At 65.0% G+C, this 56,322-nt stretch carries 51 protein-coding genes, 1 tRNA gene and 1 pseudogene; 28 read left to right on the forward strand and 25 right to left on the reverse strand.

From position 1 onward, the window contains the following. Nucleotides 1-5: 5 nt before the first annotated feature. From ACM42_RS26590 to ACM42_RS26615, 6 genes are all read right to left on the reverse strand, one after another. Nucleotides 6-476, reverse strand: a complete 471-nt coding sequence (locus ACM42_RS26590; RefSeq protein ID WP_271530645.1) for a CC0125/CC1285 family lipoprotein — start codon at nucleotides 474-476, stop codon at nucleotides 6-8. A gap of 96 nt (nucleotides 477-572) precedes the next feature. Further along, nucleotides 573-728 carry a hypothetical protein gene (locus ACM42_RS26595; protein WP_271530646.1) on the reverse strand — a complete coding sequence of 52 codons (156 nt, stop codon included), beginning with the start codon at nucleotides 726-728 and terminating at the stop codon, nucleotides 573-575. Between the two features lie 507 nt (nucleotides 729-1,235). Beyond that, nucleotides 1,236-1,610, reverse strand: a complete 375-nt coding sequence (locus tag ACM42_RS26600; protein ID WP_271530648.1) for a hypothetical protein — start codon at nucleotides 1,608-1,610, stop codon at nucleotides 1,236-1,238. A gap of 15 nt (nucleotides 1,611-1,625) precedes the next feature. After that, a tRNA-Lys gene (locus ACM42_RS26605) sits at nucleotides 1,626-1,701 on the reverse strand. 295 nt (nucleotides 1,702-1,996) lie between these two features. Next, nucleotides 1,997-4,663 carry a glycosyltransferase gene (locus ACM42_RS26610; protein WP_271530649.1) on the reverse strand — a complete coding sequence of 889 codons (2,667 nt, stop codon included), beginning with the start codon at nucleotides 4,661-4,663 and terminating at the stop codon, nucleotides 1,997-1,999. 212 nt (nucleotides 4,664-4,875) lie between these two features. Further along, complete coding sequence (locus ACM42_RS26615) at nucleotides 4,876-5,466, reverse strand: beta-1-3, beta-1-6-glucan biosynthesis protein (RefSeq protein ID WP_271530650.1); 591 nt, start codon at nucleotides 5,464-5,466, stop codon at nucleotides 4,876-4,878. Between the two features lie 330 nt (nucleotides 5,467-5,796). Here ACM42_RS26615 and ACM42_RS26620 point away from each other — a divergent pair, with 330 nt between their 5' ends. Beyond that, nucleotides 5,797-7,356 carry a glycoside hydrolase family 17 protein gene (locus ACM42_RS26620; RefSeq protein ID WP_271530651.1) on the forward strand — a complete coding sequence of 520 codons (1,560 nt, stop codon included), beginning with the start codon at nucleotides 5,797-5,799 and terminating at the stop codon, nucleotides 7,354-7,356. Here ACM42_RS26620 and ACM42_RS26625 read toward each other — a convergent pair. The 4 genes from ACM42_RS26625 to ACM42_RS26640 form a co-directional block, all read right to left on the reverse strand. Then, nucleotides 7,316-7,696, reverse strand: a complete 381-nt coding sequence (locus ACM42_RS26625) for a hypothetical protein (protein ID WP_028178746.1) — start codon at nucleotides 7,694-7,696, stop codon at nucleotides 7,316-7,318. The genes ACM42_RS26620 and ACM42_RS26625 overlap by 41 nt on opposite strands. Nucleotides 7,697-7,791: 95 nt before the next feature. Further along, entirely contained in the window at nucleotides 7,792-8,232 is a 441-nt protein-coding gene (locus tag ACM42_RS26630) for an MgtC/SapB family protein (RefSeq protein ID WP_028178747.1), read from the reverse strand. Nucleotides 8,233-8,381: 149 nt separating this feature from the next. Beyond that, nucleotides 8,382-8,921, reverse strand: coding sequence for a hypothetical protein (locus ACM42_RS26635; RefSeq protein ID WP_271530652.1), 540 nt, complete (start codon nucleotides 8,919-8,921; stop codon nucleotides 8,382-8,384). A gap of 97 nt (nucleotides 8,922-9,018) precedes the next feature. After that, nucleotides 9,019-10,401 carry a hypothetical protein gene (locus ACM42_RS26640; RefSeq protein ID WP_271530653.1) on the reverse strand — a complete coding sequence of 461 codons (1,383 nt, stop codon included), beginning with the start codon at nucleotides 10,399-10,401 and terminating at the stop codon, nucleotides 9,019-9,021. A gap of 175 nt (nucleotides 10,402-10,576) precedes the next feature. Here ACM42_RS26640 and glmU point away from each other — a divergent pair, with 175 nt between their 5' ends. Next, nucleotides 10,577-11,932 carry a bifunctional UDP-N-acetylglucosamine diphosphorylase/glucosamine-1-phosphate N-acetyltransferase GlmU gene (gene glmU / locus ACM42_RS26645; RefSeq protein WP_271530654.1) on the forward strand — a complete coding sequence of 452 codons (1,356 nt, stop codon included), beginning with the start codon at nucleotides 10,577-10,579 and terminating at the stop codon, nucleotides 11,930-11,932. A gap of 6 nt (nucleotides 11,933-11,938) precedes the next feature. Here glmU and ACM42_RS26650 read toward each other — a convergent pair whose 3' ends face one another. After that, the gene (locus ACM42_RS26650; protein WP_271530655.1) at nucleotides 11,939-12,157 is read right to left on the reverse strand and encodes a hypothetical protein; all 219 of its coding nucleotides are present in this window, start codon (nucleotides 12,155-12,157) and stop codon (nucleotides 11,939-11,941) included. 218 nt (nucleotides 12,158-12,375) lie between these two features. Between ACM42_RS26650 and glmS the strand changes: the two genes are divergently transcribed. The 4 genes from glmS to panE all read left to right on the forward strand — a co-directional run bounded on the left by glmS (nucleotide 12,376) and on the right by panE (nucleotide 17,028). After that, nucleotides 12,376-14,202 (forward strand): glutamine--fructose-6-phosphate transaminase (isomerizing), encoded by a 1,827-nt coding sequence (gene glmS, locus ACM42_RS26655; RefSeq protein WP_271530656.1) that lies wholly within the window; start codon nucleotides 12,376-12,378, stop codon nucleotides 14,200-14,202. 89 nt (nucleotides 14,203-14,291) lie between these two features. After that, entirely contained in the window at nucleotides 14,292-15,062 is a 771-nt protein-coding gene (locus ACM42_RS26660) for a DUF502 domain-containing protein (RefSeq protein WP_028178752.1), read from the forward strand. A gap of 101 nt (nucleotides 15,063-15,163) precedes the next feature. Beyond that, the gene (locus ACM42_RS26665) at nucleotides 15,164-16,021 is read left to right on the forward strand and encodes an NAD(P)-dependent oxidoreductase (RefSeq protein ID WP_271530657.1); all 858 of its coding nucleotides are present in this window, start codon (nucleotides 15,164-15,166) and stop codon (nucleotides 16,019-16,021) included. A gap of 77 nt (nucleotides 16,022-16,098) precedes the next feature. Further along, nucleotides 16,099-17,028, forward strand: coding sequence for a 2-dehydropantoate 2-reductase (gene panE / locus ACM42_RS26670; RefSeq protein WP_271530658.1), 930 nt, complete (start codon nucleotides 16,099-16,101; stop codon nucleotides 17,026-17,028). Here the strand turns inward: panE and recG are convergent. Further along, nucleotides 17,025-19,133, reverse strand: coding sequence for an ATP-dependent DNA helicase RecG (gene recG / locus ACM42_RS26675; protein ID WP_271530659.1), 2,109 nt, complete (start codon nucleotides 19,131-19,133; stop codon nucleotides 17,025-17,027). The two genes, panE and recG, sit on opposite strands and share 4 nt — an antisense overlap. A 216-nt stretch (nucleotides 19,134-19,349) precedes the next feature. Here recG and ACM42_RS26680 point away from each other — a divergent pair, with 216 nt between their 5' ends. From ACM42_RS26680 to ACM42_RS26700, 5 genes are all read left to right on the forward strand, one after another. Next, nucleotides 19,350-19,640 carry an FAD assembly factor SdhE gene (locus ACM42_RS26680; RefSeq protein WP_271530660.1) on the forward strand — a complete coding sequence of 97 codons (291 nt, stop codon included), beginning with the start codon at nucleotides 19,350-19,352 and terminating at the stop codon, nucleotides 19,638-19,640. After that, nucleotides 19,637-23,155, forward strand: a complete 3,519-nt coding sequence (gene mfd, locus ACM42_RS26685; protein WP_271530661.1) for a transcription-repair coupling factor — start codon at nucleotides 19,637-19,639, stop codon at nucleotides 23,153-23,155. Before ACM42_RS26680 ends, mfd begins: the two co-directional genes overlap by 4 nt. Before the next feature lie 248 nt (nucleotides 23,156-23,403). After that, on the forward strand, nucleotides 23,404-23,613 hold the full coding sequence (locus tag ACM42_RS26690; protein ID WP_271530662.1) for a cold-shock protein: 210 nt from the start codon (nucleotides 23,404-23,406) through the stop codon (nucleotides 23,611-23,613). Nucleotides 23,614-23,800: 187 nt separating this feature from the next. Beyond that, the gene (locus tag ACM42_RS26695; protein ID WP_271530739.1) at nucleotides 23,801-24,925 is read left to right on the forward strand and encodes an acyl-CoA desaturase; all 1,125 of its coding nucleotides are present in this window, start codon (nucleotides 23,801-23,803) and stop codon (nucleotides 24,923-24,925) included. Nucleotides 24,926-25,153: 228 nt separating this feature from the next. Beyond that, nucleotides 25,154-25,396 carry a hypothetical protein gene (locus ACM42_RS26700; protein WP_271530663.1) on the forward strand — a complete coding sequence of 81 codons (243 nt, stop codon included), beginning with the start codon at nucleotides 25,154-25,156 and terminating at the stop codon, nucleotides 25,394-25,396. Nucleotides 25,397-25,543: 147 nt separating this feature from the next. Here the strand turns inward: ACM42_RS26700 and ACM42_RS26705 are convergent, their stop codons facing one another. From ACM42_RS26705 to ACM42_RS26715, 3 genes are all read right to left on the reverse strand, one after another. Further along, the gene (locus ACM42_RS26705; protein ID WP_271530665.1) at nucleotides 25,544-26,767 is read right to left on the reverse strand and encodes a GGDEF domain-containing protein; all 1,224 of its coding nucleotides are present in this window, start codon (nucleotides 26,765-26,767) and stop codon (nucleotides 25,544-25,546) included. An 85-nt stretch (nucleotides 26,768-26,852) separates the two neighbouring features. Then, nucleotides 26,853-28,355, reverse strand: coding sequence for a class I adenylate-forming enzyme family protein (locus tag ACM42_RS26710; protein ID WP_271530667.1), 1,503 nt, complete (start codon nucleotides 28,353-28,355; stop codon nucleotides 26,853-26,855). 4 nt (nucleotides 28,356-28,359) lie between these two features. Next, a complete protein-coding gene (locus ACM42_RS26715) occupies nucleotides 28,360-30,204 on the reverse strand; it encodes an extracellular solute-binding protein (RefSeq protein WP_271530740.1) in 1,845 nt (614 codons plus the stop codon). A gap of 259 nt (nucleotides 30,205-30,463) precedes the next feature. Between ACM42_RS26715 and ACM42_RS26720 the strand changes: the two genes are divergently transcribed. After that, on the forward strand, nucleotides 30,464-31,282 hold the full coding sequence (locus tag ACM42_RS26720; protein WP_271530668.1) for an invasion associated locus B family protein: 819 nt from the start codon (nucleotides 30,464-30,466) through the stop codon (nucleotides 31,280-31,282). Nucleotides 31,283-31,363: 81 nt separating this feature from the next. Here ACM42_RS26720 and hspQ read toward each other — a convergent pair whose 3' ends face one another. Next, nucleotides 31,364-31,696: a heat shock protein HspQ gene (gene hspQ, locus ACM42_RS26725; protein WP_028178766.1), complete on the reverse strand. Its 333-nt coding sequence runs from the start codon at nucleotides 31,694-31,696 to the stop codon at nucleotides 31,364-31,366. 106 nt (nucleotides 31,697-31,802) lie between these two features. Between hspQ and ACM42_RS26730 the strand changes: the two genes are divergently transcribed. Then, nucleotides 31,803-32,756, forward strand: coding sequence for an AEC family transporter (locus ACM42_RS26730; RefSeq protein WP_271530669.1), 954 nt, complete (start codon nucleotides 31,803-31,805; stop codon nucleotides 32,754-32,756). 6 nt (nucleotides 32,757-32,762) lie between these two features. Here ACM42_RS26730 and ACM42_RS26735 read toward each other — a convergent pair whose 3' ends face one another. Then, complete coding sequence (locus ACM42_RS26735) at nucleotides 32,763-33,947, reverse strand: UbiH/UbiF family hydroxylase (protein WP_271530670.1); 1,185 nt, start codon at nucleotides 33,945-33,947, stop codon at nucleotides 32,763-32,765. Between the two features lie 87 nt (nucleotides 33,948-34,034). Here ACM42_RS26735 and pcsA point away from each other — a divergent pair, with 87 nt between their 5' ends. From pcsA to ACM42_RS26750, 3 genes are all read left to right on the forward strand, one after another. After that, nucleotides 34,035-34,802 (forward strand): phosphatidylcholine synthase, encoded by a 768-nt coding sequence (gene pcsA / locus ACM42_RS26740; protein WP_271530671.1) that lies wholly within the window; start codon nucleotides 34,035-34,037, stop codon nucleotides 34,800-34,802. Next, on the forward strand, nucleotides 34,799-35,533 hold the full coding sequence (locus tag ACM42_RS26745; RefSeq protein WP_271530672.1) for a TerC family protein: 735 nt from the start codon (nucleotides 34,799-34,801) through the stop codon (nucleotides 35,531-35,533). Before pcsA ends, ACM42_RS26745 begins: the two co-directional genes overlap by 4 nt. Before the next feature lie 76 nt (nucleotides 35,534-35,609). Then, a complete protein-coding gene (locus ACM42_RS26750) occupies nucleotides 35,610-36,584 on the forward strand; it encodes a quinone oxidoreductase family protein (RefSeq protein WP_271530741.1) in 975 nt (324 codons plus the stop codon). A 93-nt stretch (nucleotides 36,585-36,677) separates the two neighbouring features. Here ACM42_RS26750 and ACM42_RS26755 read toward each other — a convergent pair whose 3' ends face one another. Together ACM42_RS26755 and ACM42_RS26760 are read right to left on the reverse strand one after the other, a co-directional pair. Then, the gene (locus ACM42_RS26755) at nucleotides 36,678-37,868 is read right to left on the reverse strand and encodes an acetylornithine transaminase (RefSeq protein ID WP_271530673.1); all 1,191 of its coding nucleotides are present in this window, start codon (nucleotides 37,866-37,868) and stop codon (nucleotides 36,678-36,680) included. A 267-nt stretch (nucleotides 37,869-38,135) separates the two neighbouring features. Then, complete coding sequence (locus tag ACM42_RS26760; protein ID WP_271530674.1) at nucleotides 38,136-38,774, reverse strand: hypothetical protein; 639 nt, start codon at nucleotides 38,772-38,774, stop codon at nucleotides 38,136-38,138. 335 nt (nucleotides 38,775-39,109) lie between these two features. On the opposite strand from ACM42_RS26760, the gene ACM42_RS26765 reads away from it, so the two are divergent. From ACM42_RS26765 to ACM42_RS26780, 4 genes are all read left to right on the forward strand, one after another. Beyond that, nucleotides 39,110-40,057 (forward strand): hypothetical protein, encoded by a 948-nt coding sequence (locus ACM42_RS26765; RefSeq protein ID WP_271530675.1) that lies wholly within the window; start codon nucleotides 39,110-39,112, stop codon nucleotides 40,055-40,057. A 158-nt stretch (nucleotides 40,058-40,215) separates the two neighbouring features. Next, on the forward strand, nucleotides 40,216-40,647 hold the full coding sequence (locus ACM42_RS26770; protein WP_028179753.1) for a MerR family transcriptional regulator: 432 nt from the start codon (nucleotides 40,216-40,218) through the stop codon (nucleotides 40,645-40,647). Further along, complete coding sequence (locus ACM42_RS26775) at nucleotides 40,580-40,999, forward strand: carboxymuconolactone decarboxylase family protein (RefSeq protein ID WP_271530742.1); 420 nt, start codon at nucleotides 40,580-40,582, stop codon at nucleotides 40,997-40,999. Before ACM42_RS26770 ends, ACM42_RS26775 begins: the two co-directional genes overlap by 68 nt. Beyond that, nucleotides 40,996-41,817: a Vgb family protein gene (locus ACM42_RS26780; protein WP_271530676.1), complete on the forward strand. Its 822-nt coding sequence runs from the start codon at nucleotides 40,996-40,998 to the stop codon at nucleotides 41,815-41,817. Before ACM42_RS26775 ends, ACM42_RS26780 begins: the two co-directional genes overlap by 4 nt. A gap of 241 nt (nucleotides 41,818-42,058) precedes the next feature. On the opposite strand, the gene rimO is transcribed toward ACM42_RS26780, so the two are convergent. Beyond that, nucleotides 42,059-43,378 (reverse strand): 30S ribosomal protein S12 methylthiotransferase RimO, encoded by a 1,320-nt coding sequence (gene rimO / locus ACM42_RS26785; RefSeq protein WP_271530677.1) that lies wholly within the window; start codon nucleotides 43,376-43,378, stop codon nucleotides 42,059-42,061. 156 nt (nucleotides 43,379-43,534) lie between these two features. Continuing rightward, a pseudogene (locus ACM42_RS38750) lies at nucleotides 43,535-43,729 on the reverse strand (IS5/IS1182 family transposase); the annotation flags it as partial. 277 nt (nucleotides 43,730-44,006) lie between these two features. Here ACM42_RS38750 and ACM42_RS26795 point away from each other — a divergent pair. From ACM42_RS26795 to ACM42_RS26820, 6 genes are all read left to right on the forward strand, one after another. After that, entirely contained in the window at nucleotides 44,007-45,320 is a 1,314-nt protein-coding gene (locus tag ACM42_RS26795; protein WP_271530678.1) for a hypothetical protein, read from the forward strand. Between the two features lie 461 nt (nucleotides 45,321-45,781). After that, the gene (locus ACM42_RS26800) at nucleotides 45,782-46,372 is read left to right on the forward strand and encodes an ANTAR domain-containing response regulator (protein WP_124158279.1); all 591 of its coding nucleotides are present in this window, start codon (nucleotides 45,782-45,784) and stop codon (nucleotides 46,370-46,372) included. Next, nucleotides 46,369-47,532, forward strand: a complete 1,164-nt coding sequence (locus tag ACM42_RS26805) for a CmpA/NrtA family ABC transporter substrate-binding protein (RefSeq protein ID WP_271530679.1) — start codon at nucleotides 46,369-46,371, stop codon at nucleotides 47,530-47,532. The genes ACM42_RS26800 and ACM42_RS26805 overlap by 4 nt, the downstream gene beginning before the upstream one ends. Before the next feature lie 334 nt (nucleotides 47,533-47,866). Further along, nucleotides 47,867-49,648, forward strand: coding sequence for a NirA family protein (locus ACM42_RS26810; RefSeq protein ID WP_271530680.1), 1,782 nt, complete (start codon nucleotides 47,867-47,869; stop codon nucleotides 49,646-49,648). Continuing rightward, complete coding sequence (locus tag ACM42_RS26815; RefSeq protein WP_271530681.1) at nucleotides 49,645-51,249, forward strand: sulfite reductase subunit alpha; 1,605 nt, start codon at nucleotides 49,645-49,647, stop codon at nucleotides 51,247-51,249. Before ACM42_RS26810 ends, ACM42_RS26815 begins: the two co-directional genes overlap by 4 nt. A gap of 202 nt (nucleotides 51,250-51,451) precedes the next feature. Further along, the gene (locus tag ACM42_RS26820; protein WP_035677849.1) at nucleotides 51,452-51,604 is read left to right on the forward strand and encodes a hypothetical protein; all 153 of its coding nucleotides are present in this window, start codon (nucleotides 51,452-51,454) and stop codon (nucleotides 51,602-51,604) included. Between the two features lie 115 nt (nucleotides 51,605-51,719). Here ACM42_RS26820 and ACM42_RS26825 read toward each other — a convergent pair whose 3' ends face one another. The 3 genes from ACM42_RS26825 to pxpB are packed head-to-tail and all read right to left on the reverse strand — an operon-like array spanning nucleotide 51,720 to nucleotide 54,285. Then, nucleotides 51,720-52,487, reverse strand: coding sequence for a LamB/YcsF family protein (locus ACM42_RS26825; protein WP_271530682.1), 768 nt, complete (start codon nucleotides 52,485-52,487; stop codon nucleotides 51,720-51,722). Between the two features lie 32 nt (nucleotides 52,488-52,519). Further along, nucleotides 52,520-53,557: a biotin-dependent carboxyltransferase family protein gene (locus tag ACM42_RS26830; RefSeq protein WP_271530683.1), complete on the reverse strand. Its 1,038-nt coding sequence runs from the start codon at nucleotides 53,555-53,557 to the stop codon at nucleotides 52,520-52,522. Next, nucleotides 53,554-54,285, reverse strand: coding sequence for a 5-oxoprolinase subunit PxpB (gene pxpB, locus ACM42_RS26835; RefSeq protein WP_271530684.1), 732 nt, complete (start codon nucleotides 54,283-54,285; stop codon nucleotides 53,554-53,556). Before pxpB ends, ACM42_RS26830 begins: the two co-directional genes overlap by 4 nt. Nucleotides 54,286-54,545: 260 nt before the next feature. Between pxpB and ACM42_RS26840 the strand changes: the two genes are divergently transcribed. Further along, a complete protein-coding gene (locus tag ACM42_RS26840; protein ID WP_024341888.1) occupies nucleotides 54,546-55,244 on the forward strand; it encodes a ribonuclease activity regulator RraA in 699 nt (232 codons plus the stop codon). 24 nt (nucleotides 55,245-55,268) lie between these two features. Next, nucleotides 55,269-55,673 carry a (R)-mandelonitrile lyase gene (locus ACM42_RS26845; protein ID WP_197966305.1) on the forward strand — a complete coding sequence of 135 codons (405 nt, stop codon included), beginning with the start codon at nucleotides 55,269-55,271 and terminating at the stop codon, nucleotides 55,671-55,673. Between the two features lie 64 nt (nucleotides 55,674-55,737). Here the strand turns inward: ACM42_RS26845 and ACM42_RS26850 are convergent, their stop codons facing one another. Further along, complete coding sequence (locus tag ACM42_RS26850; protein ID WP_271530688.1) at nucleotides 55,738-56,094, reverse strand: hypothetical protein; 357 nt, start codon at nucleotides 56,092-56,094, stop codon at nucleotides 55,738-55,740. Nucleotides 56,095-56,322: the final 228 nt, after the last annotated feature.

The raw sequence follows: 56,322 nt of genomic DNA on the forward strand, positions 1-56,322 counted from the left end.
TGTCGCTATCGCGGACGCTCCACTCGAGATCCCACGAACTGGATAATCTCCTGGGCGGAGTAGACGCCCTGCGGCGGCGGACCAGGAGGTAGCTTCAGTACACGCACATAGACGTCTTGGCCCGGTCTGATCACGGTGTCCACGCTGCCGGGAGAGGTCATTGTGAACGCTTGATTGCCGACGAACGTTGTGTTGCTCGTTCCGGGTGTAACGACCGTGGACGCTCGACTGGCGTCCGCCGCGCTGATGATCTGAAAATGCGTCCCGCCGGCCGCTTGCGTGGTTTCTGCGGCTTTGAGGAGGACATAGTCCTGCACCGTGGCGGAGTTAGTGTAAGCGTTGCCTCGTGACTGTATGCGCCACGTGTCCGCAGTCATCTGCTGCGCCGCAACGCCGCCTGTAAACCCCATCTCCTGATATTTCGTGCCGCAGCCGCCCAAAGCGAGGCATAGCCCAGCGATCGCAATCAAACGCATGCTCGCCCCCTTGCAACAATCAAGCGCAACTAGGGGGAGAGATCAACGCGACGTTCGCCGAACTGGTAAAAATACCGCGGCCCGCGCGGGGGACCGTTAGTTCGGCCGCGCTCGCCAGCCGGTTTCCTCGTCGGGAATGGTGGCGGTAATATTGACGTCGGTCCCAGCCGACTGGCGCCAGGCGGCCACCCCGAAGCACAAGGTCAGCAGGACGGCCGTCACTAACAACAGCACCGATAGAAACTGGCTCACTCTGACACCCCTGAACACAACGCCTCTGGCGGAGGAGCGAGCACGGGAAGACGATTCGGAAAATGCAGAGCCGCTGACCTACAGGCATGTTTCCTCAGGTTGTAAAACGGTGGATGAGCACGTTTGACCTTTTGCCCGCCGCGACTTACGGCACATCATCCAAGACGTAGTGATATTTCCTGGGCGCGGGGTCGAATCTCGCCAAGCTCTTCCTCTTGGCCGCAGACCAGACACTTGAAGATGGAATCGTCGTTGTGCTCCTCCGGACCGGTGAGGTCTGACCGGCACGTTCCACAAAGGATGCGTTGGTTCGATTGCGTCATCTTTCGCTCCTGATAGGCGGTTGTCTCCGGGGGGCACTGATGAACCCGCCAAGTACCTTGCGGACTTAGAGTTTCAAACCACTGAGAAGCCCAAAGGGAGCCGTCTGCGGCTTCTCGTTCGCCAACTTCCCGACTTTCAAACCAAGGATGCCGCCCAGGTGCGCGAGGGAGTTGTGCTGCGAGTTCATAGGCGGCATAGCGCCCGGATCAGCCGCTGTTCCACCTCGTGGAAGTGCACGTTGCTCTGAGCGTTGGTACGATGCACCCAAAGCTCATTGGCGCCGTCGCGCTTCGCCTGATCGATGCGTTTGTGGGAGCCGATCGCGATGGTCTGAACCTTCTCTTTCGGCCGCAGATCGATTGTCTCGCAAATCAGGCCGATGATCATCGCGAGCGGGATGGCAGCAATGCCTGCCAGTAGTCGCGTTTCATCAGCGCGGGCTTCCGCCGTCGAGTGGTCGCGTGCAGCCTTCTCGCGGTACGGAGAATCGAGAGTTCTTCCCACCTGCTTCCCAGTTTCAGTTTTCTCGGAACCAAAATGGGTAGTGTTGCCGATCAAGTCTTTGATTGTGCTTGGTGAGCGCGCTGGGGCTCGAACCCAGGACCCCGTGATTAAAAGTCACGTGCTCTACCGGCTGAGCTACGCGCTCCCATGGCCGCTGATGGCTTCGACAGAGATCGCCATCGTGCTCGGACATTCGAGAAGCATGTCTTGCCGCTGCGCTCTTAAGCTTGCGTCGCGGGGAAAAACCGGCTGTTTCCGGATCATGCTCTCGGCCCGCGCTGTGTAGGGGGAGTGGCCGCGGAGGTCAATAGTGCGGGTGGCTACCGAAGTTCATGGCAGGAGCGGGGATTCGCTCGCTGCTTCCGCTGGTTAGGTCGGGAATCTCAACCTGATTGGCGGGACGCCATCCACGCCGAACAGCGAGGATGGCCTCCCGCCCGTCAGTTCGTCTCCCGCCGCACCTCGCTCGGCACGGTTTGCGGCGCGCCGACGGGGGGCAGGGCGACCGGGCGCAGGCCGATCAGCTCGGCGGTGCGGATCGCGCTGTCGCGCCAGAACTGGAAGGAGTTGATCCGGCTGAGCTCGAGGATGGCGATGGCGACCGCGGCGAGAAACGGCAGGCTCTGCAGCACCAGCACGCCGGCAAAGATGTAGATCTCGGTGATCTGCCGGAAGCTGTTGGAGGCGACCAGCACGCCGGCGCCGATCAAGAGCAGGGAGCCGATCACGGCCTCCCAGAACGCCTGGAACTCGATCGACATCCTGCTGAGGCCGCCCTTGGAGGTGCGGGCGAACGCGATGTGCTCGGTGATCAGGCCCTGCGCCACCGCGCGCGACACCGTCCATTGCACGCTCATCGCCGCGATCATCGCGCCCAGCATCTGGCCCGGCTTGATCGCGACGCGGGCGCGGTACATCGACAGGAAGTGCGCCAGCGAGACGACGAAGGCGCCGATGATCGGCAGCGTCAGGATCTTGTCGGGAATGGCAATGTCGGCGAAGGCGACGATCGGCACCCAGACGAGGTTGAGCAGCGCCACGACCACGCCGAGGCTTTCGGCACCCAGCCAGTTCAGCCAGCCGAGGCCGTATTCGCGCTTCTGGTCGGAGGTGAGCCGGCTCGCACCCGGCAGGAAGCGGCGCCAGTGCTTCTTCACGATCTGCAGGCCGCCATAGGCCCAGCGGTGGCGCTGCTTCTTGAAGGCCTCGTAGGTGTCCGGCAGCAGGCCCGCGCCATAGCGGGTGTTGGTGTAGTGGGTGGTCCAGCCGAGCTCCTGGATCGCAAGGCCGAGATCGCTATCCTCGCAGATCGTGTCGCTCGACCAGCCGCCGGCCATGTCCATCGCGGCGCGACGGATCAGGCACATCGTGCCGTGCACGATGATGGCGTTGGCCTCGTTGCGCTGGACCATGCCGATGTCGAAGAAGCCGGCATATTCGCCGTTCATGATGTAGTGCATGATCGACAGGTCGCCGTCGCGATGCTCCTGCGGCGCCTGCACGAGGCCGACACGCGGATCGGCGAAGGCCGGCACGAGGTCCTTCAGCCAGTCGGGCTCGACGACATAGTCGGCATCGAGGATGCCGATGATCTCGGCATCGGCGGCGGTGCGGTCCATCGCAATGCGCAGCGCGCCGGCCTTGAAGCCCTGCACCTTCTCGGCGTTGATGAACTTGAAGCGTTCACCGAGCGCGCGGCAGTGGTCCTGGATCGGCTGCCAGAAGGCGGGATCCGGCGTGTTGTTGATGATGACCACGCATTCGTAGTTCGGATAGTTCAGCCGCGACAACGCATCCAGCGTCTGCTTGAGCATGTCGACCGGCTCGAAGTACGCTGGGATATGGATCGAGACCTTCGGACAGTAACTCTCCGGCACGTTCTCGACCGGCCTGCCCTTGGTGAGAAGCCGCTGCGGCGGCCGCCCGAAAGCGACCGCTGCGATCTCGTCGATGCGCGCCATCGCGATGAGAACAAGAGGAACAAGGAGGATCATGCCGAGCGTCAGCGCGAAGGCCGAGCCGAAGATGAAGTAATGGCTGTTCCAGAAGGCGAACACGGTCGCGGCCCAGGCGCCGACGCCGTTGGCGGTTACCGACAGCAGGAAGGCCTGCTTCGCGGTCGCTTTTTGGATCCGCAGAATCGGCAGCGATAGCAGGACGCCGACCAGCAGCGCGATGCCCATCAGCTTCCAATAGTCGGGGTTCTCCACCGGGCCGGTCCAGGCGAATTTCGGCTCGCGGCTGGCGTTGAGGATGCCCCAGTAGGGACCGACGCCGCCTTCGAAGAATTTCCAGGGCTGATCGATGGCTTCGACGATGTTGTATTCCATGCCGATGGCTTCGGCGCGGGTGACGAAGTCGCGCAGAATCAGCGCCTGCTGGAACGGGCCGGGATCGGCGTTGCGCAAATTGTAGCCCTGGCTCGGCCAGCCGAACTCGGCGATCACGATGCGCTTGCCGGGGAACAGGTTGCGCAGCAGGTTGTAGCGGTCGACGGCCTGGTCCACCGCCTGGTCCGAGCGGAAGTTTTCCCAATAGGGCAGCACGTGGGCGGCGATGAAATCGACGTTGGAGGCAAGGTCGGGATTGTCGCGCCAGATGTTCCAGATCTCGCCGGTGGTGACGGGCACGCGGACCGCGCCCTTCACCTTCTTGATCATGTCGATGAGGTCTTCGACCTTCTGCTCGCCGCGGTAGATCACCTCGTTGCCGACGACGACGCCGACGACGTTGCTGTTCTTGCGCGCGAGCTCGATGGCGGCCTTGATCTCGCGCTCGTTGCGATCCTTGTCCTTGTCGATCCAGGCGCCGACGGTGACCTTGAGGCCGAACTCGGCCGCGATCGGCGGCACCAGTTCCACGCCGCCCGTGGACGAATAGAGGCGGATCGCGCGCGTCATGGTCGACAGCGTCTTCAGGTCGGCGCGGATTTTCTCGACGGTCGGGATGTTGTCGATGTCGGGATGGGCCGAGCCTTCGAACGGGGCGTAGGAAACGCTGGGCAGGAGGCCCTTGAAGTCAGGCGCGGGTTCCTTGTCGCGCAAGACCCCCCAGACTCCTGCATGGAGCGCAGACACGAGCAACAGAACGGCGGCGACAACGCGCATCGCGGCTAAACCAAAAGGGGCTGAGGTGGCAGGGAAGCGGATCCGACCCCGAGATCCGACCAAGTCCGCGGCAAAGGGAGCATACCTCTGCCGCGCGGTTTCACAACTGTCATGGCCTCATGTCCTTATGAGGGCATGCCTTTTGGGATGCGTGGCAGTGCCAACCGTCTCTATCGCCGATCGTTCCTGAACGGCAGCTGAAACGATCGCGGCTATTTCGCGGGCGCCGGGGACGGGCTTGCCGCAGGCGAGGGGCTCGCCGCCGGCTGCGGTGCCGGGGAGTTGCCTGCGGCCGGCGCTGCCGGCGGGGAGGCCGCGGCCGCCTGCTGCGGCTGGGCGTTCGGGTTGATCCAACACGCGTGCACGCGGCTGTCCAGGGTCTCGGCGACCTTCGGATCGATCTGGCCACCGAACCGGGTCAGGCAGCGGAACGCGGCCTGGATGTGGCCGCCGGGACAGCCGAAGCGGTCGTAGAGGTCGAGATGGCGGAACGCGGTATCGAGGTCGTCCCGCCACATCAGCCGCACCACGCGCCGGCCAAGCCAGACGCATTCGGGGTTGCCGGCCGGGCCGTTGATGACCTGCGCCGCTTCCGCGAACTCGTCGGTGCGGCGCTGATTCTGGGCTGCGTCCTTGGCGGCGTCGGCGGGCTGGGCGGCCGCCTTGCCCTGGTCAGGGGCCGGTGTGCCGCTCTGGGCGGAGGCGCCGCCGACACCAATCAGAACGAGCAAGGAGGAGACGGCCAAGGTGGCGGCGAACTGCCGCAGGACCGCATTTCGTAACTCGAACACCCGTTGCCGCATGAATTCCCCAATATATCCGCTGACCGTCCGCGCCGAGACCTCGCGGACGCGCTAGCTGATGGCGTCCAAATGGGTCTCCAATGCGGCGGAAAATTCCCGTCGAATCCCATGACCTGTATTTCGAATTTTGTCCAGCAAAGTCACGATCCTAGCCCACGGCCGAACGGCCGCAGCCAAATTCCGCAGGGTGAGGAGCGGGTCGGTCGCCTGTTACCCCTTGGCAGAAGGCGTGCGAGCAGGTAATCGACGGACCCTTCGCGGAGGACGGAACCGATTTCTCTTCGTACGCCACTGGCGCTTCTGCTCGTTTCATTGGGTGCGATCGCTGCCGTGTGGTGGTGGCTTGCCACGCCGATCACGCTCGCGCGCGCCCCGATCGACCCCGCCGACAAGGTCCAGTGCGTCTCCTACGCGCCGTTCCGCGGCGAGCAGTCGCCGCTGGACGCATGGACCCATATCGAGGCCGACCAGATCGAGCAGGACCTGCGCCAGCTCAGGCAGATCACCGACTGCATTCGCACCTATTCGATGGAGAACGGGCTCGACCAGGTGCCGGCGGTTGCCGCCAAGGTCGGCGGGCTGAAGGTGCTCCAGGGCATCTGGCTGTCCAGCAACCGCACCAAGAATTTCGAGCAGGCCGCGCTCGCCGTTCGCCTCACCAAGGAATTCCCCGACATCATCAGCGCGGTGATCGTCGGCAACGAGGTGCTGCTGCGCGGCGAGATGACGACGGCGGACCTCATCTCGATCATCCGCTCGGTGAAGGCGCAGGTCAGCGTGCCCGTGACCTATGCCGATGTCTGGGAATACTGGCTGAAGAACCGCGAGGTCTATGACGCCGTCGACTTCGTCACGATCCACATCCTGCCCTATTGGGAGGATTTCCCCGTCAGGGCGAAATTCGCCGCCGCCCATGTCGGGGCGATCCGCGAGCGCATGGCGGTGGCGTTTCCCGGCAAGGAGATCCTGATCGGCGAGACCGGCTGGCCGAGCGAGGGCCGGATGCGCGACGGCGCGCTGCCGTCGCGGACCAACCAGGCGCGCGTCGTCTCGGAAATCCTGAGCCTTGCGAAGACGCAGAAGTTCCGCGTCAATCTGATCGAGTCCTACGACCAGCCGTGGAAGCGCAAGCTGGAAGGCACCGTCGGCGGCTATTGGGGCCTGTACGACTCGGTGCGGCGAAACCTGAAATATCCGCCCGGCCAGCCGATCAGCAATTTCCCGTACTGGAAATGGTACATGGGCGCCGGCATGGGCCTCAGCGTGCTGGTGTTCGCGGTCGCGATGATCACGCTGCGCCGGCGGCCGTGGACGCCGCGCTTTTCGGCCTGGCTCGGCGTCGGCATCTCGGCGACGACGGCGGGCATCCTGCTCGGCATCGGCATCGACAAGATGTACTACGAGAGCTACGGCATCGGCGGCTGGCTGCTGTGGGGAGCGCTGCTGCTCGCCGGCATCCTGTCGCCGATCTTCTGCGCGCAGGCGATGGTGATCGGCCGCAGCCTTCCGACCTTCCTCGATCTGCTTGGCCCGCGCGAGGGCCGGAAATGGTCGAAGCTCACCGCGGTGCTCGGCCTGACGCTGGCGGTCACGGCCGTGATCGCGGCGCAAACCGCGCTCGGCTTCGTGTTCGACCCGCGCTACAAGGATTTTCCCTACGCCGCGCTGACGATGGCGGTGGTGCCGTTTGCGCTGCTGATGCTGAACCGGCCGCAGATCGGCCAGCGTCCGATCGCGGAAGCGGTGTTCGCGGGCGTGCTGACGCTTTCGGCCGCCTATGTGCTGGTCAACGAGGGCCGCGACAATTGGCAGTCGCTGTGGACCTGCGCGATCTATCTGTTGTTCGCCCTCACGCTGTGGCGGGCGCGGGCCGAGCAAACCCAAGAATGAACAGGCCGATCGCAAGGCCGGACAGCACGACGTTGTAGAGCACGATGCCGAGGCCGGCGGCGACGATGCCGACGGTGAGCAGCACGATCGACGGCCGCATCAGGTTCAGCGTCGCCACCACCAGCGCGACGATGCCGAACACCGAATTCTTGAACAGGACGGTCGCGACCGAACGCGCCTTGCAGATCGCAGTCTGCAGGCCGGCGTCGCAGGCAAGCGCGACCGTCGAGAGCTCGATGCCGAGATAGCGCAAGTAACTGGCATAGCCGACGGAGACGAAGCCGACGACGATCAGGAACTGCACCTGGTAGGGCGTGAGGCGAAAGGGCTTCTTTGTCATGGGCGCAATATGATCGGGATGGCGCGGGCAGGCAACAGGGCAGGCGACGTTTCTGTTGATCCGATATGGGCGGACGTGTCCTGCCGACGCCAGGACTATTTCAACCCCAGCCGGCGCTCGACCCAGCCCAGAACGAACAGCACGAGCAACGTCACCGCGATGGCTGCGCCGACGAGCAGCCAGGCTCCCAGCGCGCAGGCAATGCCGAGGCCGGCCGCGATCCAGACCGTTGCGGCCGTGGTGAGGCCGTGAACCGTCTTCGCCTTGGCGTCGTGCAGGATGACGCCGGCCCCGATGAAGCCGACGCCGGTCAACACGCCGGCAACGACGCCCTGAATCACCCTGGAGATCGCATCCGGGTGGTCGCGCAGGTTCTGGAACTCGATCACGGAGATCGAAACCAGCGCCGAGCCGAGAGCGACCAGCGCCAGGGTCCGCATCCCCACCGGCTTGTCGTTCATGTCGCGATCGATGCCGATCAGCAGCCCTGTTCCGGCCGCGACGAGAAGCCTCAGGACATCATCCAGTTCGTTCATCAGAACCCACGAGTTCGGAAGCAGCGCGACATTTGGATTGCGCCGGAAATGACTACAAGCTTGCTGCGAAAGAGCGGCTCACGTCCAAGCGTCCGTTGGTCGCATGCAAGGCCGAGCGATCATCGGAATCGTCCGGTGCGGGCCTTCTCTCACAGCGCGACGGCGCCGGCCGGGTAGGTCGGCGCCGTCTGCCAGAGTTGACGACTTTGGCCTCGCACCGTCACTTCCTTGTGGTGCTCGAACCCGTGGTGTTCTGCATCTTCTGTCCGGGCGCACTTTCCGAGTGGCCCGGTCCGGCAGTTGTATTGGTCTGATGACCCGGCGCGTATTCGGAGGCGCCGGAACCTGTCGAAGGCTTCGTCGTGTTCTGCATCTGTTGACCCGGCGCGTTGCTCGAAGCGCCCGGGGATTTTGTCGTCTGCGCAAGCGCCGAGGACGCCGCGAGAACAGCGGCCGTTGCGATGATGAATGTCTTCACGCGTGGCTCCCTTGGTCATGGAGGCGGGCACGAGTGCTTCTGCCTGTCGGCCGCTCCGGTTCACGACCGGGATAACTTGGCAGTCGGCAGCTGGTTTCGATGACGGGCTGAAAATTGAGTCCGCCTGCGCGCGCGATGAGATGCCGTCATTCACGGCGCGTTCAGGTGGAAGCGAAGTCCTAAGCGCGATGAGATTGGGATGGATCGTCATCGCGCGCTAGGGTGTTGATTGAGCATGATCTCCGCGCAAACGCGTTCCGCGTTTGTCGCGAGGGAAAACCGCTGCGCACTTTTCCGGATCATGCTCTCTAGCGTCTGAAGAAAGACGACAGCGTCGATCCCGCAGACGTCGATGCTGCCTCCGGTTTCGCCGGCGCCGGCGCCGGCTGCGCCGCGGGAGCGGGCGCGGGCTCCTCGCGCTTCGATCGTTTCGAGGAGTAGTTGCGGCGGCGCTGCGGCTTCTCGGGCTTTGCGCTCGGCGCAGTCTCGGCTTGCGGCACCGCGTCCTGATTTTTCTCCGGGCTCTTCTCTTGAACCCTGTCTTGAGTTTTCTCTTGAGCCTTTTCCTGGCTCTTCTCTTGTCCCTTTTCCTGGCCGCCACGCATCGACAGGCGCTGACCGTCGAACACGGTGGTCTCGCAGTGACGGTCGTTCTCGGCGAGGCTTGCGCAGAATTTTGCGGCGACGGCGGCGTTGACCAGGGGGCCGGCCCCCAAGCGGAGCTGCATGCCGAGGCCGGTGGTGCCTTCCTTGATCATGATGATCGGCCGCAGCGCCGCGATCTCCGGATTGGACTTGGTCAGGCCGCGCCAGAGCGCGCGCAGGCCGTCGATCGAGTTGGCGCCGCCGAGATCGATCGCAAAACGCGTCTGCTGAACCGCGATCGCAGGGGATTCGTTCTCGGCTGCTTCCGGTGGCTTTGGTGCTGCCGCAACGACCTCGGTCGGGGCGGGCGCCGGCTCGGCTTTCTTCTCGGCGGCCTTCTCAGCTGCCTCGGGTTGAATCAGTTTCGATGCGGACGAATCCGGCGGCGCCACGAGCGGCTTCGACGGCACCAGCGGAATGGCCGGCAGCGCCGGGTTCATTGCCGGCGTCTGTTGCACGAGCGAGGCGGCGGCCGCGGTCTGCGGCGGTGGGCTCGGCGGCTCCTTCAGCGCTTCCTTCGGGGTGTCCTTCTGAGAATCCTTGGCGGCTTCCGTGCGCGGCTTGTCGTTCGCCGGAGCTGGGGTCGATGCGACCGGCGCGACGCTGGGAGCTGCGGGCGCTGGGTCCTGCGGCTTCGCGCCCTGCTGCGGCGTGGCGGTCTGCTTAGCAATGGCACCGGTGACGGAATCGAGCCCTTGCTCCAGCACGGTGACGCGTGAATAGAGCCGGTCGCGATCGGTGTTCAGCGTCTCGATGGCGGCGGCGAGGCGGCGGGCCTCGTTCTGACTCTCCTTGGTCAGCATCTGGAGCCGGTCGGCCTGGCGCGCGAGATCGGCGGCGGCAGCCTGGTCGCGCCGCCAGCCGAGCTGGGCCTGGTTGGCCATCACCGCGATGACGACCGCGCCCACGGCCGCTGCGCCCCACGAGCCAAGCCGCCACATCATGCGACGGTCGAACGCGCTTTCCTCCGCCAAAAGTCCGGAGAACAGCCCGCCGGTCTCCTTGGTGCCGAAGGCATCCGCCAGTGGGTCGGAATCCTTTGCCATGTACGTTAAGTGCCCAGCCCCGGTCCGGGCTTCCCCGAATCAATCAGGGAACATTAACAGGAAAAGCGCCTCGCACTTGAATTCCGGGCGTTTGCGGGGGTAGCAAGGCGATAGCTTCTGAGGGAGCTCGCTGCCCGTCGCGCCAATTGATTCGGCTATATCTGACAGGATCTCGATGACCGCCCGTTCCAGCCTCACGATCGTGCTCGCCGCCGGTGAAGGCACGCGCATGCGATCGAGCCTGCCGAAGGTGCTGCATCCCGTGGCTTCCCAGACGCTGCTCGCCCATGTGCTCGCCGCCGCACCGAAGGGAGCCGGCACCTCGCTCGCGGTCGTGATCGGCCCCGATCACCAGGCGGTCGCGGATGAAGCGAAGCGCATCCGCCCCGACGCGCTCACCTTCGTGCAGAGCGAACGCCTTGGCACCGCGCACGCGGTGCTGGCGGCGCGCGAGGCGATCTCGCGCGGTGTTGACGATCTCCTCATCGCCTTCGGCGACACGCCGCTGATCTCGGCCGAGACCTTTGCGCGGCTGCGCGCGCCGCTCGCCAGCGGCGCAGCGATCGCGGCGCTCGGCTTTCGCGCCGCCGACCCGACCGGCTACGGCCGCTTCATCGTCGAGGGCGACCGCCTGGTCGCGATCCGCGAACAGGCCGACGCCAGTGCGGATGAGCGCAAGATCGATCTGTGCAACGCCGGCGTGATGGCGATCGACGGCCGCCGCGCGCTCGATATCCTCGGGCAGATCGGCAATGCGAATTCCAAGGGCGAATATTATCTGACGGACGCAGTCGAAATCGTCCGCGAAAAGGGATGGGAGTCCGTGGTGATCGAGACCAGCGAGGACGAGGTGCGCGGCATCAACACCAAGGCGCAGCTCGCCGAAGCGGAAGGCGTGATCCAGGCACGCTTGCGCAAGGCGGCGATGGAGGCCGGCGTGACACTGATCGCGCCGGAGACAGTCTATCTCTCCGCAGACACCGTGTTCGGCAAGGACGTGACCATCGAGCCGTTCGTGGTGATCGGCCCCGGCGTGTCGATCGCGGACGGCACCGTGATCCATTCCTTCTCGCACATCGTGCAGAGCACCCTCGGCAAGAACGTCTCGATCGGGCCCTATGCGCGGCTTCGTCCCGGCACCTCGCTCGGCGACGGCGCGCGCATCGGCAATTTCGTGGAGACCAAGGCGGCGACGCTGGAGGCCGGCGTCAAGGTCAACCACCTCTCCTATATCGGCGATGCCACCATTGGTGCCAACTCCAACATCGGTGCCGGCACCATCACCTGCAACTACGACGGCTTCAAGAAGCACAAGACGGTGATCGGGCAGGGCGCGTTCGTCGGCACCAACTCTTCGCTGGTCGCGCCGGTGACAATCGGCAACGGCGCCTATATCGGCTCCGGCTCGGTGATCACGAAGGATGTACCCGACGATGCGATGGCGCTGGAGCGCAACCAGCAGGTCATCAGGGAAGGCGGCGCGGCGCGCTATCGTGAGATGAAGACGGGCGGCAAGAAGCCGGAGAAGTAAGCGGCGCTACTCGTCGTCGGCGAATTCGGAGAAGATGGCGCGGGTCAGGCGCCAGCCGCGCGGCTTGGCGCGCTTCACCGGCTCGCCTTGCGCATGCTTGACGAAGACAGGCTTGCTTTCCTTGCCGCGCTGGGGAGGCGGCCAATGCGCAAGGTGCGTGCCCGTGGTCTCGCTGGCGCGGACGGACATCGATGTCAGGCCTTTGCGGTCGGACGAGCCCTTCATGACCTTGTGTCTCCTGGGGCGATCGTTGGTCAAATCTGTTGACAACAAGTTAAGGCGCGCGGTTTAAGGTCGGCCAATTCGACGCAGGCGAAGCGCAGGGCGCCCGGTGCTGTCTCAATCGGCAATAATTATTGAGTATCTGGTCCGCGGGGAATTTCGCTAAAAACTGAGCGCGTCGTTTAGGCGATTTTTCGACGATTTGGGGGATAGTGATCCGCATGTGCGGGATTGTCGGCATTCTCGGGCGCGAGCCGGTTGCAGAGCAATTGGTGGATTCGCTCAAACGTCTTGAATATCGCGGCTATGATTCCGCGGGCGTCGCCACGCTCGAAGGTGCGCACCTCGAGCGCCGCCGCGCCGAGGGCAAGCTGAAGAACCTGGAGAAGCGGCTCGAAGCCGAGCCGCTGAAGGGCACCACCGGGATCGGCCACACGCGCTGGGCCACCCACGGCAAGCCGACCGTCAACAATGCCCATCCGCACGCGACCGAGCGCGTCGCCGTCGTTCACAACGGCATCATCGAGAATTTCCGCGAGCTGCGCGAGGAGCTCGAGAAGAAGGGCACGGTGTTCCACACCGAGACCGACACCGAGATCGTGCTGCATCTCGTCGACGATTTGCTCGCACGCGGCAACAAGCCGGTCGAAGCCGTCAAGCTGACGCTGGCGCGGCTGCGCGGCGCCTTCGCGCTCGGCTTCATCTTCTCCGGCGACAACGACCTCATGATCGGGGCCCGCAACGGACCGCCACTGGCGATCGGCTACGGCGACGGCGAGATGTATCTCGGCTCCGACGCCATCGCGCTCGGCCCGTTCACCGACACGATCAGCTATCTCGAAGACGGCGACTGGGTGGTGCTGACCCGCAAGAGCGCGACGATCTTCGACAAGGACGGCTACACCGTCCAGCGCGACAAGATCCGGCACGCCGCCTCGACCTCGCTGGTCGACAAGGCCAATTACCGCCACTTCATGGCAAAGGAGATCCACGAGCAGCCGGAAGTGGTCGGCCACACGCTGGCGCGCTACGTCGACATGGCGACCGAGCGCGTCGCGCTGCCGGTCAAGCTTCCGTTCGACTTCAAGACCATCCAGCGCATCAACATCACGGCGTGCGGCACCGCGAGCTATGCCGGTTTCGTCGCGAAGTACTGGTTCGAGCGCTTTGCGCGCGTGCCGGTCGAGGTCGACGTCGCGTCCGAATTCCGCTACCGCGAGGCGCCCTTGCGCAAGGGCGATCTCGCCATCTTCATCTCCCAGTCCGGCGAGACCGCCGACACCCTGGCCGCGCTGCGCTATGCCAAGGCACAAGGCGTACACACGGTCGCCGTCGTCAACGTGCCGACCTCCACGATCGCGCGCGAGAGCGAGACCGTGCTGCAAACTCTGGCGGGACCGGAGATCGGCGTTGCCTCGACCAAGGCTTTCACCTGCCAGCTCATGGTGCTGGCAAACCTTGCGATTGCGGCCGGCAAGGCGAGAGGCGAATTGTCCGACGAGGACGAGACCAAGCTGGTCCATGGCCTCGTCGAGGTCCCGCGCCTGATGGCAGACGCGCTCACCACCGAGCCCCAGATCGAAAAGCTCGCGCACCGGATCGCCAAGTCGCGCGACGTGCTCTATCTCGGTCGCGGCACCAGCTTCCCGCTGGCGCTCGAAGGCGCGCTGAAGCTGAAGGAGATCTCCTACATCCACGCCGAAGGCTATGCCGCGGGCGAGCTCAAGCACGGGCCGATCGCGCTGATCGACGAGACCATGCCGGTCGTCGTCATCGCGCCCCACGACCGGGTGTTCGAAAAGACCGTTTCCAACATGCAGGAGGTCGCCGCGCGCGGCGGCAACATCATCCTGATGACGGACGCCAAGGGCGCCGCGGAGGCGACCGTCGAGTCCCTCGTCACCATCGTCATGCCCGACATGGCGGCGGCCTTCACGCCGATGGTCTATGCCGTCCCCGTGCAGCTGCTTGCCTATCACACGGCTGTCGTCATGGGCACCGACGTCGACCAGCCTCGCAACCTCGCCAAATCGGTGACCGTGGAATAGGCAAAACGGACATCGGTCGGTCGCTTCGTGGTCTTCCAAAACCTGCTAGAAGACCCTAGCTTGTTGCTAGCGACCGACCTGGAACCCGAATGACCCCCCGCGACGACGCGCCTGCGCCTCTTGATCCCGTCCCGGAACCGCATACCGGCCTGATGGGCCGCTTCCGCAATTATTTCCTCACCGGCCTCGTCGTGACCGGGCCGATCGCGATCACGCTGTATCTGGTCTGGTGGTTCGTCACCTGGGTCGACGGCGTGGTCCGGCCCTTCGTGCCGCTGGCCTACCGGCCCGAAACCTATCTGCCCTACGTCATTCCCGGCTGGGGACTGGTCGTCGCATTCTTCACGCTGACGCTGGTCGGCTTCCTGGCGGCCAATCTGATCGGTCGGACGCTGGTCGACGTCGGCGAGACGTTTCTGGGCCGGATCCCGGCCGTGCGTGCCATCTATCGCGGCCTGAAGCAGGTGTTCGAGACGCTGTTCTCGGGCAAGGGCTCGAGCTTCCGCAAGGTCGGCCTCGTCGAGTTTCCCTCTCCGGGGATGTGGTCGATCGTGCTGATCTCGCAATCGCCGAACGAGGACATTGCGCGCAGCCTCCCGGGGCAGGAGGAGCACGTCTCGGTGTTCCTGCCGTGCTCGCCAAACCCGACAACCGGCTTCTTCTTCTATGTGCCGAAGAGCAGGATCATCGAGGTCGATCTCAGCACCGAAGACGCCGCGACGCTGATCATGTCGGCCGGTGTGGTGCAGCCGGGCTCGGCCCCCGATCCGAAGAAGGCGGCGGCGCTTGCCGGTGTGGCGAATGCCGCGCGCATCGCCAATGCCTCCAAGCTCCAGCCCGAACCTGCGAAGGCGGAGTAGGGCCATTCCCCCGCGGGATGGCCGCGTTCACGCAGGCGTTTTCGTCATCTGCTAGTCTCCGATTGACCGAGCGCCTCGCTCGGAATGATTTGGAGTGCATGATGTCCAAGACCATTGCGATCCTCGCCCCCGGTGCCATGGGCAGCGCCGTGGCCCGTCGACTCAACGAACACGGCGCGCGCGTGCTGACCTCCTTGAAGGGACGCAGCGAGGCGACGCTGAAACGCGCGGCAGACGCCGGCATGGTCGGCGCCGATGACGAGGTGATCGCTGAAGCCGACATCATCCTCTCGATCGTGCCGCCGGGTGAAGCCGTCGCGCTGGCCGAACGCCTGGCGTCGCTGATCGTCCGGCGCGCAAAGAAGCCTGTCGTCGTCGACTGCAACGCCGTCAATGTCGATACGGTGCAAAGGATCGAGGAGATCATCGGCTCGGCGCAGGCGCCGTTCGTCGATGCCGGCATCATCGGATTTCCGCCGCAGCCCGGCGGCAAGAGCCCGGCCTTCTACATGTCCGGCGAGCACGCCAAGGAGGTCGCCGTGCTGAAGGACCTCGGCCTCGACGTGCGGATCGTCGAAGGCCCGGTCGGCGCGGCGTCGGCCCTGAAAATGTCGTACGCCGGCATCGTCAAGGGCCTCGCCGGCATCGGCTCGGCCATGGTGATCGCGGCAACGAAGGCGGGAGCGGCCGATGCGCTGCGCGACGAGCTTGCGCTCAGCCAGCCGGCGATCCTGGCGCGGCTCGAAGTCGCGCTGCCCGACATGATTCCGAAGGCCCATCGCTGGGTTGCGGAGATGCGGGAGATCTCCGGCTTCCTAGGCCCGGATCATCCCGCCAGCCAGATCTACGAGGGCTTTGCGCGGTGGTTCGAGCATCTCGCCGAGGATGCTAAGAGCGAGGCGGTGGATGCGGAACTGATGAAGGCCTTCGCAGAAAAGAGCGCGAAGAAGCAAGTCTAGCTGTTGCCCTCTCGCAATCGGCTTGCCGTTCCGGCAGGGCAATGGCTGAATGGTCGACGCATGCAATGGGAGTTCGAATGAGAGTGCTGGTGATCGGCGTAGGGGCGCTCGGAGGCTATTACGGCGCTTGCCTCGTCCGAGCAGGCCGCGACGTGACCTTCCTGGTGCGCGAGAAGCGGGCCGAGCAATTGCGGCGGAACGGACTGCAGGTCGTGAGCCCGCACGGCGATTTCGTGGTGCAGCCGAAGATCGTTCTGGCCGGCGATCTCAGGGAGGCCTTCGACGTCGTGCTCGTCGGCGTGAAAGCCTACTCGCTCGATGACGCGATGAGCCAGTTTGCGCCCGCCGTCGGTTCCCACACGATGATTTTGCCGATCCTGAACGGGTTGAAACATATCGACGCTCTCACCGCCAGGTTCGGCGCCGCTCGCGTCCTCGGCGGACTCGCGAATGTCAGTGCCGGGCTCGATGCGGAGGGCCGGGTCGTTCACTTCATGGCCAATCAGACGATTGTTTTCGGCGAAATCGAGGGTTCACTGAGCGAACGCGTGCTCGCGCTTGAGACACTGCTCCAGGTCCCCGGCATCGACGTGCGCGCCAGCGAAGCCATCATGCAGGACATGTGGGAGAAGTTCGTGCAGCTCTCGACGCTCGCCGGCATCACCTGCCTGATGCGCGCGAGCATCGGAGACATCCTGGCCGTGCCCAACGGCGAGCAATCCATTTTCCGCCTGTTCGCCGAATGCTGCGCCGTTGCGACAGCTTCAGGCTTTGAGCCACGCGCACCGTTCATCGAGTTTGACCGCAAGCTGTTCACCACCCTGGATTCGCCGTTGAAGGCCTCGATGCTGCGCGACATCGAGCGCGGCTCGATTACCGAGGCAGAGCACATCCTGGGCGATATGGCCAATCGGGCCCGTGCGCTCGGCATCGACACGCCGCTGCTGGATCTGGCGCGCGCGCATGTGGCGGCCTACGAGGTCGGGCGTCGGAGAGCGGCAGGCTAACCCGCCCCGATCAGCGGAATCGCTTCGTCCCGTTCATAGAGGTACAGCAGGCACCGCAGCGCCTCGCCGCGCTCGCCCTTCAGCTTCGGGTCGTCCTTCAGGATGCGCAGCGCCTCGTCGCGGGCCTGGGTGATGAGCTGGCCGTGAACTTCCGAGCGCGCGATGCGGTAACCGGGCAGGCCGCTCTGGCGTACGCCCAGCACGTCGCCTTCGCCGCGCAGCTTCAGGTCTTCCTCGGCAATGCGGAAGCCGTCGGTGGTCTCGCGGATGACCTTCAGCCGCGCTTTCGACATCTCGCCGAGCGGCTCGCCATAGAGCAATATGCAGGTCGAGGCTTCCGAGCCGCGGCCGATGCGGCCGCGCAGCTGGTGCAGCTGGGCAAGACCAAAACGCTCGGCGTTCTCGATCACCATGATGGTTGCGGCGGGCACGTCGACGCCGACCTCGACCACGGTGGTCGCGACAAGGAGCCCGATCTCGTGGGCGGCGAACTGGCCCATGACGCGATCCTTCTCGGTGCCCTTCATCTGGCCGTGGACGAGGCCGACACGCTCGCCGAAACGTTTCTGCAGGCTCTCGAAACGCTTGGTCGCATTGGTCAGGTGCTCGGTGCCTTCGGCCTCGGATTCCTCGACCAGCGGGCAGATCCAGTAGACCAGCTTGCCGGTTTCGAGCGCGCGGCCGACACCGTCCATCACCTCACCGAGCCGGCTCATGGCGACGGCGCGGGTGTCGATCGGCTGGCGGCCGGCGGGCTTTTCGCGCAGCTCGGAGATGTCCATGTCGCCGAAATAGGTCAGCACCAGCGTGCGCGGGATCGGCGTCGCGCTCAGCACCAGCACGTCGACGGCTTCGCCCTTGGACGTCAGCGCAAGCCGTTCGCGCACGCCAAAGCGGTGCTGCTCGTCGACGACCGCGAGCGCGAGATCATGGAAGGTCACATCGTCCTGGATCAGTGCATGGGTGCCGACGAGCAGGTCGATCTCGCCTGCGGCGAGCCGGGCGATGATCTCGCGCCGCTCCTTGCCCTTTTCCCGGCCGGTGAGGATGGCGACGCGCATGCCGGCGCGCTCGGCGAGCGGGGTGATGGTCTTGATGTGCTGACGCGCCAGAATTTCCGTCGGTGCCATCAGCGCAGCCTGCTTGCCGACTTCGGCCACCGCGGAGGCCGCGAGCAGCGCCACGACCGTCTTGCCCGAGCCAACGTCGCCCTGAAGCAGGCGCAGCATGCGCACCGGCTGCTTCAGGTCGTCGGCGATGGCGGCCGCGGCGCTGCGCTGGGACGGCGTCAGCGCATAGGGCAGGGCGTCGATGATCTTGTTGCGCAGGTGTCCATCGCCGGCATTGCGCACGCCGGCCGGGCGACGCAGCTGCGCACGGATCAGCGCGAGCGCGAGCTGGCCGGCCAGCAGCTCGTCGAAGGCGAGGCGCGACCAGAACGGCTGGTCCGGCAATATGTCGGTCAGCTCGACCGGCTGGTGCACCCGATTGAGCGCTTCCGCGATCGGCGGGAAGTGGCAGCGTCGCAGCACCTCGGGGCTGATCCACTCCGGCAAGGCAGGTAGCTTCTGCAGCGCCTGCGCGATCGCGCGGCGGAGCGAGCCGAGCGCGAGGCCTTCGGTCAGAGGATAGACCGGATCGATGCCGGAGAGCTTCGAGATCGCCTCCTCGTCCAGCACGCGGTCCGGATGCACGATCTGCGGGATTCCGTCATACATCTGGAGCGTGCCGGAGACGTAACGCTTCTCGCCGACCGGCAGCAGTTTTTCGACATAGCCGGGCTTGGCGCGGAAGAACGTGAGCACGACATCGCCGGTGTCGTCGCTGGCGTAGACGAGATATGGCGCGCGCGCGTTGCGCGGCGGGGGCGGACGGTGGCGATCGACGGTGACTTCCAGCGTCACCATGGTTCCGACGGCCGCGTCGCGGATCTTCGGCCGGGCCCGGCGGTCGATGACCTGGCTCGGCAGATGCAGCAGCAGGTCGACCAGCCGCGGCGTCTCGCTGCGGCTGAGCAGGTACTGCAACAGCTTGTCCTGCTTCGGACCGACGCCGGGCAGGCTGGTCACGGGAGCAAACAGCGGATTGAGCAGGCTGGGGCGCATTCGTGGAATCTAGGATTGTTCCTGGCCGTCATGCCCGGCTTTATGCCGGGCATCCACGTCTTTTTTGCAGCCCCACGTGGATGGCCGGGACGAGCCCGGCCATGACGGACGGGATGGGCGACCTGTCGCAACAAAAGGCTGACACGGCCGGCTCGAATGGCTATATCACCCCGGCCCGGCACGTCCGGGCTTTCTGCGTTTGACTGGATTTGAGACATGACGGGAACGACACGATCGAGCAGCGGGCTGGACGACCGCCGCAAGCGGCTTCTGTTCCGCTGCTGGCACCGCGGCACGCGCGAGATGGACCTGATCCTCGGCCGCTTCGCGGATGCCGAGATCGGCAATCTGTCCGACGCCGAGCTCGGCGAGCTCGAGCGCCTGCTCGAGGTCAACGATCCCGATCTCTATGCCGCCATCACCGGCGACAAGGTGCTGCCGGCCGACGTCACCGGGGCGCTGTTCGCCCGCATCAAGGCGTTTCCGATCACGGACGGCAATCTATGAAGCAGGGGATGAAGTCGCCGGCCGAGCTGCTCACGCCCGGCCGCGCGCTGACGCTTGCCAATGTCGCGGAAGGCGCCGAAGGCCTCGTCGTCTCCGATCTCGCCCGCGCCATCGCGGCGCGGCCGAAGAAGCCGGCCGTCAGCCTCGCCGTGGTCTGCCGCGATGGCGGGCGCATGCAGCAGCTCGAGCGGGCACTGCGCTTCTTCGCGCCCGATCTTCCGGTGCTGACCTTTCCGGCCTGGGACTGCCAGCCCTATGACCGCGTCTCGCCGCATGGCGGCATCCTCGCGCAGCGCCTGACTACGCTGGCCCGGTTGGCTCCTCTCACCGGCAGTGACAAGCCGCTGATCGTGCTGACGACCGTGAACGCCGTCGTGCAGCGCGTGCCCGCGCGCGAGCTCGTTGCGGCGCAGGCGCTGTCGGTCGCACCCGGCAATGTGGTGCCGATGGACACCGTGGTCGCCTGGCTCGAGCACAACGGCTACAACCGTTCCTCGACCGTGCGCGAGCCCGGCGAATACGCCGTGCGCGGCGGCATCCTCGATCTGTTTCCGGCCGGCCTCGATCAGCCGGTGCGGTTCGACTTTTTCGGCGACAGCCTGGAATCGATCCGCAGCTTCGACGCTGAGACCCAGCGCACGCTGCTCGACATGCGCTCGCTCGATCTCGTGCCGGTCTCGGAATTCCAGCTCGTCACCGACACCATTCGCCGCTTCCGCATGGGCTATGTCGCCGAGTTCGGTGCGCCCGAGCGCGACGATGCGCTGTACGAGGCCGTCAGCGAAGGCCGGCGCCATCCCGGCATGGAGCACTGGCTGCCGCTGTTCCAGGACCGGATGGACACGCTGTTCGATTATCTGCAGGGCGCGGCCGTCGCGATCGAGCCGCAGGCCGAGGACGCCGTGCGCGAACGCTTCAAGCAGATCCTCGACTATTACGAGGCCCGTCGGGAGGCGATGGAGCATCCCGGCGGCGGCGCCATCTACAAGCCGCTGCCGCCCGATCGGCTCTATCTGACCGAGGAGGAGTGGGGCAAGCGCCTCGGCGAGATCCCGCTGGCGCGGCTGACGCCGTTCTCCGTGCCGACCGACGGCACGAGCGTCATTGATGCCGGCGCGCGCAAGGGCCGCGACTTCGCCCCGGAACGCAACGACACCGCCGTCAACGTGTTCGAATCCGTCGTCGCGCACGTGATGGCCTTGCAAGCCCAGCGCAAGAAGGTCGTGATCGCGCTGTGGTCTGAAGGTTCGCGCGACCGCATGACTTCGATGCTGCGCGATCACAAGCTGACCCACACCACCAGCGTCAACAGCTGGCGCACGGTGCAGGCGACGCCGCGCAACGAGACCATGCTCGCCGTGCTCGGCCTCGAAAGCGGCTTCGAGACCGACGAGATCGCGCTCATCAGCGAGCAGGATATCCTCGGCGACCGCCTGGTGCGGCCGCGCAAGGCCAGCCGCAAACTCGACAATTTCATCTCGGAGGTGACGAGCCTCAATGCCGGCGACATCGTCGTGCATGTCGATCACGGCATCGGCCGCTTCATCGGCCTGCAGACGCTCGACGTCGCCGGCGCGCCGCATGACTGCCTCGAGCTGCATTACGCCGCCGAGACCAAGCTGTTTCTCCCGGTCGAGAACATCGAGCTGCTGTCGCGCTACGGCTCCGACCAGACCGACGTCGAGCTGGATCGACTGGGCGGCTCGGGCTGGCAGACCCGCAAGGCGAAGCTGAAGAACCGCATCCGCGAGATCGCGGGCGAGCTGATCAAGATCGCCGCCGAGCGCATGCTGCACGAGGCGCCAAAACTGCCGGTGCAGCAGGGCCTCTATGACGAGTTCTGCGCGCGCTTCCCCTATGACGAGACCGAGGACCAGCTCGGCGCCATCGAGTCCACGCTGAAGGACCTTGAAAAGGGCCGGCCCATGGACCGGCTGATCTGCGGCGACGTCGGCTTCGGCAAGACGGAAGTCGCGCTGCGCGCCGCCTTTGCGGTCGCGCTCGACGGCAAGCAGGTCGCGGTGGTGGTGCCGACCACGCTGCTCGCCCGCCAGCACCACCGGACCTTCAGCGAGCGGTTCAAGGGTTTCCCGGTCAACGTGGCCCAGGCCTCGCGCCTGATCCCCACGAAACAGCTCAACGAGGTCAAGAAGGGCCTCGCCGACGGCTCCGTCGACATCGTCGTCGGCACCCATGCGCTGCTCGGCAAGGCGATCAAATTCCGCGACCTTGGCCTGCTCATCGTCGACGAGGAGCAGCATTTCGGCGTCAGCCACAAGGAGCGGCTGAAGGCGCTGCGCGCCGAGGTCCATGTGCTGACGCTGTCGGCGACGCCGATCCCGCGGACGCTGCAGCTGGCGCTCACCGGCGTGCGCGAACTCTCGATCATCGCTTCGCCCCCGGTCGATCGCCTGGCGGTCCGGACCTTCGTCGCCCCGCATGATCCGCTGATGATCCGCGAGGCGCTGCTCCGCGAGCGCTATCGCGGCGGCCAGGCCTTCTACGTCGTGCCGCGCATCGACGACCTCGCGGAGGTCAAGGACTTCCTCGACAAGAACGTGCCGGAGATGAAGGTCGCGGTCGCGCACGGCCAGATGCCGCCCGCCGTGATCGAGGACATCATGACCGCGTTCTACGACGGCAAGTTCGACATCCTGCTGTCGACCACGATCGTCGAGTCCGGCCTCGACATCCCCAACGCCAACACGCTGATCGTGCACCGCGCCGACATGTTCGGCCTGGCCCAGCTCTACCAGCTCCGCGGCCGCGTCGGCCGCTCCAAGCTGCGGGCCTATGCTCTGTTCACGCTGCCGGCGCAGCAGAAGATCACGGTGCAGGCCGAGCGCCGGCTCACCGTGCTGCAATCGCTGGAGACGCTGGGCGCGGGCTTCCAGCTCGCGTCCCACGACCTCGACATCCGCGGCGCCGGCAATCTCCTGGGCGAGGAGCAGTCCGGCCACATCAAGGAGGTCGGCTTCGAGCTTTATCAATCGATGCTGGAGGAGGCGATCGTCAACCTCAAGGCCGGCGTCTCCGAGCCCGCTGCCGACCGCTGGTCGCCACAGATCACCATCGGCATGCCCGTGCTGATTCCGGACGACTATGTCAGCGACCTCTCGGTGCGGCTGTCGCTGTACCGGCGCCTTGCCGATCTCGACAGCGAGGAGGAGATCGAGAACTTCGGTGCCGAGATGCGCGACCGCTTCGGCGTGCTGCCGGACGAGGTGCGGTATCTCTTCAAGGTCGCTGCCATCAAGGCGTTCTGCCGCAGGGCCAATGTCGAGAAGATCGATGCCGGTCCGAAGGGCGCCGTCATCGCCTTCCGCGACAATTCCTTCGCCTATCCCGACCGCCTCGTGACCTTCATCCGCAGTCACGGCCAGGCCGCCAAGGTGCGGCCCGACATGAAGGTTGTGTTCCTGCAGGACTGGGAGACGCCGGAAGAGCGTCTCGCCGGCACGACGGAGATCATGCGGCAACTGGCGCAACTCGCCGAGAGCAAGAAGGCGGCGTAGGCAAGCAACCTCGGAGCCTGCGCGGTTCCGGGGTCTCCTTTCGGTGTTCCTGTCGTAAGACAGCGACATAACGTCACTTGCGGATCAGGCCGCGCAAGGCCATATCCTCTTTATCGAGTTTCGGCCGAACGACTTGGCCTCGCCGCTCACAAGCGCGCCTGACTGACGACCCTCCCTCCAGATCTCGACGATGCCGACTGCGCCTCTCAGCGCGGTCCTGAACATATCTATCTTAAAGGACGACCCCAATGACGACGGGAATTGTGAAGTGGTTTAACAGCCAAAAGGGTTTCGGCTTCATTCAGCCGGACCAGGGAAGCCAGGACGTTTTCGTTCATATCAGCGCGGTCGAACGCGCGGGCTTGAATACCCTCAACGAGGGGCAGAAGGTTTCTTTTGAAATCGTTGCAGACCGCCGAACCGGCAAGTCTGCGGCCGAGAATCTGCGCGCCGAATAGGTTGCCGCAATCGTCATGATGAAGCTTTGACCACGGATGTACTGGCAGAGCTTCGGTTCTCTGGACCCGCGGCCGGTTTACCGGCTGCGGGTTTTTCATACCGGTTGCGGATTGACCCGCCGTCGAAACGACTGAGGTTGCAAGGGTGCCCGTTAACATCGATCCGGACCGGGAACATGACGACGTCATGTATCCGCAGGTTCTGCCGTTCTTGTTGATCCACGTCGGATGTGTCGCAGCGATCTGGTCGGGTGTTTCGTGGCAGGCGGTTGTGCTTTGCGTCGCGCTGTATTGGCTGCGCATGTTTGCGATCACGGCCGGATATCACCGGTACTTCTCGCATCGGGCTTACGCGACAAGCCGGGTGTTTCAATTCGTCCTTGCGTTCCTTGCCCAGAGCAGCGCCCAGAAGAGCGTGCTGTGGTGGGCTGCCAAGCATCGCCATCATCACCTTCACTCGGACACCGCGCAGGATGTGCATTCGCCCCGGCACAAGGGCTTCCTCTACAGCCATGTCGGCTGGATCTTCTACCGTCAGCACGATGCGACCGACCTCGTCAAAGTGGCCGATCTTGCGTCGTATCCCGAACTGATGTGGCTGCACAGGCTGGAACTGCTGCCGGCGGTTGTGCTGGCGGGTCTGTGCTTTATCCTTGCCGGCTGGTCCGGACTCGTGGTCGGCTTCCTCTGGAGCACCGTGCTGCTGTATCACGCCACGTTCTGCATCAACTCGCTGGCGCATGTTCACGGACGCAAGCGGTATGTGACCGGTGACGACTCCCGCAACAACTGGCTGCTGGCCCTGCTGACGATGGGTGAGGGGTGGCACAACAACCATCACGCCTATCAGGCCAGCGCCCGACAGGGATTCTACTGGTATGAGATCGATCTGACCTATTATGTCCTGGTGGTCCTGTCCTGGTTCGGAATTGTCCGGGACCTGAAGATGCCTCCCGCTCAGGTTCTGCGCAATCAGCAACGGTTGGGATCACGCGTGGTCAGGCAGGCGGCAGAACAGCTCGCCGCCCGTTTCGATTCCGAGCGCATCGCGCTCGCGATCCGGACGTCGATCCATGAGACCGAATTGTCGGTCCGTGATGCTCTCGCTCTGTTGCAGCAGCGTGCCGGCGAGCGTCTGTCCAGCATGCCGACGCGCGACCAGCTGCTGGCTGAAGCGCAGCGCATGTTCGTCAAGACCATATCGTTGGACGACATCGTCGACCGTGCCTACGAGCTCTTGAACGATTCCGTCGGTTTGCTCCTGGCGGCTCCCGCTCTGTCGACCCCGTCGAAAGCGGAGGGTGGCGTTTAGCGCAGGCGATACCCATATAGGGGTATGACACATTGGCAGAAATCCAGTCCGCGACAAGCACCCAGGTCCAAGGCCGAACTCCGGGAGATGCTGACCGAAGCGGTCCGCAACACGCGACCCGTCCCTAACCGAACCCCGGCGAAGGCGCAGACGATCGCCGAAGACCCGTCTGTTTCCAATCAGGCGTTCAAAGTCCTCCCGGCCGTTCGCTGACCGGAGCAGAGCTGTATGCGCAAGTTTCCCGATCCCACCGAACAAGAGCTGAGCGAGGGCGCGCAAGCCGTTGCCTTCCAAATCGCGAATGGGAATATGCGGCAGAACTGCATCCTGCAGACGAACTTGCCGACCAAGGTGCAGGCGCAGCGATATCTTCTCGCGAACTGGCCGGCCGTCGAGAAGATGGCCCGCGACGCTCTCGCGCTGGGGAAGGTCGAGAACGGCGAGATCAGGCTCGTGATGCCGTCGACGTAGCGGCGGACGTCAACGAACCCGTTAGCTCAAGAGATGCTTAAAACGGCTAAAGCATGATCCGGAAAAGTGCGCAGCGGTTTTCCGAAAAGATCATGCTTAAACAACAACCTAAAGCGCGATGACGATTCATCCTAATCGCATCGCGCTTTAGGATGCCGCCCGCGACGCGTCGGCGGACAGCCGCGCCAGCAGCGACCGCGCTGTATCCGACGGGGACAGCGAATCCACGCTGACCACGGGATCGCTGCGCATCTCGTGCTTGCCATTGGACGTGTGCCGCATCACCGCCGACAGACGGCGGGCGATCATGTGCGCCGTGCGGAAGTCGGTCTCCGCGAACACGACGATCACTGAACCGTCCTTCTGCGCCGCGCCGAAATCCATCTGCCGCATCAGGCGGCTGAGGATGCGCGCGGCATCGAGCTGGGCACGGGAATTGCCGGGATCGAAAGCGAAGCGCGCGACCGAGAGGCCGCCGCCGCGGGCGAGCGCCTGCTCGACCGCCCTGGCAAAATCGCGGGCAAAGGCCTCGACCGTGAGCAGGCCGCTGCGCGGATCGAGCCAGCCGCCCGCATCGATCGAGCGCAGCGTGCGGCTCAGCTGCGCTTCCATCGCGTGCTGGCGGATCAAGGGCAGCGCATTGGCGGCGACCTTCGCAGGCTCGCCAGCAATCAGCTCTAGATTGGGCAGATCATAAGTCTGCGTCAGCTGATGCGCGGTGAGGACCACCGGCAGGCTGCGGAAGCGGGTGTCCTCCGCGAGCACCGTGAGGAAGGCGTCGGTCACCCGCGGGGTGAAACCTTCGGCGAGCACGACGCCGTCGAGGTCGCGGGTGTTGAGGTGTTTGGCGGCGGCCTCGATCGAGAGCGCGCCGACCACGCCGAAGCGCTCACCCAGCGCGACGGAGAGCGCGGGATAGGCTGCGCCGCGACCGATCAGGAGCACGGTGGCATCGCGGGCGGGATCGCCCTCCGGCAACGCGAGCTTCGCTTCCGGCAGCCGGCGCAGAACCGTTGCATGCAGTGTGCGCACGCGCAGCGCGGCACGGAGCCGCGCGATCAGGCGCTCGGGATTGCCGCCGCGCGAGGAGAAGGGCAACGCATTGTGCGGCAGCGTGCCCGCCGCATCCAGGGTCACGAAGGGAACGTAAGGCGATTGATCGGCGATCTTCTTTGCGAGCGCCGTCACATGCGGCTCGTGTCCGGCATGCATCGCAGCGAGAACCGCAGCCGGCTGCACCTCGTCGACCGCGCGCGCCGCGCTGGCCCAATCGGCGTCGACGACGGGAAAGAGCCGGGCCTCGTCCAGCGCTGCCACGAAGGCTGGGCGCTCGGCCTCGGACACAAACAGGATCGGGCCCGCCTGGGACATCGACAAACTCTGATCACGCGACAGATGCCGCGCAGCCTAGTTTGGCCGCCTTAATGCAGCGTCAACGGAACGTGCAAAACTATGCCTAGACCGGGCCGGAGCGGTCGCGAAAGGCCTCGACCATCAGGGGGTTAAGCCCGAGCTCGCTGAGCGCCTCGCGGGCGCGGGCATTGTCCTGGGCGCGTCCGGCCAGCCGGTGACCCGAGAGGCGGTCCGGCAGCGCCGTGAGCAGGGCGCCCTGGCCGAGCCGGCGTGCCCATTCCTGGAGATCGTTGGAGAGGAAGCGGTAGCCGCCGACGGCCATGATGCCGGAGGGCGGCGCAGTGATGCAGATCGCGCCGCTCGGACGGTCGAGCCGCGCGGCGTAGCCGGTGTCGACATAGTCGCGCGGCGGCTGCGCGGTCAGCGTCTCGCCGACCGGCTGCGGCGGGGCGTAGGCCGCGATCGGCACCATCGCGCCGCGCAGGCCGAGCGTGCCCTTCGGCGTCAGCAGGATTTCGCCGGCAATGGAGGAGCCCGACTGCTCGCGCGGGGCGCCGTGCGGCCCGGGCATGACCGGCACCGGCATGCCGTCCTCGCCGCGGCGGGCGCCGAACAGTCCGGCCTCGCCGAACAGATAGACGTCGGTCAGCGGCGCATGCGGCGCGATCCAGGCATCGCTCGCCGCGACCTGCTCGGGCGCGCGCCACAGGCCGATGACGTTGCGCAACGAGGGCATCCGTGCCGCGAGGTCGGTAGCGCCGAGCCGCAACGCGAGTTGCGCCGGCGCGATCAGCACCTCGCATTCGTGCTCGTTGATCTGCTGCTCCAGCACCTCGTTCTCGAACGGGTGATGCAGCGCCAGCGTGCCGCCCGAGAGCAGCCATACCGCGAGCGAGGAGGCGAGGCCCGCGAACGACATCGGCGCGAACGCCGCCATCACGGTCGCACCCTGCCTGATGTCGGCTTCCAGCGACATGGCGAGCCCCCCGGCGATCAGGCTGAAATGCGGCCGCGGCACCGGACGGAAACCTTCGGCGGTGACGTCGAAGGAGATCATCGCCGCCTTGCGGCCGTCCTGGATCACGGCGCGCGTCAGGCCGGGCGGGCGGGCGAGGACGTCGTCGAGCGACGCCATGCCTTCGGGCAGGTCGCCTCCGAAGCCGCAGACGTGGCGGATGGAGAAGGCTTCGGCGGCCGCATGCATCGCGAGGTCGGCATAGCTGACGCCGTCGACCGTGCTCATGGTGACGATGGCGCGCGCCGCGGTGCGGTTGAGTGCGGCGGTCAGTTCCGCATGCCGCCAGAGCAGCGGCAGCACCGCGACGACGAGGCCGGCGCGATGGGCCGCCAGCACGGTGAGCACGAACTCGACCGTATTCGGCAGCTGGATCGCGATGACGGAATTGGCCGGCGGGCCCGATTCGACGAAATGCGCCGACAGCGCCTCGATGGCCGTGTCAGCCTCGGCATAGGTCATCCGCCGCGGCTGGTGACCGGTCACGCGGGCCTTGTTGAGGGGATCGCACAGAGCGAGCGCGTGCGGCTGGCGCATCAGCGTGCGCTGAAACAGCGTGTCGAGCGTCGGCGATATTGCTGGCTGGTTCACGGCGTCACTTTGCCTGATGAGCTTGCGGCTGCCCCTTCGCCCACCAGGTCTCCGGCAAATAGCCCGAGAGCGAGGTGGCCTTGGGCCGTTCTATCCGATTCCAGCGCGCGATCCATTGCTCCGATACGTTAAACAGCGGGATTGTGTAGAAGCCCGCGATCAGAGCGCGGTCGAGCGCCCGCACCGCCGGGACGAAATCCGTATGTTCACGGGCCTCCAGCAGGGCGGCGATCATGGCGTCCACCGCGGGATCCCTGGCGCCCATGTAATTGCGGGTACCGGGATTGTCCGCGGCAGCACTGCCCCAATAGAAATATTGCTCGTTGCCGGGCGAAAGCGACTGGTCCCAGCGGTTCTGGATCATGTCGAACTCGTAAGCGAGCCGGCGCTGGTCGAACTGCACGGGATCGACCGAGCGAACGGTCGGCTCGATGCCGGCGCGCTTGAGGTCGCGCTGGAAGGCGAGCGCGATGCGCTCCTGGTCGCGGGTCGTCACCATGATCTCGAAGGTGAAGGGCGCCTTGGTCGCGCGATTGCGCAGCACGGTGCCGTCGAGATCATAGCCGGCCTCCGACAACAGCTTCAGCGCGGCGCGCAGCGTCGTGCGGTCTCGGCCCGATCCGTCGGTGACCGGCAGGCGATAACTGCCATCCATGATATCGGGCGGAATCCGTGCGGCGAACGGCTTGAGCAGCTCGCGTTCGCGTGCATCCGCCGGGCGGCCGTAGGCCGACAGGTCCGAGCCGGCGAAATAGCCGGCAGCGCGCGAATAGAGCCCGAAGAAGTAATTGCGGTTGACCAGCTCGAAATCGAACAGCAGCGTCAGGGCCTGGCGCACCCGGATGTCGGCGAAGATCGGGCGGCGGGTGTTGAACACCAGGAATTCGGAAGGCTGCGGCACGCCGGGCTTGGCGGTATCGCGGATCACGTCGCCGCTCCGTGCGGCCGGAAAATCGTAGCCGTCGTGCCAGCGCAGCGGCTCGTGCTCGATGCGGAAATCGTAGAGCCCGCGCTTGAAGGCTTCGAACTGGCCGTTGGCCTCGCGAAAATAGTCGAGCCGGATCTCGTCGAAATTGTAGAGCCCGCGATTGATGGCGAGGTCGCGGCCCCAATAGTCGGGATTGCGGGTCAGCGTCACGCTGGCTCCGGGCTTCACGGTCGTCACCCGATAAGGGCCCGAGCCGACCGGCGCCGCCAGCGTCGTCTCCTCGAAGGCCGCGACGTCGACTGCGTGCTTCGGCAGGACCGGCATCAGGCCTAGAATCAACGGCAGCTCGCGGTCGTTGGCGCCTGTGAGATCGAAGCGGACGGTGAGGGGATCGGGCGCCGCGGCCTTGGCAACCTTGGCGTAGTACTGCCGGTGGTTGGGGCGGCCGTGGTCGCGCAGCAGCTGCCAGGAGAACAGCACGTCCTCGGCCAGCACAGGCTTGCCGTCGGAGAAGCGGGCGCGCGGATCGAGGCGGAAGGTGACGAAGCTCCGCTCGTCGTCGGTTTCGACCGTCCTGGCGAGCAAGCCATAGAGCGTGAACGGCTCGTCATTGCCGCGTGCGAGCAGGCTCTCGACCACGTAGCTCCGCATCTGCTGCACGGCCAATCCTCTCACGATGAAGGGATTGAGGCTGTCGAAGGTTCCGAGAATCCCCCAGGTCAAGCGGCCGCCCTTGGGGGCGTCGGGGTTGGCGTAGGGCATGTGGGTGAAGTCGGCCGCCATCGCCGGCTTGCCGTGCATGGCGATGGCATGAGCCTCCTCGGCCCGGGCGCCGCCTGCCGACAGTCCGGTGACCACAGCGAGGGCGAGGACGCAGAAGCGGACGCCGAAGCCTTCGAGAAGGCGCTGGAACATGAACATCGGCACACGGTGATTCGACGACCGGCGGGACTGAATCCTATCACAGGGAATTTGGTGGGGCGTTGGCGCCAAGCCGGCCAAAGGCGGTTGTCGGCATTGATCTTTTCGTCGGCCACGTTAAAAGGCGGGCAATCGCGCAAGAGCGTCGAGCCCGTCACCTATCCGCCTCAATTGACGGGGAGAGAGCCGCGCCCAAGGCGGCCAGGTTCGGCGCTTCGGAGCGGTTCGGGCACTTCCCGTTCAGAAAGGGTTTTCCGCAATGAATTTCCGTTACTTGGCCGCGTCCGTCCGGCCGCGCGGGCGACTTCTCGCCCTGTTGACGGCGACGGCGTTGGCCATTCCGTTTGCCGCCGAGGCCCAGACCCCTGCGCCAGCCCCGGGCGCACCCAAGGCGGCTCCGGCCCCGAAGGCGGCTCCCAAGGCTGCCCCCAAGGCTCCGGCTCCGGCAGCGTCTCCGCAGGCCCAGCAGGCTCCCGCCCAAGGCGCTCCCGGGCAGCAGGGCGCGGCCCAGCCCGCTGACCAGCAGATCCAGCTGATCTACGCCCCCTGGACCAAGTTCTGTCTCAAGGGCCAGGATGCCAACGCCAAGCAAGTCTGCTTCACCGGCAAGGACGGCCGCATCGAGTCGGGACAGCCGGTCATCGCGGCCGTCATCATCGAGCCGGAAGGCGAGCCCAAGAAGATCCTGCGCGTGACGCTGCCGCTCGGCATGCAGCTCGTGCACGGCACCCGCATCATCGTGGACAACAATCCACCGCTGCAGAGCCCGTATGTGATCTGCTTCCAGAACGGCTGCATGTCCGACTACGAGGCCACGCCCGAGCTCATCAACAACATGAAGAAGGGTCAGAATCTCGTTGTCCAGGCGATCAATGCCAACGGCGCGCCGCTGACCCTGCCGCTGCCGCTCGCCGGCGAATTCCAGAAGGCCTATGACGGTCCGCCGACCGATCCGAAGGTGTTCGAGGAAACCCAGAAGAAGCTCCAGGAAGAGCTTCAGAAGAAGGCCGACGAGCAGCGCAAGAAGCTCGAGCAGCAGGGTGGCGCGCCCGGCGCACCGCCGACTGCGCAGAAGTAATCGGGCCAGATTCCGAATATGAAAAAGGCGCTCGTTTCGAGCGCCTTTTTTGCTGGTTTGCTGGACGCCTGTCGGCGACGATCAGTTCAGCGATGGATTGCGCGGACGATAGCCGCCGGCCTTGTCCTTGATGAAGATCTCGGCGACCTGGGAATGCCGGACCGGCTCGCCGGAATCATCCGGCAACAGGTTCTGCTCCGAGACATAGGCGACGTATTCCGATTCCGCATTCTCCGCGAGCAGGTGATAGAACGGCTGGTCCTTGTTGGGCCGCACCTCCTCGGGGATCGACAGCCACCACTCCTCGGTGTTGTTGAATTCCGGATCGATGTCGAAGATCACCCCCCGGAACGAGAAGATCCGGTGGCGAACGACCTGTCCGATCTGGAATTTCGCGGTCCGCGCTTTAATCATTCCCCGTCGATAGACCAGGATTGTGGCCGATGCTAGTGCCCTTGTCTGGAATTAACCTTCGTTTCCGGGGCGGATAGCCCCCAAGCCTTCAGAAAACACTTCATCAATGGTCGATATCCTCAATCTGGCGCTGCCCTATTTTGGTTTGATCTTCGTCGGCTTCGCCTGCGGCAAGGTCAAATCCCTCCCGGAATCGGGCCTCGCCTGGATGAACTTCTTCCTGCTCTACGTGTCGCTGCCGGCGCTGCTGTTCGCGATCATGTCGAAGACGCCGTTTTCGGAATTGAATAACCCGCCATTCCTGGTCGCGACCACGCTGTCGACGGTTGCCGCGTTCACGCTGGCGCTGGTGGTCGGCAAGCTTCTCGGCCGGCTGACGCTGCGCGAGGCGACGCTCGCAGGTCTCTCCGGTGGCTACGGCAATATCGGCTACATGGGGCCGGGCCTTGCGCTGGCGGTGCTGGGGCCGAAGGCGTCGGCGCCGACGGCGCTGATCTTCTGCTGCGACAGCATCTTCCTGTTCACGATCGTGCCGCTCTTGATCGAGCTCTCCGACCGTGACCATCCCTCGCTCGTGCACGCCTTCGGCGTCGTGCTGAAGCAGATCGTGCTCAACCCGCTGATCATGTCCGCCTGCTTCGGCGCCGCGGTCGCCGCCCTGCATATCGAGCTGCCGGTCGCGCTCGACCGCACCATCACCTTCCTCCAGAACGCAGCCGCTCCGACCGCGCTGTTCGTGCTCGGCGTGACCGTGGCGCTGCGCCCGTTCGATCGGGTGCCGTGGGAGGTGCCGGGCGTGATCGCGGTCAAGCTCCTGATTCATCCGCTCGCGGCGTTCGGCCTGATGCTGGCGTTCGGTCCGTTCGCACAACCCTGGGCGGCCACCGCCGTGCTGATGGCCTCGCTGCCGCCGGCGCTGAACGTGTTCGTGATCGCCCGGCAGAACGATGCCTGGATCGAATCAGCCTCTGTGGCAGTGCTGCTCGGCACCTTCGCGTCGGTCGTCACGCTGACCAGCGTGATGTGGGCGATCCAGAGCGGGCGGCTGGCGTTTCCGTGAGGAGGCTTATCGCCGCCACGTCGGCGTCAAGCCTTCGCGCATGGCAAAACGGCGGAGCGGGCCGATGGCGCCGAGCAGGTGCATGCCGACGGCGCGGACCGGCTGGAGCGGCAGGAAATCGTTCAGCAAAGAGCGGTTGGCGATGTCGATCGCAAAGGTGCGGCTCAAAATGTCCGGCCGCCGCGCGCGGTCGTAGCGCTTGAGGATCTCGTCCGCGCCGGGATCCTGCCCCGAGGCAATGGCATCGTTCGCGAGACGGGCAATGTCGGCGGCATCGCGCAGGCCGAGATTGAGGCCCTGGGCACCGATCGGCGGAACCACATGGGCGGCTTCGCCGACCAGCGCGATGCGGTCGCGGCCGAAGGATTTTGGACGTTCGATCGCGAGCGGGAACAGGTTGCGCCCGGGCTCCACCGTCATGCGGCCGAGGATCGAATGCGACTGCTTCTCGATCGCGCCGGACAGCTCCTCATCGCTCAAGCTGCGAAGGCGCTCGGCCTCCGCTGCCGCCGAGACCCAGACGACGCTGCAGCGGTCGCCGGGCAGGGGCACGAACACGCAAGGCCCGTGCGGCGTGTGGAACTCGGTCGAGACATTGCGATGCGGCCGTGCGTGGCCGACGTTGAAGGTCAGCGCGGTCTGGTTCAGCTCGCGCCGCGTCACCTCGATGCCGGCGGCCTCGCGGCACAGCGAGTGCCGGCCGTCGGCACCGACGACCAGGCGGGCCGAGAGAAACTGACCGGAGGCCGTGCGCACAGCGACGTCGCCGGCTTCGATGACGATGCTTTCGGCCTCGTCGTCGAAGCGGACGAGGTTGGGCAGCTCGGCCGCGCGCTCTTCCAGCGCCAGCATCAACGAACGATTGTCGATGTTGTAGCCGAACGCGTCGAGGCCGATTTCGTGACAGGAGAAGCGCACCTCCGGCGCGCGGAACAGCCGGCCGGTGTCGTCGACGAGGCGCATGACCTCCAGCGCGGCCGCCTTGTCCTTGCAGCGCGGCCAGACGTCGAGGCCTTCCAGGAGATCGACGGAGGCACCCAGCAGCGCGGTGGTGCGATTGTCGGCGTAGGGCACGCGCCGTGCCACCAGCGCGGTCCGGGCCCCCGCCTGCGCCAGTGCGATGGCCGCCGCAAGTCCCGCCGGTCCGCCGCCGATCACGGCCGTGTCATGGAGTGTCGATGCGTCTGTCATGGAACGACATTGGACACGGCCGGCGGCGAATTCAAGCCCGCTGATTTTTGCCTGATTTTATGACGAATTGTGCGACGGAGCGCCGCAATGGCGGATGTGCAAACCGGTCCCATTCTGATAGCAGAAGCCATGGATAGCCAGCAGGATTCCCTGAAACCGAGACCGGCGATCCGCGCCGCGGCGCTCTCGGTGCACATCTTCACCGCGTTCGGCGCGGCGATCGCGCTATTGGCGATGCTGGAGGCCGTGCGCGAGCACTGGGCGGCGATGTTTCAGTGGCTGGGCGTCGCCCTGATCATTGATGCGATCGACGGGCCGATCGCGCGCCGGCTCGACGTCAAGAACGTGCAGCCGAACTGGTCGGGTGATGTGCTCGATCTCGTGGTCGACTTCGTCACCTATGTCTTCGTGCCGGCCTATGCGATCGTGGCGAGCGGGCTGTTGCTGCCGGTCGCAGCTCCCTTGCTCGGCGTCGCCATCATCGTCACCAGCGCACTATATTTCGCCGATCTGCGCATGAAGGCCGACGACAATCATTTCCGCGGTTTCCCGGCGCTGTGGAATGCGGCGGCGTTCTACCTGTTCCTGCTGCACTGGCCGCCGCTCTGGTCGACGATGCTGGTGGCCGCGCTCGTCGTGCTGACCTTCGTGCCGTTCCACGTGCTGCATCCGGTCCGCGTCGTGCGGCTGCGCTGGCTGACGATGTCGCTGATCGCGATCTGGGCGGTGCTGGGCATCTACACGCTGGCGATGGATTTCCGCGTCGGCACCGGCGTGACCGTCGTGCTCTGCGCCATCGCGCTCTGGATCAGCTTCAGCGACGCCTTGATCCGCCTGGCGAGATCCTTGGCGTGATGCACCTGTTGACCAGCCCGGAAGCCTGGGCCGCGCTGCTCACCTTGACGGCGCTCGAGATCGTGCTCGGCATCGACAACGTCATCTTCATTTCGGTGATCGTCTCGCGCATCCCGGAGCAGCAGGCGTACCGCGCCCGCCAGATCGGGCTGGCTCTGGCGCTGGTATTCCGCATCCTCCTGCTCAGCGTGCTGGTCTGGCTGATCGGCCTGACTGCGCCCGTGTTCTCGTTTGCAAGTTATGACTTCTCCTGGCGCGACCTCATCCTGATCGGCGGCGGCCTGTTCCTGATCGCCAAGGCGACACACGAGATTCACGCCGAGGTCGAGGCCGATGACGGCGAGGGCGATCAGAAGTCCGGCGGGAGCGCCTTCTTCTGGGTGATCGTCCAGATCATCGTCATCGATATCGTGTTCTCGCTGGACTCGATCATCACCGCGATCGGCATGGCGCAGGACATCGAGATCATGGTCGCGGCCGTCGTCATCGCATGCCTGATCATGTACATTTCGTCAGGCCCGGTGTCGCGATTCGTCGCGGAGCATCCGACCACGAAGATGCTGGCGCTGGCCTTCCTGGTGCTGATCGGCGTCGCGCTGGTCGCGGACGGATTGGCGTTTCATATTCCACGCGGCTACATCTATTTCGCGATTGCGTTCTCGGCGGCGGTGGAATTCTTCAACGTGCTGGCCAAGCGCAACCGCAGGAAAGCCGGCAAGTCGTCTGCATGATCGTTGCGGCCGGGCCCCGAGTTGACAAGGCTGGCGCGATGGCTTTCGCTCAGTCGCGAGAAGAGGAGGTCAAATGATGACCAAAGCCATCCGCGTGCACAAGGTCGGAGGCCCCGAAGCCCTGGTCTATGAGAGCGTCGACGTGCCGGCGCCTGGGCCGGGCGAGGTCCGCATCCGCCAGCATGCGGTCGGCCTCAACTTCATCGACGTCTATTACCGCACCGGCCTCTACAAGGCGCCGGGGCTGCCCTTCATCGCGGGCAACGAGGCCTCGGGCGAGGTCGTCGCGGTCGGGCCTGGCGTCACGAATTTTCATCCCGGCGATCGCGTCGCCTATTACCACAATCTCGGTGCCTATACCGGCGAGCGCAACATCCCCTGGGAGAAGCTGGTCAAGCTGCCCGACCACATCACCTACGAGCAGGGTGCCGTGCTGATGCTGAAGGGGCTGACCGTCTGGTATCTCCTGCACAAGACGTTCAAGGTCGAGCCGCATCACCGCGTGCTGATTCATGCCGCCGCCGGCGGCGTCGGCTTGCTTGCCTGCCAGTGGGCGAGGGCGCTCGGCGCGCATGTCATCGGCACGGTCGGCTCGCGCGAGAAGGCCGAGCTTGCGGAGGCCAATGGCTGCGATCACGTCATCCTCTACAACGAGGAGGATTTCGTCGCCCGCGTGAAGCAGATCAGCCGCAACGAGGGCTGCGACGTCGTCTATGACGGTGTCGGCAAGGCGACCTTCCCGGGCTCGCTGTCCTGCCTGAAGCCGCGCGGCATGTTCGTCTCCTTCGGCAATGCCTCAGGTCCGGTGCCGCCGTTCTCGATCGCCGAGCTCAACAATCACGGCTCACTGTTCGCGACGCGGCCGAAGCTCAACGACTATGTCGGCACACGCAAGGAGTTGCTGGAGGGTGCCGACACGCTGTTCGCCGCCGTCATCAACGGCAAGCTGCACGTGCCGATCAACCACGCGTATGCGCTCAAGGACGCCGCCAAGGCGCATATCGATCTCGAAAGCCGCAAGACCACGGGGGCTTCGATCCTGAAGCCGTAACCCGCCGTCATTCCGGGGCGATGCGAAGCATCGAACCCGGAATCTCGAGATTCCGGGTTCGGCTCTTCGAGCCGCCCCGGAACGACTTCGCAGTTACGCCACCCGCCGCGCCGCGCCGGCCTTGGTCAGGATCTCGTCGAGGCAATCGATCATCTCGGCGATCTCTGCCTTCGTGACGTTGAGTGCCGGCATGAAGCGCAGCGTGTCGACCTGCGGCGCGTTCAGCAGCACGCCGGCCTCGAATGCCTGCGCGACGGTGCCTGGTGCTATCGGCAGCTTGAGATCGAGCGCGAGCAAGAGCCCACGTCCGCGTACGCCGCCGAGCCCGTGCCGGGCCGAGACTTTCTGCAACTCGCTTTCGAGCAAGAGACCGGTCTCGCTGACCGCCTTCAGGAAGTCCGGCTTGCCGACCTCCTCGAGCACCGCGAGCCCCGCCGCACACATGATCGGGTTGCCGTTGAACGTGCCGCCCTGGTCGCCATGCTCGAAGCAGGAGGCGCGCTCGGTCGCCAGCAGCGCGGCGAGGGGCACGCCGCCGCCGATGCCCTTGCCGAGCGTCATGATGTCGGGTGCGATGCCGGTGTGCTCATAGTGGAAGAGCTTGCCGGTCCGACCCATGCCGGTCTGGATCTCGTCGAAGATCAGCAGCAGGCCGTGCGCCTTGGTGAGCGCGCGCAATTGCTGCAGGAACTGGTCGGTCGCGGGCCACACGCCGGATTCACCCTGGATCGGCTCGAGCATGACGGCGATGGTGTTGTCGTTGATCAGTTCTTCGACCGAGGCGATGTCGTTGAGCTTTGCCTTCTTGAAGCCTGCGACCTTCGGCTCGAACAGCGGCTCGAACGCCTTCTTGCCCGAGGCCGACATCGTCGCCAGCGTCCGGCCGTGGAAGCCGCCTTCGAAGCTGATGATCTCGAACGCACCGCCTTTGTGCACGCTGCCAAATTTGCGCGCGAGCTTGATCGCGCCTTCATTGGCCTCCGCGCCGGAATTGGCAAAGAACACCTGATCGAAAGCACTGTTGTCGACGAGTGCCTGCGCCAGCTTGAGGCTCGGTTCGTTGTAGAAAGCCGGACTCGGCGTCAGCAAGCGCCTGGCTTGCGCGCCAAGCGCGTCAGCGACCACGGGCGGGGAGTGGCCGAGGCAGTTCACGGCCCAGCCCTGCACGAAATCGAGATAGCGCTTGCGGCTGTCGTCCCACAGGTAGGAGCCGGCGCCGCGGACGAACACGGCCTTGGGCCGTGCGGTGATGTCCATCAGCGCGTCATACGGATGTGTGGTCATGTCGAACTCCTCTGGAGGCGGGTGGAAACGGGTGCAAAAAGCAGAAAGGCCGCACCTTGCGGGTGCGGCCTTCTCGAAGACTTGAGCTGAATTCTAGTGATTCAGCGGCGTCGTCGGACATGGCGCACCCTCTCATCGTCGCGGGAGCGACGACGGAGCATTGCGGTGCGCTGGTTGGTCCGGTTGATCATGGGGCGCGGCAATACATGCGAATGCCGGGGCTTGTCAAGCGGGCGTTTTGCCGAACACCCGCCTCGCGTGCATCGGTCAGGTTAGGTGGGCGGCTTCCTCGGCATCCTCGTCGCCCCAATCCGCATCCGCAATCGCGGTGTCGATCAGTTCGCCGCGCATCAGCTTGAGCGGCGAATTCCAGTACAGCGCGATGTTGTGGAATGGGTCGGTCAGCACCTTGAACGCCCATACCAGGCCGGTCGTGAGGTCGCGCGTGACGAAGAGCTGGAGCATGCGCGCAAGTCCGCCGCCGACGCCGATCGCGAGCCAGAGCGTGCCGACGTGCCGGATGAAGTCGAGACGCCCGGCCGGCGGATCGAAAAGTCCGAACAGCGTCGGATGGAAATACAGCGCGATCGGCGCGCTGCCCCAGACGAAGAGCAAAATGATCTTGCGGGTCTGGTTGTAGCCGACCTTGATCGCTTCCTTGTACTCGTTGCTGACGTCGTTGACGGCGTCATAGCCGTTCGGCTCGAAGAAGAAATGCCCGGTCTGCCGCGTCAGCATCGCAAGCCAGCCGACGATGCCGGCGAGCGCGGGGTCTACGAACAGCAGCGCGTAGCAGACGAGGAAGATCACGGCGCTGAAGAGGTGCAGCGTCTGGTTGACGGTGCTCTGGTGGTAGAAGCGGTAATCGTCGAAGCGCTGTGTGCGCAGCATACCCGAGAGGCTCATCCTCGTTCCTCGCTCGCGTTGAAAAGCGCGGGCAGAGTTAGGCCGAGTCCGTGACCTCTGCGTGAATGCACTATAGTGTCACAATACGTTCCGCAGGCAGTCTCGCTCATAGCGCTGCGGCAGTCGAGACGACGAAGCGTGCGAGCGAGGCCGATGCGGTCACCGGCGCGCGCATAGTCCGCCCCCGATACCGCTGGTTTCTGGCCATTTCATTGTCCGCCCCCACAGAAACCATCGCGTCGCTGGCGCGTTTGTGATTGAGGTACGCGAATTGGTCGAACCGGACGCGCGGCGGCTCAGACCAAGAGGGCGGGACCAACGAGACAGTTTCAGCCTTGTCCGACACGCTTTATCCGATCGACCTCGACAGCATTCGCGGCGCATTTCCGCCGGGGATCGAGGCCCCGCGGCTGCTGGTCGACTTTGCCGGCTGGCTCGAGGGGCGCCCCTGGGGCAGCGTCGGCTGCTTCGCGCTGCAAGGCCAGTTCGCAGATCATGCGCCGATCGTCGACGGCAGTCCCCTGCGCGACAGGTTCTCGCTGTTCATGCGTCTGCCGGACGGCTCGGCCGTGGGTGGCTGGTATGGTGCCGGCCTTGACCGCGACAATCCGCCGATCGTGGGGCTGGGATCGGAGGGCGACTACGAGCTGCTCGCACCGAGCCTCGACGGGCTGCTCGCAAAATTGACGTCGCAGCAATTCGACAACGCCTGGAGCGACCTGAAGCCGCATGACGAGGTCGAGGCTCAGACGGTCGAGCTCGCGCAATGGCTCGCCGGACGGCCGCATGGCGAAGCCGCGGCGCCTGACGATACATCGTCGGAGCTACCCGACTTCCGCGGCTTCGTGGAAAAATGGAGCCGGGATCGCGAAGACTACTGGGCCAATCACCGGCTGATGGCCGAGCTCGGCTGGCGGCTGGCGGCGCATCTGCCGAAGAGCAAGAAGCCCTGGGACCAGACCCGCTTCGAGATCGCGATCGTCGGCGCGCAGTACCAGGCGCGCGTGCTCTCGCGCGGACCGCAGCCGTTCGAAGAGGCCGCGTCGATCGAGTCCCTGCTGCGCGACCTGCGCGAGCAGATGCGCCGCGCGCAGCCTGAGCTCGGGCTGTGGTACACGATGCATTTCGGGCTTCATGCCGATGGTCGGATCATGCCGAATTTCGAATACGATTTGCGGCCGACCATCGACGGCGAGCCGGCGCTGCTCTCCGAGGCAAAGGCTGATCTCGCCCGTGCACCGCGCCCGGAGCGCTGGGTGCCGAAATGGCTGGCGGCATCCTGAAGCTCGGAATCCCGCGATCCTGCCGCCCAGCCGGCGTGCCCCAAATCTTCTGCTGTCGCTCCATCCTGACCTCGCGGGAACGGCACCTTCGATCCCCCTTGACTTAGAGCGCGCTCGAAGGGGTATCTGTACGTGCGTCAGTACGAGAACGGGCACACATGAAGATCGGCGACCTCGCAAAACGAACCGGCTTGTCGACTCACACGCTGCGTTACTATGAGCGCATCGGGCTGCTGCCATACGCTGACCGGGATCGCTCCGGCCAGCGTGACTTTGACGCATCGATCCTCACATGGATCGCATTCCTCGGTCGGCTCAAGACCACGGGAATGCCGATCCGGGACATGTTGCGTTATGCGGCGCTTCGTGATGAAGGCGAAGCCACCGGGCCCGCCCGGCAGCAGATGCTGGAAATCCACCGGGAACAGGTTCGCACGCAGATTGCCGAACTCCAGGAATGCCTGCTCGTCCTTGATACCAAGATCGCCGGCTATGCCGGCGGCGAACAGAGGACGAAGGAAAATGACGCACGCCCAAACACAAGCCGAAAGCCGCTTCGATCGCGGCCAGCGGGCCCTGTCACGCATTGACGGCAGTGCCGGCGAAAAGGTCGTCGCTTCACTCGCCGACATAGCTCCGGATTTCGCGCGATACGTGATCGAGTTTCCGTTCGGCGACATTTACTGCCGCCCGGACCTCGGCCTGCGCGATCGAGAGATCGCGACGATCGCCGCGCTGACGGCGCTCGGAAATGCCGCGCCTCAGCTCAAAGTGCATATCGAGGCGGGTCTGAACGTCGGGCTGTCTCGCGACGAGATCGTGGAGATCATGATGCAGATGGCCGTCTATGCGGGCTTCCCGGCAGCGCTGAACGGGCTGTTCGCAGTCAAGGAGGTGTTTTCCGCGCATGACGGACGGCAGGCGTCGGGAGAAGCGACATGACGAACTTGCTCCAAACTCTTTCTTTGCTCGGCAGCCTGGGCATTGCAGCTTCCCTCACGTGCCTTGCCCCGGCGCCGGTCCGCGCCGAGCACTCGTCGCCGGTGAAATTATGGGACGGTTTCAAGTCGCCGACCGGCATTGCCGTCGGCGCCGACGGAATGGTCTATGTGTCCAACTGGAGCGGCGACACTGTCGAGCGGATCACGCCGGATGGGGAGCGATCCGTGTTCGCCGCTGCAATTTCGTCACCGGCGGGCCTTGCCATTGGTGCGGACGGCAGCGTCTACATCTCGTCCTACTCTGGCGACTATATCGAGCGCGTCGCACCGGACGGCACCCGCTCGCGCGTTGCCAATGATCTTGCCACGCCGGCCGGTATCGCCCTCAGCCGAAATGGCAGGCTGCTCGTCGCGAACCGGTCGTCAGGCGAGATTCTCAGCATCGACGCCGTCAGCGGCGACCGCAGGGTCGTCGCGCGTTCGCTGTCCTTGCCGGTGGGAGTGGTGGAGATGGCGGACGGCAGTCTGGTCGCCACACAATATGGCGGACGGCTGACGCGCGTTCTTCCGGATGGCAAGACCCAAGAACTTGGCAAGAGCTTCGATCGGCCTGGCGTAGGCATCGTGGCAGACGGCCCCGATGCAGTCCTTGCGATCGACAACGGGGCTGGCGTGGTGCGCCGCGTGTCGTTTGGCGGCTTGTCGCGAGTGGTCGTGAACGGCCTCGATGGCAGCGCCGTCGCGCTCGGCCGGATGGCGAATGGTGATCTGCTCGTTGGAACCTGGGGCGTCGGCGCCGTGTATCGCGCAACCCCGTAGTACGGCGCGCCCAGCCTGAACGCGGGCCGGTGGAATGCCTGAGGCGCGCGGGTCTTGCCCGCGTGCAGCGGCCGGAACGCTGGGGACGAAATGGCTGGTTTGATTGAGCTGTGGCTCCAGCGACGCTAGCGGCTGCGCTTGCGTGCGCCTATTCTCAAGAGGCCGTCATGCCGGGTGTCAACGCGTGGCCGGGACAAGCCCGGCCATGACGTTGTGCCAGCATTGGTGTACGCGAGTTCCTTCAGAACCCCGCGACGCTGCCGTGCAGGTCGTAGGCGTCCGCGCGCTCGATCCTCGCGGTGACGATCTCGCCGACGCGCAAGGGACGGCGGCTCGTCAGATAGACCGCGCCGTCGATCTCCGGCGCGTCGGACTTGGAGCGGCCCTTCGCAACGGTCGGGCCGACCTCGTCGATGATGATCTGCTGGCGCGTGCCGACCTTGCGCTTCAGCCGTCGTGCCGAGATCTTCTGCTGGCGCGCCATCAGTGCGTTGTAGCGCTCCTGCTTGACCTCTTCCGGCACCGGGTTCTCGATCGTGTTCGACGTCGCCCCCGCAACCGGCTCGTATTTGAAGCAGCCGAGCCGGTCGATCTCGGCCTCATCGAGCCAGTCGAGCAGGTAAGCAAAGTCTGCATCGGTCTCGCCGGGGAAGCCGACGATGAAGGTCGAGCGCAAGGCGAGATCGGGACATTCCTCGCGCCAGCGCTTGATGCGTGCCAGCGTCTTGTCCTGCGCGGCGGGGCGCTTCATCGCCTTCAGCACTTCGGGGCTCGCATGCTGGAAGGGGATGTCGAGATAGGGCAGCACCTTGCCCTCGTTCATCAGCGCGATGACCTCGTCGACGTGCGGGTAGGGGTAGACATATTGCAGTCGGACCCAGGCACCCAACTCGCCGAGCTCGCGCGCGAGGTCGAGGAATTTGGCGCGGACCTGGCGGTCCTTCCAGGGGCTCTCGGCGTATTTCAGATCGACGCCGTAGGCGGAGGTGTCCTGCGAGATCACCAGCAATTCCTTGACGCCAGCGCCGACCAGGCGCTCGGCCTCGCGCAACACGTCGTTGGCTGGGCGCGAGACGAGGTCGCCGCGCAGTTTCGGAATGATGCAGAAGGTGCAGCGGTTGTTGCAGCCTTCGGATATCTTCAAGTACGCGTAGTGCCGCGGCGTCAGCTTGATGCCCTGCGGCGGCACCAGGTCGAGATGCGGATTATGCGCAGGCGGCAGCGCGCGGTGCACGGCATCGAGCACGCTCTCATACTGCTGCGGGCCGGTGATGGAGAGCACGCCCGGATAGGCCTGCTCAATCTGCTCGGGTTCCGCGCCCATGCAGCCGGTCACGATCACCTTGCCGTTCTCGGCCATGGCCTCGCCGATCGCCGAGAGCGATTCCTGCTTGGCGCTGTCGAGGAAGCCGCAGGTGTTGACGATGACGATGTCGGCCCCGTCATGCTTGCGGGCGAGCTCGTAACCCTCCGCGCGCAGGCGCGTGATGATGCGCTCGGAATCCACCAATGCCTTGGGACACCCGAGCGAAGTGAATGAAATACGCGGCGCTCTTTCCATGTAATCGCCTGGAACCTACATCTGGATTGTTCGGATACGCAATCCAACTAATTGATCCAATGACGAAATTCAATAACTAACGTGCTCCATGCGGCAACGCTCGCGCATATATTGTGACGCGATCTGGCAGTAGCTAGACGTGGCCTCATTACCGCGTAGCCACAGGCGTATGGAAGCACGCTGGACGAATGCGAGACAGTTGGCCGCCTGCTTGTCGTATCGCGTTGCCACACGTCGACAGTGTTTGATCTAATTGAACGACCGCTCGACCAAGTTGGGAGCCCCATCGAGATATGGGCTGAAGCAAAGCACGTCCGTCCGATTTCTCTTTGGTGGGATATTCGCCGAGGCCTCATGCCATGAGGACTCGACGGTCGTTTACCCCGTGGCACACCGCGCGGCTCGTTCGGCAGCATCGGCTTGATGGCAGTCCGCTCGGTGAGTTCATAACGCGTAATTCGGCCGCTCCATTCCGGGCTTGAATCACCGCTCGGCAGCCAGGCTCAACCTCCCTGCTGGAGGAGGTTTCGGCCGTTATGCAACCGAAAGCATACCTAATATGCTCATATTGAGTTTTGTCGCTCGTGACCCCGACTTGAGAATTTCCGCCGGATTATTTTAGCCGACGATGCTTTTGAACGTGTTGTCCAGCAATTGCTACAAAGAACTACAATTTGCTCGTCTGCTTCGGAGTAAGAGCCATGCCAATCGAGCGTGCCCCACGAAGCCCGCTTCCTCAAGATCATCGCCCTCCGGGCGGCCCGGACACATACATAGTTCAAATCCCCTTCTAACAGGCTTCGCCATGAGCACCGTCGTTTGGTTCGACACCAGCCTTCTTATCGACATCGAGTCCGGCGCGCTCCAGGGCGGCCTCGACGAACTGGCGCGCATGCAGAGGGACGGCTTCAAGATGCTTCTTCCCAAGCATGTCGAGACCGAGTTCCTCTTCTCGAAGGCTGGTGCGCAGAACATGGCGCAGCGGCAAGCTTTCCTGCAGCGCTTCGGCCTCCAGGTCGATACCATGGCCTCGCAGGTCCCTCTTGCCCAGGTGCGGGCGTGGACCGATCAGGCCACTGCCGCGGGGCTTGGGCATGGGGACGCCAAGATGGTCGCCCATGTCCGCGCCAGCGCGCATGTCCGGAATATCAGGAATCCCGTGCTCCTCAGCCAGAACACCAAGGACATCGCTAAGATGCGGCTGCAGGGGGTGAACGCGCTGAAGTTCGAGCCGGTCGCCCTGAGACCGAAGATGCATATCGCGGTGCACGGCGGCGGGGGAGGGACCAAGCCCAAGTCCTCGGTCTCGCCGGCGACGGGCGCCCCGACGCGCGGCGCGATGTTCAAGGCCGGCCTGAAGGGAGCGTTCTCGGCGGCCAGCATCGCCTCCATGATCCCAGACGTCATCCTCAAGTTCGCCGACCGCGCCGCGGCGAAGCAGGCGCTCCGGAACATCCAGGTGAAGTTCATCAAGGAAGGCTTCGCCCGCGGCGTCGCCGCCGGCATCATGCGTTGGACGGAAGCCGAACTCGACGCGAACTCCAAGAACCGCATGACGAGCTTCCGCCTCCAGGGCATGGGCGATGCGGCCGGGATGCTGAAGCTGGGCGACATGTTGAAGCTGGCCGAAGCCTTCGAGAACTACGCCGTCGACGTTGGATATGCGTATGCAGGCACGCAGAATCCGGCGTGGAAAGACCAACTGCGCGACAGGGGCTTCGCATTCCTGCGCGACACCCGATATCACTTCGGCGATGATCCGGAAGCCCTGTTCGAGTTCGAGTTCATCGACAAGCTGGCGTGGGCAATCCACCACTCGACCGACGCGATCATTGAGCCTGCAATCAAGTTCGATTCTTGGATGGGAGAGCGCCACAGAGCTGCCTCACATCGCCCTCTGACATCCGTCCTGGGCGTGCGAAGCGCTCGATCCAAGCATTAAAGCCGACCATTGAGAGCCGCTTCTGTGGCACATGATGCTCGAAAAGCGATTGTCGATCAGCAATCGTGACCGATCACGGGCGCGCCTTGATCTCGAACTGTCGCTTCGACACCGTGTACGCAAAACTGCGATGAGCCGTTTTCATCCTCGGCATGGCCTTGGTTAGTTTTTCCTGTGGTATGATGTTTCCGGTGCGGGCTGAAGTCGACAAGACTATGCATGTCTAAGATCGGCAACGCTTGTGTCCGGAGTTCAGGCTACGCGTGAACGTACCCGATGGGTGCGCGAGGGACATCTCGGGCGCAGCCGAGCGACACGAAGCTGACCTTGGGCGCAGCCGTCTGATCCATATCTGAACTGCCTGATTTGACCGGCCTGAGCTAGTCCCAATTGCCCATAATTACAACCCTTTGCAGGGCGTACCGGCATGCTATGGATGAATCACCCGCCGCGAGTGAGCCATGAGCGCCGAACAGTCGCCCAAAATCGTGATCGTCGACGAAAGCCCGATCCGGGCCGCGATCCTGGAGGAGGGATTGCGGGAGGCCGGATTCACGCAAGTGGTCCATATCAGCGAGATGCAGAGCCTGCTCGCCCGCATTTATGCGGTCGATCCTGACATCATCCTGATCGACCTGGAGAACCCCAGCCGCGACGTGCTGGAAGCGATGTTCCAGGTCAGCCGTGCCGTGAAGCGGCCGATCGCCATGTTCGTGGACCAGAGCGATTCAGCCTCGATCCAGGCCTCGGTCGAGGCGGGGGTGTCCGCCTATATCGTCGACGGCCTGAAGAAGGAGCGCATCAAGCCAATTCTCGACCTCTGCGTGTCCCGCTTCAACGCCTTCGCCAAGCTCCAGGAGGAGCTGGAGCGGACCAAGTCGCAGCTCGAGGACCGCAAGATCATCGAACGCGCCAAGGGCATTCTGATGAAGGTGAAGGGCCTGACCGAGGACGAGGCCTATGTGCTGCTGCGCTCCACGGCGATGCGCGAGAAGAAGAAAATCGGCGAGATCGCACAGTCGATCATCACCGCGTCGGAGATGCTGAAATGACCGTTCCCCTCCGCATCGGGTTCATTCCGCTGGTCGATGCCGCCGCCCTGATCGTCGCCGTCGACAAGGGATTTGCCGCCGCCGAAGGGCTCGACGTCGAGCTGGTGCGCGAGGTCTCCTGGTCCAACGTCCGCGACAAGCTCAATATCGGCCTGTTCGACGCCGCGCATCTCCTGGCGCCCGTGGCGATTGCCTCTTCGCTCGGACTCGGTCACGTCAAGGTGCCGATCGCAGCGCCGTTCAATCTCGGCATCAACGGCAATGCCATCACGGTGTCGCCGGCGCTCCATGCCGCGCTGATGGAGGAGATCGACGGCGATCGGTTTGACCCGATGGCGACCGCGAAGGCGCTGGCGAAGGTCGTTGCCATCAGGCGCAAGGCAGGGGCCGAGCCGCTGACCTTCGGCATGACCTTCCCGTTCTCCACCCACAATTATCAATTGCGGTTCTGGATGGCCGCGGCGGGCGTCGATCCCGACGAGGACGTGCGCCTCGTAGTGCTGCCGCCGCCCTTCATGGTCGACAGCCTCAAGAACGGCCATGTCGATGCGTTCTGCGTCGGCGCGCCATGGAATTCGGTCGCGGTCGATCTCGGCATCGGGCATATCCTGCATTTCGTCTCCGACATCCTGGTCCGTGCGGCGGAGAAGGTGCTGGCGGTCCGCCAGACCTGGGCCGACAAGAATCCGGACGTGGTTGCAGCACTGGTGCGCGCGGCCGTGAAAGCCGCCGAGTTCATCGAGCATCCCGAGAACCGCACGGAGGCGGCGCAGATCCTGGCCCAGCCGGAGCGGATCGGCGTCGATGCCGAGGTCATTCAGCGCACCCTCACCGGACGCCTCAAGATCTCGCCCGACGGTACCTTCCGTGAAAGCGGTCGCTACCTCCTCGTTGGGCGCGAAGGGGCAGGGCGCCCCGATCCGGTCCAGGCCGCCTGGCTCTATGCCCAGATGGTGCGCTGGGGGCAGACGGCCCTGACCCCGGACGGCGTCAACACGGCAATGGCGGTGTTCAGGCCCGACCTTTACGACGCAGCCCTTGGCAACAGGGCGCCCATTGAAGCTCCAGCGGCGTTCGGCGCCTTTGCCGGGCCCGTCTTCGATCCCGACAACATCCGGGGGCATCTCGAGGCCTTCGAGGTCGGGCGCTGGAAGGCCTGATTCGGATCTGCTTCGTTTTCGAGCACGTAGGTTCGTTGGCTAATGTTTGGGCTGACTGCTTGAATTTCGGGAGAGCTCTCGGATCAGTATTTTCCCGGGCGTATCCTAATCTTCTGATATTAAAAGGCTTTTTATTTCGACCCAGCTGGCACGCAACTTGAATGTTGCACTGCGGCCAGCTTGTCATAGGTGCCTGCTGAGCCAAGTCCCACAGCAACGAAGCTGAATGGACCGTCGGGTTGCGAAGCGGGCTCTTGAGCCGGCCGAGTTTCCCGCGGGTCGCACAATTTCCGTCGAAGCCACCTTGGTGGCCGCAGGAGCTTCGTTACCGACCATGAAAATCGAAACGCTCTCAGTCGACTTCACCGACGAGCAGAAACGCTATCTCGAAGGCTTCACGACCGGCTTGCAGATCAGCCGGGTGGGCCGCGGTCTCGGCGCGGGTGCCGGCAAGGCGAATGTCGAGCCGACCGGTCCCGACGCCGTGCACATCAAGGCGCAGGACAAGGTCATCGCGTCCGGCAAGAAGCTCGCCGACCAGGAGAAGTTCAAGCGCGACGAGCATCCCTTCGATGCCTATCCGCGGCTGCGCCAGCAGGCGCTCGACAACGCTCCGCCGAGCCCGGCTGACAATTTCCGCTGGCGCTATTACGGCATCTTCTACGTCGCGCCGACGCAGGACTCCTACATGTGCCGCCTGCGTATTCCGAACGGCATCATGAAGCACTGGCAGCTGTCGGGCCTTGCCGATCTCGCCGACGAGCTCTGCGGCCCGTACAGTCATGTCACGACGCGCGCCAACCTCCAGCTTCGCGAGATTCCACCGAAGAACGCGGTGAAGCTGATCGAGGGCATCCAGGACCTCGGCCTGTGCTCGCGCGGCTCCGGCGCCGACAACATCCGCAACGTGACGGGAACGCCGACGGCCGGCATCGATCCGCAGGAGCTGATCGACACGCGGCCCTATGCGCGCGAGTGGCACTACCATATCCTCAACGACCGCTCGCTCTACGGCCTGCCGCGCAAGTTCAACGTCGCCTTCGACGGCGCCGGCAGGGTCGCGGTGCTCGAGGAGACCAACGACATCGCCTTCACCGCATACGAGGTGAAGGACGGGTTCGGCGTCGAGCCCGGCGTCTGGTTCCGCCTCGGTCTCGGCGGCATTACCGGCCACAAGGACTTTGCAAAATATTCCGGCATCATCGTCAAGCCGGAGCAGGCGACGGCCGTCGCCGACGCCATCGTGCGCGTGTTCATCGACCATGGCGACCGCACCAACCGCAACAAGGCGCGGCTGAAATATGTGCTCGACGCCATGGGCCATGACGGCTTTCTCAAGCTCGTTGAAGAGCGGCTGAAGACGCCGTTCACGCGCGTGCCGGAAGAGGCGTTCGCGCCGCGGCCCGCCGCGGATCGCATGGCGCATGTCGGCGTGCACAAGCAGAAGCAGGATGGCCTCAACTGGATCGGCGTGTCGCTGACGCTCGGCAAGCTCAGCTCCGATCAGATGCGCGGCCTCGCCAAGGTCGCGCGGGATCTCGGTGACGGCGAGATCCGCCTCACGGTCTGGCAGAACCTGCTGATATCAGGCGTGCGCGACGAGAATGTCGAGCTTGCCATCACGGCGATCAAGCAGATCGGGCTCGCCGTGGAGGCCTCCTACATCCGCGCCGGCCTGATCGCCTGCACCGGCAATGCCGGCTGCCGCTTCGCCGCGGCGAACACCAAGCGCCATGCCGCCGAGATCGGCGACTGGTGCGAGCCGCGCGTCGCGATGGACAAGCCGGTCAACATCCACGTCACCGGCTGCCATCATTCCTGCGCGCAGCATTACATCAGCGATATCGGCTTGATCGGTGCGCGTGTGCCGGTCGGCGAGGAAGACACGGTCGAAGGCTATCACCTCTTCACCGGCGGCGGGTTCGGTCCTGACGCCGATGTCGGCCAGGAGGTCTATCACGACCTCAAGGCCGAGGACGCGCCGAAGACGGTCGAAGCACTGCTCAAGGCCTACATCGCCCATCGCTCCTCTCCCGAAGAAACGTTCCTGTCCTTTGCGCGCCGCCATGACGGCGAAACGCTGCGCAAGCTTGCCGATGCACAGGTGTCCGCATGAACCAGATCACCCCTCCGCCCAAGCTCGACATCATCCCACCCAGCGCGCCGTTCTCCGACGCGCAGCGCTCCTGGCTGAACGGCTTCTTCGCCGGGCTGCTGTCGCCTGACGTCGCGACACCATTGTCGGCGGAGCAGGGCGCGGCCGTCATGCAAGCCGGTGACGGCGACGACGGCGAGGCGCCGTGGCACGACCAGACCATGCCGATCGCCGAGCGGATGAAGCTCGCCGAGGGACGACCCCTGCGCCGCAAGATGATGGCGGCGATGGCGCAGCAGGACTGCGGCCAGTGCGGCTACAATTGCCACGATTATTCGGAGGCGATCGCGAGCCGCAGCGAAGCACGGCTCAACCTCTGCGTTCCCGGCGGCAAGGAAACCGCGCGGATGCTGAAGTCGCTGTACGAAGAGCTCGACAAGGCCCCAGTGGCCAAATCGGCCGACAAGCCGGACGCGGCGGCGCCGGCCGTCACCGTGACGATCGCAGAGCCAGGCCGCTCGCGCGACAACCCTGTGACCGCAACCTTCCTGTCGCGCCGTCTTCTCAACAAGGGAAAGTCGGAGAAGGAGACCTATCACGTCGAGTTCGATCTCTCCGAGAGCAAACTCGACTACGTCGTCGGCGATTCCTTCGGCGTGTTCGCACGCAACGATGTCGGCCTCGTCGACCAGATCATCGCGCTGCTCGGCGCTTCCCACACGACCAAGGTCAACGGCAAGACGCTGCGCGAGGTGCTGATCGACGACGTCTCGCTGTCGCCGGCACCCGACACGCTGTTCGAACTGATCTCGTTCATCACCGGCGGCGCGGCGCGCGAGAAGGCGCGGGCGCTGGCACAGGGCGAGGATCCCGACGGCGATGCCGCCACCCTCGACGTGATGGCGGCGCTCCAGAAGTTTTCCGGCATGCGGCCGCATCCCGAGGCCTTCGTCGAGGCGCTGGAGCCGCTGCAACCGCGGCTCTACTCGATCTCGTCCTCGCACAATGCGACGCCCGGAAAGCTGTCGCTGACGGTGGACTCCGTGCGCTACGTCATCGGCAAGCGCAAGCGGCTCGGCGTCGCCTCGACCTTCCTCGGCGAGCGCATCAATGAGGGCGACAAGCTCAAGGTCTACGTGCAGAAGGCGCATGGTTTCGGCCTGCCGCAGGACCCGAAGACGCCTGTTATCATGATCGGTCCCGGCACCGGGATCGCGCCGTTCCGCGCCTTCCTCCTCGACCGCAAGGCGACCGGTGCGCCCGGCAAGAACTGGCTGTTCTTCGGCCATCAGCGCAGCGATTGCGACTTCTTCTACCAGGACGAGCTCAACGCGATGAAGACATCGGGCGTACTCACGCGCCTGTCGCTCGCCTGGTCGCGCGACGGCGAGAAGAAGTTTTACGTGCAGGACCGCATGCGCGAGGTCGGCCGCGAATTGTGGACCTGGCTTGCCGACGGCGCGCATTTCTACATCTGCGGCGACGCCAAGCGCATGGCCAAGGACGTCGAGCGTGCGTTGGTCGACATCGTCGCCCAGTTCGGTGCGCGCTCGACCGACGAAGCCGTCAGTTTCGTCGCCGAGCTGAAGAAGACCGGCCGCTTCCAGGCGGATGTGTACTGACCGCTGCCGCTGACTGTTATCCGAGCCGGTTCCGACTGGCTCGGATTTGAACGAATAAGATTCTCGGAACCGGGGCCCTAAGAGAATTTACATCTGCAAGACGGCCGCCTCGGAGGAGGCGCATCGCTATTTGCGCCACCATCTTGCCTCCCGCCCTGGTTGATCCCTCATACTCCCGCAAATGGGGCGTTGGAGATCGAACATGCGCGAACTATCGGCGGAAGCCAGACTGCACTTCTACGCGCGCTCGCTCTCGCGGCAGACCCGGGCGAACGCCCATCATCTGGCGCTCTACAGCGCATTTGCGGTCATCGCGGCGATCGTGTTCGGCACGCTCTCGGTGCATCCGTTTTAGAGTTCTCGTAGGGTGGGCAAAGGCGCGCTCTTCGCGTGCCGTGCCCACCATCTCTCAATATATTCGGTTTGGTGGGCACGCTTCGCTTTGCACACCCTACGGCGCCTGTCGTACCTCACCCGCGCTTGAACGGCGCGACCTCGATCCCCGCATCCTTCAGCGCCTGACGCACACCACGCGCGATGTCGACTGCGCCCGGCGTGTCGCCGTGGATGCACACGGTATCCGTGCGCATCTTGATCACCTTGCCGGTCACTGACACCACCGCGCCGTCCTGCACCATGCGCACCACCCGGTCGGCGATCGCCTTGGCATCGTGCAGCACCGCGCCGGGCTTCTTGCGCGAGACGAGGTTGCCGTCGTCCTCATAGGCGCGGTCGGCGAAGACCTCGTGCACCATCGGCAGATTGGCCACTTCGCCGGCCTTCACCAGCTTCGAATTGGCGAGCACGACGAAGATCAGGCTGGGATCGACCGCCTTGATGCCGGCGGCGATCGCCTTCGCGGTCATGTCGTCCTCGCAGGCGACATTGGAGAGCGCACCATGCGCCTTCACATGCGTCACCTTGATGCCGGCGGCGGTCGCGATCGCCTGCAGCGCGCCGATCTGGTAGGCGACGAGATTCTCGATCTCGGAGGCCTTCAGGCCCGCGATCGGATGGCGGCCGAAGCCGTGCAGGTCGCGGTAGCCGGGATGCGCGCCGACCGAGACGCCGCGGGCCTTCGCCAGCTCGACCGTCCGCCGCATGATGTCGGGATCGCCGGCATGGAAGCCGCAGGCGACGTTGACCGAGCTTGCGAGCTCGATCATGGCGGCGTCGTTGCCCATCTCCCACGCGCCAAAACCTTCGCCGAGGTCGCAATTGAGATCGACTGTCTTCATGGGTGCTCTCCGCCTCTGGTCTTCGTTGTGGCTTACGGCTCGGCCGTGACCTGCCAGGTCCCGGCATCGACGGCGCTGACCGCATAGCCCGCCACGTTAGCATCGCTGAGCGCCGCGATGTTGAGCGCGACGGTGTCAGAGGAGCGCAGGCGATCGGGCAGGCTGCGGATCAACTGGGCAAACCTGCGCGCCTCGTCCTGCGCTTCGGCCATGCTGACGGCCTTGAAGCGAAATGCGGTTCCCGCCGAGGTCTGGGCAAGGCGGCCGACGTCGGCCGTAATCACGGTTGCGATCTTCGGATAGCCGCCGGAGGTGCCGCGATCCATCATCAGCGCGATCGGCGCGCCGTTGCCGGGCACCTGGATGCTGCCGTTGACGGTGCCGTCGGAGACGATGTTGTGGCCGTGCAGATGCTTGATCGGGGGCCCTTCGAGCCGGTAGCCCATGCGGTCGGAGGTTGCCGAGATCTTCCACTCGCTGTTCAGGAACAGCGCCTTGTTGGCCTCGTCGAACTCGTCATCCTGCGGACCCAGCAGGACCCGGATCGGACCTGTCGCTGGCTTCGGCAATTCGATGCGTAGCTCCGGCGCGCCGCTCGCGGCATCGACGATGAATTCGTCGCCGGCCTGAAGCGGGCGCGGGTAGGGGCTGCCGAGACCGGCGCGGGCATTCACCGCAAGACTGCCGAACACCGGCTCGCCCTTGATCGCGCCCTCGATCGCGAGATAGGTGAAGGCGCCGCCGCGGGCAAAGCCGAGCGTCAGCGTCTCGCCGTCCCTCAGCGTCACCGATGTGTCCATCGCGACCGGGCTTCCGGCGACGTCCGCATTGCGCGGCGCGCCTGATATCGCGACGCGGACGGCGCCGTCGCGGGCAGTGAAGGAAGCGCCGAACGGGCCGATCTCCACAGCCGCCGCGAACGGCTCGTTGCCGACCAGGATGTTCGCTGCCGCAAGCGACAAGCGGTCCATCGCCCCGCTGACCGTCAAGCCATAGCGCTGCGCGCCAAGGCGGCCGCCATCCTGGACGGAGCTCGCAGGCCCGATGCTGGCGACGACGAGCCGGCTCATGCGGCCACCTGCTCGGCGATGATCTCGCCGGCTTCCGCGGCGCGGTCCAGTTCCGCGAACGTCTTGTGGTCGATGGCGAAGAACGTCACGCGATCGCCGGGCTCGGTGAGGAAGGTCGGATTGCGGTGGAGCTGATAGGTTCGCACCGGCGTGCGGCCGAGCAGATGCCAGCCGCTCGGCGCGGCGAGGCACTGGATCCCGGCCTGGATGCCGCCGATCGAGATCGTGCCCGCCGGCGTCAGCAGCCGCGGATTCTGCCGCCGCGACATGTGCAGGGACTTGTCGAGGCCGCTGAGATAGGACCAGCCCGGCGTGAAGCCGATCATGGCGACCTTGTAGTCGCCGCCCGCATGCCGGGCGATGATGTCGTCGGGCGTGGTGTTGAGCGCCTTCGCGACATCCTCGAGGTCGATGCCATGCTCGCCGCCATAGGCGACGGGAATGCGCCAGCGGCGCGCCTTGGTGACCGGCGGCAGCGGCCGGGTGGCGATCGGGAGGATCTTTTCGCCGAGCGCGTCGAAACCGATCTTTTCGGGGTCGTAGTGAACCAGCAACGAGCGATAGGTCGGCACGGTCTCGGTGATGCCGTCGATGGGGCTTGCTGCGAGCGCCTTGTCGAGAGCCAGCACGCGCTGGTTGGCGTCCTCGTCGATGGTGCGGCTGAACTCGACCGTGACGGCGCTGTCGCCGCTGGGCAGAAGGCGGGGCGGGGGAAGCGTCGCGGCCATTGAGCTGTCGAAGAGCTGTCGAAATCGGACTTTTGGAAGCGTGCGGGCTCGACGTTGAGTTCCGCGTCACCCCTGCTTCGCGTAAATGCGCCCGCAAGTCCAATAAATTAATGCAAGGGGAGCCGATAAAGCCTTGTTATCGCGTCGCATAACAGCTCAGCGGCCCTGCGTTATTGGGACCCTCTTGGCCCTTGACGCAAGGGCTGCGGCTCGCAAGATGCGCGCGTTCTTTCCCGCCTATCCGGAGCTCGTTCTCGTCCATGTCGCTGTCCCCCGAAGCCCGCAAGACCCTCGCCGGCATCACCACCGCCACGATCACCACGGTCCTGCTGAAAAAGGGGCTGCGCAATGTGTGGATGCGCGGCGCCCGTCCGCTCCGCCCGGGCCTGCCGCGCCTGGTGGGACCGGCCTTCACGCTACGCTTCGTGCCGGCGCGTGAGGATCTGGCGACGCCCGAATCCTGGTCGTCGCCGATCTCGACCCGCACCGCGATCGAGGCGATGCCGGAAGGATGCATCGCCGTGGTCGATGCCATGGGCATCACCGATGCCGGCATCTTCGGCGACATCCTGTGCGCCCGCATGGTCAAGCGCGGCGTCACCGCGCTGGTCACCGATGGCGTCGTGCGTGACGTCGAGGGCGTGCTCGGCACCAATCTTCCGGTATGGTGCGACGGCTATGCCGCGCCGCCTTCCGTTGCGGGCCTCACCTTCGTCGGCTGGGGCGAGCCGATCGGCTGCGGCGGCGTTGCCGTTTTCCCGAACGACATCGTCGTCGCCGACCAGGACGGCTGCGTGCTGATCCCGCAGGCGATGCTTGATCATGTCCTCGCCGAGGGCGTCGAGCAGGAGCGGATGGAGGCCTGGATCGTCAACGAGGTGAACAACGGCGCGGCGCTGCCGGGCCTCTACCCCATGAATGCCGAAACCAAGGCGCGCTACGCCGCGAGCAAGAAGTAACCGGGAAGAAGAGAGGTCATTTCGATGGAGATCACTGTTGCAGGCACGCGGCCGACCCGCCACGCGCCCAAGGAACACTTCACCGGCACTGTCTTGCAGGACCCCGTGATCATGGCGCCCGCGCCGGCACGGCTGAACTGCTCGCGCGTGTCGTTCGAGCCGGGCGCACGCACCAACTGGCATCATCATCCGCTCGGGCAGACGCTTTACGTCATTTCCGGCGTCGGCCGCATCCAGTCCAAGGGCGGGCCGATCCGCGAGATCCGTCCTGGTGACACTGTCTGGATTCCGCCGGGTGAACTGCACTGGCACGGGGCATCGCCGACCAACGCCATGTGCCACATCGCCATGCAGGAAGCGCTCGACGGCGTCTACTCGACCTGGCTCGAGCCGGTCACCGACGCAGAGTACGGGGCCGCGGTCGGTTAACGCGCCGTGTCTCGGACAAGACGCGTCGCCCTGAGGCGCCGCTGCTTGTCCGGGACACCGCAACTTACATCCGCTCCGCCGTCCACGACCCAGTGCACATCGCGCCGCGCCAGGTGCCGGAGCCCGAGCTGCCGCTGAGCCGGCCGAAGCCGACGGCGCGCTTGACGCCGGTGCTCAAGGTGACGTTGATGCTACCGGCATCGGCAACGCGACCGGACGCGTTCACCGCGGCGCTGCTCGAGGCGATCTGACCGTTGTTGATGCCGATTGCGACGGTTGCGCCGCTGCCGCAGGTTTCGCTCGACGACGAGATGCGGACATTCCATGTGCCGTCGAAAGTGCTTGTCGCAGCATCAGCCTGCGTGAGCGGGAAGGCGATGGCGACGAGGGAAGCGAGGAGACCTTTGCGAAAGCCGTTCATGACACGTCCCTGTGGGTGACCATGCGGGGATCGTGGCACGGGCGTGGAACCGGCGATGTGAGGGCTGTCACGCGCGCAAGCGGCTCTGTGAGCCGGCGCACGCTGCTCAAGAGTCATTCCGGGCGGCTCATTGAGCCGACTATGGTGCGCAATTGCGCACCTGAGAATCTCGAGCTTCCGGGTTCACGCTTCGCGTGCCCCGGAATGACTCGGTATTGGAGAGTGCAA

This window comes from Bradyrhizobium sp. CCBAU 25338 (assembly GCF_028128965.1).
Classification (GTDB): Bacteria; Pseudomonadota; Alphaproteobacteria; order Rhizobiales; family Xanthobacteraceae; genus Bradyrhizobium; species Bradyrhizobium liaoningense.

Coding starts and splice junctions, on each gene's coding strand:
- ACM42_RS26700 (WP_271530663.1), top strand. CDS start 25,154: ATGCGCAAGTTTCCCGATCCCACCGAACAAGAGCTGAGCGAGGGCGCG.
- panE (WP_271530658.1), top strand. CDS start 16,099: ATGAGAGTGCTGGTGATCGGCGTAGGGGCGCTCGGAGGCTATTACGGC.
- ACM42_RS26635 (WP_271530652.1), bottom strand. CDS start 8,921: ATGACGATCCATCCCAATCTCATCGCGCTTAGGACTTCGCTTCCACCT.
- ACM42_RS26780 (WP_271530676.1), top strand. CDS start 40,996: ATGACGAACTTGCTCCAAACTCTTTCTTTGCTCGGCAGCCTGGGCATT.
- ACM42_RS26715 (WP_271530740.1), bottom strand. CDS start 30,204: ATGTTCATGTTCCAGCGCCTTCTCGAAGGCTTCGGCGTCCGCTTCTGC.
- ACM42_RS26850 (WP_271530688.1), bottom strand. CDS start 56,094: ATGAACGGCTTTCGCAAAGGTCTCCTCGCTTCCCTCGTCGCCATCGCC.
- ACM42_RS26640 (WP_271530653.1), bottom strand. CDS start 10,401: ATGGCAAAGGATTCCGACCCACTGGCGGATGCCTTCGGCACCAAGGAG.
- ACM42_RS26800 (WP_124158279.1), top strand. CDS start 45,782: ATGAGCGCCGAACAGTCGCCCAAAATCGTGATCGTCGACGAAAGCCCG.
- ACM42_RS26720 (WP_271530668.1), top strand. CDS start 30,464: ATGAATTTCCGTTACTTGGCCGCGTCCGTCCGGCCGCGCGGGCGACTT.
- mfd (WP_271530661.1), top strand. CDS start 19,637: ATGAAGCAGGGGATGAAGTCGCCGGCCGAGCTGCTCACGCCCGGCCGC.
- rimO (WP_271530677.1), bottom strand. CDS start 43,378: ATGGAAAGAGCGCCGCGTATTTCATTCACTTCGCTCGGGTGTCCCAAG.
- glmS (WP_271530656.1), top strand. CDS start 12,376: ATGTGCGGGATTGTCGGCATTCTCGGGCGCGAGCCGGTTGCAGAGCAA.
- ACM42_RS26690 (WP_271530662.1), top strand. CDS start 23,404: ATGACGACGGGAATTGTGAAGTGGTTTAACAGCCAAAAGGGTTTCGGC.
- ACM42_RS26755 (WP_271530673.1), bottom strand. CDS start 37,868: ATGACCACACATCCGTATGACGCGCTGATGGACATCACCGCACGGCCC.
- ACM42_RS26775 (WP_271530742.1), top strand. CDS start 40,580: ATGACGCACGCCCAAACACAAGCCGAAAGCCGCTTCGATCGCGGCCAG.
- ACM42_RS26590 (WP_271530645.1), bottom strand. CDS start 476: ATGCGTTTGATTGCGATCGCTGGGCTATGCCTCGCTTTGGGCGGCTGC.
- ACM42_RS26610 (WP_271530649.1), bottom strand. CDS start 4,663: ATGCGCGTTGTCGCCGCCGTTCTGTTGCTCGTGTCTGCGCTCCATGCA.
- ACM42_RS26615 (WP_271530650.1), bottom strand. CDS start 5,466: ATGCGGCAACGGGTGTTCGAGTTACGAAATGCGGTCCTGCGGCAGTTC.
- ACM42_RS26750 (WP_271530741.1), top strand. CDS start 35,610: ATGACCAAAGCCATCCGCGTGCACAAGGTCGGAGGCCCCGAAGCCCTG.
- ACM42_RS26760 (WP_271530674.1), bottom strand. CDS start 38,774: ATGAGCCTCTCGGGTATGCTGCGCACACAGCGCTTCGACGATTACCGC.
- glmU (WP_271530654.1), top strand. CDS start 10,577: ATGACCGCCCGTTCCAGCCTCACGATCGTGCTCGCCGCCGGTGAAGGC.
- ACM42_RS26840 (WP_024341888.1), top strand. CDS start 54,546: ATGTCGCTGTCCCCCGAAGCCCGCAAGACCCTCGCCGGCATCACCACC.
- pcsA (WP_271530671.1), top strand. CDS start 34,035: ATGGCGGATGTGCAAACCGGTCCCATTCTGATAGCAGAAGCCATGGAT.
- ACM42_RS26770 (WP_028179753.1), top strand. CDS start 40,216: ATGAAGATCGGCGACCTCGCAAAACGAACCGGCTTGTCGACTCACACG.
- ACM42_RS26795 (WP_271530678.1), top strand. CDS start 44,007: ATGCTTTTGAACGTGTTGTCCAGCAATTGCTACAAAGAACTACAATTT.
- ACM42_RS26630 (WP_028178747.1), bottom strand. CDS start 8,232: ATGAACGAACTGGATGATGTCCTGAGGCTTCTCGTCGCGGCCGGAACA.
- ACM42_RS26845 (WP_197966305.1), top strand. CDS start 55,269: ATGGAGATCACTGTTGCAGGCACGCGGCCGACCCGCCACGCGCCCAAG.
- ACM42_RS26830 (WP_271530683.1), bottom strand. CDS start 53,557: ATGAGCCGGCTCGTCGTCGCCAGCATCGGGCCTGCGAGCTCCGTCCAG.
- ACM42_RS26650 (WP_271530655.1), bottom strand. CDS start 12,157: ATGAAGGGCTCGTCCGACCGCAAAGGCCTGACATCGATGTCCGTCCGC.
- ACM42_RS26730 (WP_271530669.1), top strand. CDS start 31,803: ATGGTCGATATCCTCAATCTGGCGCTGCCCTATTTTGGTTTGATCTTC.
- ACM42_RS26735 (WP_271530670.1), bottom strand. CDS start 33,947: ATGACAGACGCATCGACACTCCATGACACGGCCGTGATCGGCGGCGGA.
- ACM42_RS26705 (WP_271530665.1), bottom strand. CDS start 26,767: ATGTCCCAGGCGGGCCCGATCCTGTTTGTGTCCGAGGCCGAGCGCCCA.
- ACM42_RS26695 (WP_271530739.1), top strand. CDS start 23,801: ATGTATCCGCAGGTTCTGCCGTTCTTGTTGATCCACGTCGGATGTGTC.
- ACM42_RS26625 (WP_028178746.1), bottom strand. CDS start 7,696: ATGACAAAGAAGCCCTTTCGCCTCACGCCCTACCAGGTGCAGTTCCTG.
- ACM42_RS26680 (WP_271530660.1), top strand. CDS start 19,350: ATGACGGGAACGACACGATCGAGCAGCGGGCTGGACGACCGCCGCAAG.
- hspQ (WP_028178766.1), bottom strand. CDS start 31,696: ATGATTAAAGCGCGGACCGCGAAATTCCAGATCGGACAGGTCGTTCGC.
- ACM42_RS26820 (WP_035677849.1), top strand. CDS start 51,452: ATGCGCGAACTATCGGCGGAAGCCAGACTGCACTTCTACGCGCGCTCG.
- ACM42_RS26805 (WP_271530679.1), top strand. CDS start 46,369: ATGACCGTTCCCCTCCGCATCGGGTTCATTCCGCTGGTCGATGCCGCC.
- ACM42_RS26665 (WP_271530657.1), top strand. CDS start 15,164: ATGTCCAAGACCATTGCGATCCTCGCCCCCGGTGCCATGGGCAGCGCC.
- pxpB (WP_271530684.1), bottom strand. CDS start 54,285: ATGGCCGCGACGCTTCCCCCGCCCCGCCTTCTGCCCAGCGGCGACAGC.
- ACM42_RS26825 (WP_271530682.1), bottom strand. CDS start 52,487: ATGAAGACAGTCGATCTCAATTGCGACCTCGGCGAAGGTTTTGGCGCG.
- ACM42_RS26660 (WP_028178752.1), top strand. CDS start 14,292: ATGACCCCCCGCGACGACGCGCCTGCGCCTCTTGATCCCGTCCCGGAA.
- ACM42_RS26815 (WP_271530681.1), top strand. CDS start 49,645: ATGAACCAGATCACCCCTCCGCCCAAGCTCGACATCATCCCACCCAGC.
- recG (WP_271530659.1), bottom strand. CDS start 19,133: ATGCGCCCCAGCCTGCTCAATCCGCTGTTTGCTCCCGTGACCAGCCTG.
- ACM42_RS26810 (WP_271530680.1), top strand. CDS start 47,867: ATGAAAATCGAAACGCTCTCAGTCGACTTCACCGACGAGCAGAAACGC.